The sequence below is a fragment of the Vagococcus sp. genome, from assembly GCF_052102835.1.
Lineage (GTDB): Bacteria > Bacillota > Bacilli > Lactobacillales > Vagococcaceae > Vagococcus.
In genome coordinates this window covers 1-57,671 of the sequence record NZ_JBQEIL010000012.1, presented here as the reverse complement: position 1 = coordinate 57,671, position 57,671 = coordinate 1, and the positions used below count along the sequence as shown (strand labels likewise).

55 protein-coding genes, 1 tRNA gene and 2 other annotated features (1 of these 58 running past the window's edge) are annotated in these 57,671 nt (G+C 34.8%); of the genes, 7 read left to right on the top strand and 49 right to left on the bottom strand.

Going from position 1 to position 57,671, the window contains the following annotated elements:
* The 20 genes from ACTJFD_RS10535 to ACTJFD_RS10440 all read right to left on the bottom strand — a co-directional run.
* Positions 1–822, bottom strand: partial view of a glycosyltransferase family A protein gene (locus tag ACTJFD_RS10535; protein ID WP_442261489.1) — the 5' portion only. It extends 48 nt beyond the left edge of the window; 822 of the gene's 870 nt are visible here — the first part of the coding sequence; it begins with the start codon at positions 820–822; the stop codon falls past the left edge of the window.
* A 51-nt stretch (positions 823–873) separates the two neighbouring features.
* The gene (locus tag ACTJFD_RS10530; RefSeq protein ID WP_442261488.1) at positions 874–1,830 is read right to left on the bottom strand and encodes a glycosyltransferase family 2 protein; all 957 of its coding nucleotides are present in this window, start codon (positions 1,828–1,830) and stop codon (positions 874–876) included.
* Complete coding sequence (locus ACTJFD_RS10525) at positions 1,820–2,953, bottom strand: hypothetical protein (RefSeq protein ID WP_442261487.1); 1,134 nt, start codon at positions 2,951–2,953, stop codon at positions 1,820–1,822. The genes ACTJFD_RS10530 and ACTJFD_RS10525 overlap by 11 nt, the downstream gene beginning before the upstream one ends.
* Positions 2,940–3,953, bottom strand: a complete 1,014-nt coding sequence (locus ACTJFD_RS10520) for a Stealth CR1 domain-containing protein (RefSeq protein WP_442261486.1) — start codon at positions 3,951–3,953, stop codon at positions 2,940–2,942. Before ACTJFD_RS10520 ends, ACTJFD_RS10525 begins: the two co-directional genes overlap by 14 nt.
* Positions 3,954–3,971: 18 nt before the next feature.
* A complete protein-coding gene (locus ACTJFD_RS10515) occupies positions 3,972–4,712 on the bottom strand; it encodes a glycosyltransferase family 32 protein (RefSeq protein ID WP_442261485.1) in 741 nt (246 codons plus the stop codon).
* A gap of 3 nt (positions 4,713–4,715) precedes the next feature.
* Positions 4,716–5,204 (bottom strand): glycosyltransferase, encoded by a 489-nt coding sequence (locus ACTJFD_RS10510; protein ID WP_442261484.1) that lies wholly within the window; start codon positions 5,202–5,204, stop codon positions 4,716–4,718.
* Positions 5,204–5,653 carry a PssD/Cps14F family polysaccharide biosynthesis glycosyltransferase gene (gene pssD, locus ACTJFD_RS10505; RefSeq protein ID WP_442261496.1) on the bottom strand — a complete coding sequence of 150 codons (450 nt, stop codon included), beginning with the start codon at positions 5,651–5,653 and terminating at the stop codon, positions 5,204–5,206. The genes ACTJFD_RS10510 and pssD overlap by 1 nt, the downstream gene beginning before the upstream one ends.
* Positions 5,654–5,707: 54 nt before the next feature.
* Positions 5,708–6,352 (bottom strand): sugar transferase, encoded by a 645-nt coding sequence (locus tag ACTJFD_RS10500; protein WP_442261483.1) that lies wholly within the window; start codon positions 6,350–6,352, stop codon positions 5,708–5,710.
* A gap of 119 nt (positions 6,353–6,471) precedes the next feature.
* Positions 6,472–7,254: a tyrosine-protein phosphatase gene (locus tag ACTJFD_RS10495; RefSeq protein WP_442261482.1), complete on the bottom strand. Its 783-nt coding sequence runs from the start codon at positions 7,252–7,254 to the stop codon at positions 6,472–6,474.
* A 20-nt stretch (positions 7,255–7,274) separates the two neighbouring features.
* Positions 7,275–7,970 (bottom strand): CpsD/CapB family tyrosine-protein kinase, encoded by a 696-nt coding sequence (locus tag ACTJFD_RS10490; RefSeq protein WP_442261481.1) that lies wholly within the window; start codon positions 7,968–7,970, stop codon positions 7,275–7,277.
* 20 nt (positions 7,971–7,990) lie between these two features.
* Complete coding sequence (locus ACTJFD_RS10485; RefSeq protein WP_442261480.1) at positions 7,991–8,908, bottom strand: YveK family protein; 918 nt, start codon at positions 8,906–8,908, stop codon at positions 7,991–7,993.
* Between the two features lie 79 nt (positions 8,909–8,987).
* Positions 8,988–10,097, bottom strand: a complete 1,110-nt coding sequence (gene wecB / locus ACTJFD_RS10480; RefSeq protein WP_442261479.1) for a non-hydrolyzing UDP-N-acetylglucosamine 2-epimerase — start codon at positions 10,095–10,097, stop codon at positions 8,988–8,990.
* A 71-nt stretch (positions 10,098–10,168) separates the two neighbouring features.
* Positions 10,169–11,116, bottom strand: coding sequence for an NAD-dependent epimerase/dehydratase family protein (locus ACTJFD_RS10475; RefSeq protein WP_442261478.1), 948 nt, complete (start codon positions 11,114–11,116; stop codon positions 10,169–10,171).
* A 2-nt stretch (positions 11,117–11,118) separates the two neighbouring features.
* Entirely contained in the window at positions 11,119–14,700 is a 3,582-nt protein-coding gene (locus tag ACTJFD_RS10470) for a CDP-glycerol glycerophosphotransferase family protein (RefSeq protein WP_442261477.1), read from the bottom strand.
* A gap of 14 nt (positions 14,701–14,714) precedes the next feature.
* Positions 14,715–15,881, bottom strand: coding sequence for a CDP-glycerol glycerophosphotransferase family protein (locus tag ACTJFD_RS10465; protein WP_442261476.1), 1,167 nt, complete (start codon positions 15,879–15,881; stop codon positions 14,715–14,717).
* An 18-nt stretch (positions 15,882–15,899) separates the two neighbouring features.
* A complete protein-coding gene (locus tag ACTJFD_RS10460) occupies positions 15,900–16,721 on the bottom strand; it encodes an ABC transporter permease (RefSeq protein ID WP_442261475.1) in 822 nt (273 codons plus the stop codon).
* Positions 16,722–16,724: 3 nt separating this feature from the next.
* On the bottom strand, positions 16,725–17,477 hold the full coding sequence (locus tag ACTJFD_RS10455; RefSeq protein WP_442261474.1) for a WecB/TagA/CpsF family glycosyltransferase: 753 nt from the start codon (positions 17,475–17,477) through the stop codon (positions 16,725–16,727).
* A complete protein-coding gene (locus ACTJFD_RS10450; protein WP_442261473.1) occupies positions 17,461–18,603 on the bottom strand; it encodes a CDP-glycerol glycerophosphotransferase family protein in 1,143 nt (380 codons plus the stop codon). Before ACTJFD_RS10450 ends, ACTJFD_RS10455 begins: the two co-directional genes overlap by 17 nt.
* Positions 18,584–19,663, bottom strand: coding sequence for an ABC transporter ATP-binding protein (locus tag ACTJFD_RS10445; RefSeq protein ID WP_442261472.1), 1,080 nt, complete (start codon positions 19,661–19,663; stop codon positions 18,584–18,586). The genes ACTJFD_RS10450 and ACTJFD_RS10445 overlap by 20 nt, the downstream gene beginning before the upstream one ends.
* A 184-nt stretch (positions 19,664–19,847) precedes the next feature.
* The gene (locus ACTJFD_RS10440; protein ID WP_442261471.1) at positions 19,848–20,984 is read right to left on the bottom strand and encodes an LCP family protein; all 1,137 of its coding nucleotides are present in this window, start codon (positions 20,982–20,984) and stop codon (positions 19,848–19,850) included.
* Between the two features lie 183 nt (positions 20,985–21,167).
* On the opposite strand from ACTJFD_RS10440, the gene ACTJFD_RS10435 reads away from it, so the two are divergent.
* Complete coding sequence (locus ACTJFD_RS10435; RefSeq protein WP_442261470.1) at positions 21,168–22,307, top strand: glycosyltransferase family 4 protein; 1,140 nt, start codon at positions 21,168–21,170, stop codon at positions 22,305–22,307.
* Here ACTJFD_RS10435 and ACTJFD_RS10430 read toward each other — a convergent pair.
* Complete coding sequence (locus ACTJFD_RS10430; RefSeq protein ID WP_442261469.1) at positions 22,304–23,242, bottom strand: YihY/virulence factor BrkB family protein; 939 nt, start codon at positions 23,240–23,242, stop codon at positions 22,304–22,306. The genes ACTJFD_RS10435 and ACTJFD_RS10430 overlap by 4 nt on opposite strands.
* An 11-nt stretch (positions 23,243–23,253) precedes the next feature.
* The gene (gene map / locus ACTJFD_RS10425) at positions 23,254–24,015 is read right to left on the bottom strand and encodes a type I methionyl aminopeptidase (protein ID WP_442261468.1); all 762 of its coding nucleotides are present in this window, start codon (positions 24,013–24,015) and stop codon (positions 23,254–23,256) included.
* A gap of 151 nt (positions 24,016–24,166) precedes the next feature.
* Here map and ACTJFD_RS10420 point away from each other — a divergent pair, with 151 nt between their 5' ends.
* The gene (locus tag ACTJFD_RS10420) at positions 24,167–24,610 is read left to right on the top strand and encodes a flavodoxin (RefSeq protein WP_442261467.1); all 444 of its coding nucleotides are present in this window, start codon (positions 24,167–24,169) and stop codon (positions 24,608–24,610) included.
* A gap of 102 nt (positions 24,611–24,712) precedes the next feature.
* Here ACTJFD_RS10420 and ACTJFD_RS10415 read toward each other — a convergent pair whose 3' ends face one another.
* On the bottom strand, positions 24,713–25,288 hold the full coding sequence (locus tag ACTJFD_RS10415; RefSeq protein WP_442261466.1) for a TetR/AcrR family transcriptional regulator: 576 nt from the start codon (positions 25,286–25,288) through the stop codon (positions 24,713–24,715).
* 230 nt (positions 25,289–25,518) lie between these two features.
* Here ACTJFD_RS10415 and ACTJFD_RS10410 point away from each other — a divergent pair, with 230 nt between their 5' ends.
* Positions 25,519–26,757 (top strand): aminopeptidase, encoded by a 1,239-nt coding sequence (locus ACTJFD_RS10410; RefSeq protein WP_442261465.1) that lies wholly within the window; start codon positions 25,519–25,521, stop codon positions 26,755–26,757.
* A gap of 68 nt (positions 26,758–26,825) precedes the next feature.
* On the opposite strand, the gene ACTJFD_RS10405 is transcribed toward ACTJFD_RS10410, so the two are convergent.
* The 3 genes from ACTJFD_RS10405 to ACTJFD_RS10395 form a co-directional block, all read right to left on the bottom strand.
* A tRNA-Arg gene (locus ACTJFD_RS10405) sits at positions 26,826–26,899 on the bottom strand.
* 91 nt (positions 26,900–26,990) lie between these two features.
* Positions 26,991–28,277, bottom strand: a complete 1,287-nt coding sequence (locus ACTJFD_RS10400; protein WP_442261464.1) for a DEAD/DEAH box helicase — start codon at positions 28,275–28,277, stop codon at positions 26,991–26,993.
* Between the two features lie 18 nt (positions 28,278–28,295).
* Positions 28,296–29,309, bottom strand: coding sequence for a Gfo/Idh/MocA family protein (locus tag ACTJFD_RS10395; protein WP_442261463.1), 1,014 nt, complete (start codon positions 29,307–29,309; stop codon positions 28,296–28,298).
* 451 nt (positions 29,310–29,760) lie between these two features.
* On the opposite strand from ACTJFD_RS10395, the gene ACTJFD_RS10390 reads away from it, so the two are divergent.
* Positions 29,761–29,976 carry a DNA-directed RNA polymerase subunit epsilon gene (locus tag ACTJFD_RS10390; protein WP_442261462.1) on the top strand — a complete coding sequence of 72 codons (216 nt, stop codon included), beginning with the start codon at positions 29,761–29,763 and terminating at the stop codon, positions 29,974–29,976.
* 2 nt (positions 29,977–29,978) lie between these two features.
* Entirely contained in the window at positions 29,979–31,652 is a 1,674-nt protein-coding gene (gene rnjA, locus ACTJFD_RS10385; protein WP_442261461.1) for a ribonuclease J1, read from the top strand.
* 119 nt (positions 31,653–31,771) lie between these two features.
* Here rnjA and ACTJFD_RS10380 read toward each other — a convergent pair whose 3' ends face one another.
* The 14 genes from ACTJFD_RS10380 to ACTJFD_RS10315 form a co-directional block, all read right to left on the bottom strand.
* Positions 31,772–31,972 carry a cold-shock protein gene (locus tag ACTJFD_RS10380; RefSeq protein WP_442261460.1) on the bottom strand — a complete coding sequence of 67 codons (201 nt, stop codon included), beginning with the start codon at positions 31,970–31,972 and terminating at the stop codon, positions 31,772–31,774.
* A 167-nt stretch (positions 31,973–32,139) separates the two neighbouring features.
* A complete protein-coding gene (radC, locus tag ACTJFD_RS10375; protein ID WP_442261459.1) occupies positions 32,140–32,829 on the bottom strand; it encodes a RadC family protein in 690 nt (229 codons plus the stop codon).
* A gap of 49 nt (positions 32,830–32,878) precedes the next feature.
* Complete coding sequence (locus tag ACTJFD_RS10370) at positions 32,879–33,544, bottom strand: HAD family hydrolase (RefSeq protein ID WP_442261458.1); 666 nt, start codon at positions 33,542–33,544, stop codon at positions 32,879–32,881.
* A complete protein-coding gene (locus ACTJFD_RS10365; protein WP_442261457.1) occupies positions 33,531–34,835 on the bottom strand; it encodes a bifunctional folylpolyglutamate synthase/dihydrofolate synthase in 1,305 nt (434 codons plus the stop codon). Before ACTJFD_RS10365 ends, ACTJFD_RS10370 begins: the two co-directional genes overlap by 14 nt.
* 24 nt (positions 34,836–34,859) lie before the next feature.
* Entirely contained in the window at positions 34,860–37,496 is a 2,637-nt protein-coding gene (locus tag ACTJFD_RS10360) for a valine--tRNA ligase (RefSeq protein WP_442261456.1), read from the bottom strand.
* Positions 37,497–37,547: 51 nt separating this feature from the next.
* Positions 37,548–37,770: a binding site (T-box leader), on the bottom strand.
* Positions 37,771–37,812: 42 nt separating this feature from the next.
* Positions 37,813–38,304 carry a thiol peroxidase gene (gene tpx / locus ACTJFD_RS10355; RefSeq protein ID WP_442261455.1) on the bottom strand — a complete coding sequence of 164 codons (492 nt, stop codon included), beginning with the start codon at positions 38,302–38,304 and terminating at the stop codon, positions 37,813–37,815.
* A gap of 140 nt (positions 38,305–38,444) precedes the next feature.
* Positions 38,445–39,107: a redox-sensing transcriptional repressor Rex gene (locus ACTJFD_RS10350; protein WP_442261454.1), complete on the bottom strand. Its 663-nt coding sequence runs from the start codon at positions 39,105–39,107 to the stop codon at positions 38,445–38,447.
* Positions 39,108–39,428: 321 nt separating this feature from the next.
* Positions 39,429–40,646 carry a tRNA uracil 4-sulfurtransferase ThiI gene (gene thiI, locus ACTJFD_RS10345; RefSeq protein ID WP_442261453.1) on the bottom strand — a complete coding sequence of 406 codons (1,218 nt, stop codon included), beginning with the start codon at positions 40,644–40,646 and terminating at the stop codon, positions 39,429–39,431.
* A 17-nt stretch (positions 40,647–40,663) separates the two neighbouring features.
* Positions 40,664–41,815, bottom strand: a complete 1,152-nt coding sequence (locus tag ACTJFD_RS10340) for a cysteine desulfurase family protein (protein WP_442261452.1) — start codon at positions 41,813–41,815, stop codon at positions 40,664–40,666.
* Positions 41,816–41,930: 115 nt separating this feature from the next.
* The gene (locus ACTJFD_RS10335) at positions 41,931–43,655 is read right to left on the bottom strand and encodes a septation ring formation regulator EzrA (protein WP_442261451.1); all 1,725 of its coding nucleotides are present in this window, start codon (positions 43,653–43,655) and stop codon (positions 41,931–41,933) included.
* A gap of 253 nt (positions 43,656–43,908) precedes the next feature.
* Positions 43,909–44,427 carry an HAD family hydrolase gene (locus ACTJFD_RS10330; protein ID WP_442261450.1) on the bottom strand — a complete coding sequence of 173 codons (519 nt, stop codon included), beginning with the start codon at positions 44,425–44,427 and terminating at the stop codon, positions 43,909–43,911.
* A 10-nt stretch (positions 44,428–44,437) separates the two neighbouring features.
* Positions 44,438–45,280: a Cof-type HAD-IIB family hydrolase gene (locus ACTJFD_RS10325; protein ID WP_442261449.1), complete on the bottom strand. Its 843-nt coding sequence runs from the start codon at positions 45,278–45,280 to the stop codon at positions 44,438–44,440.
* A gap of 18 nt (positions 45,281–45,298) precedes the next feature.
* A complete protein-coding gene (locus ACTJFD_RS10320) occupies positions 45,299–46,123 on the bottom strand; it encodes a DUF72 domain-containing protein (protein WP_442261448.1) in 825 nt (274 codons plus the stop codon).
* A gap of 236 nt (positions 46,124–46,359) precedes the next feature.
* The gene (locus tag ACTJFD_RS10315; protein WP_442261447.1) at positions 46,360–47,043 is read right to left on the bottom strand and encodes an O-methyltransferase; all 684 of its coding nucleotides are present in this window, start codon (positions 47,041–47,043) and stop codon (positions 46,360–46,362) included.
* Between the two features lie 187 nt (positions 47,044–47,230).
* On the opposite strand from ACTJFD_RS10315, the gene ACTJFD_RS10310 reads away from it, so the two are divergent.
* Positions 47,231–49,150: a fructose-1,6-bisphosphatase gene (locus ACTJFD_RS10310; protein ID WP_442261446.1), complete on the top strand. Its 1,920-nt coding sequence runs from the start codon at positions 47,231–47,233 to the stop codon at positions 49,148–49,150.
* Between the two features lie 75 nt (positions 49,151–49,225).
* On the opposite strand, the gene ACTJFD_RS10305 is transcribed toward ACTJFD_RS10310, so the two are convergent.
* The 5 genes from ACTJFD_RS10305 to ACTJFD_RS10285 form a co-directional block, all read right to left on the bottom strand.
* The gene (locus ACTJFD_RS10305) at positions 49,226–50,704 is read right to left on the bottom strand and encodes a nicotinate phosphoribosyltransferase (protein WP_442261445.1); all 1,479 of its coding nucleotides are present in this window, start codon (positions 50,702–50,704) and stop codon (positions 49,226–49,228) included.
* 201 nt (positions 50,705–50,905) lie between these two features.
* A complete protein-coding gene (gene dhaL / locus ACTJFD_RS10300) occupies positions 50,906–51,508 on the bottom strand; it encodes a dihydroxyacetone kinase subunit DhaL (RefSeq protein ID WP_442261444.1) in 603 nt (200 codons plus the stop codon).
* Between the two features lie 14 nt (positions 51,509–51,522).
* Complete coding sequence (dhaK, locus tag ACTJFD_RS10295) at positions 51,523–52,506, bottom strand: dihydroxyacetone kinase subunit DhaK (RefSeq protein ID WP_442261443.1); 984 nt, start codon at positions 52,504–52,506, stop codon at positions 51,523–51,525.
* Positions 52,507–52,905, bottom strand: coding sequence for a dihydroxyacetone kinase phosphoryl donor subunit DhaM (gene dhaM / locus ACTJFD_RS10290; RefSeq protein ID WP_442261442.1), 399 nt, complete (start codon positions 52,903–52,905; stop codon positions 52,507–52,509).
* A gap of 22 nt (positions 52,906–52,927) precedes the next feature.
* Positions 52,928–54,061, bottom strand: a complete 1,134-nt coding sequence (locus ACTJFD_RS10285; RefSeq protein ID WP_442261440.1) for a glycerol dehydrogenase — start codon at positions 54,059–54,061, stop codon at positions 52,928–52,930.
* Positions 54,062–54,234: 173 nt separating this feature from the next.
* On the opposite strand from ACTJFD_RS10285, the gene ACTJFD_RS10280 reads away from it, so the two are divergent.
* Positions 54,235–55,245, top strand: coding sequence for a PocR ligand-binding domain-containing protein (locus ACTJFD_RS10280; RefSeq protein ID WP_442261495.1), 1,011 nt, complete (start codon positions 54,235–54,237; stop codon positions 55,243–55,245).
* A gap of 42 nt (positions 55,246–55,287) precedes the next feature.
* Here the strand turns inward: ACTJFD_RS10280 and rplL are convergent, their stop codons facing one another.
* The 4 genes from rplL to rplK all read right to left on the bottom strand — a co-directional run bounded on the left by rplL (position 55,288) and on the right by rplK (position 57,639).
* Positions 55,288–55,653 (bottom strand): 50S ribosomal protein L7/L12, encoded by a 366-nt coding sequence (gene rplL / locus ACTJFD_RS10275; protein WP_442261438.1) that lies wholly within the window; start codon positions 55,651–55,653, stop codon positions 55,288–55,290.
* A 62-nt stretch (positions 55,654–55,715) separates the two neighbouring features.
* Positions 55,716–56,219 carry a 50S ribosomal protein L10 gene (rplJ, locus tag ACTJFD_RS10270; protein ID WP_442261436.1) on the bottom strand — a complete coding sequence of 168 codons (504 nt, stop codon included), beginning with the start codon at positions 56,217–56,219 and terminating at the stop codon, positions 55,716–55,718.
* Positions 56,220–56,252: 33 nt separating this feature from the next.
* Positions 56,253–56,380 (bottom strand) — a sequence feature (ribosomal protein L10 leader region).
* Positions 56,381–56,428: 48 nt separating this feature from the next.
* On the bottom strand, positions 56,429–57,118 hold the full coding sequence (rplA, locus tag ACTJFD_RS10265; RefSeq protein WP_442261434.1) for a 50S ribosomal protein L1: 690 nt from the start codon (positions 57,116–57,118) through the stop codon (positions 56,429–56,431).
* A 98-nt stretch (positions 57,119–57,216) separates the two neighbouring features.
* Positions 57,217–57,639, bottom strand: a complete 423-nt coding sequence (rplK, locus tag ACTJFD_RS10260) for a 50S ribosomal protein L11 (RefSeq protein ID WP_442261432.1) — start codon at positions 57,637–57,639, stop codon at positions 57,217–57,219.
* Between the last annotated feature and the right edge of the window lie 32 nt (positions 57,640–57,671).

The window sequence follows — 57,671 nt, the reverse complement described above, 5'->3', positions numbered from 1 at the left end:
AAGTAATAAAAAATACTCAACAAAATTTAATTTTATATCCTTACTATAATATTTCATTACTATTTCTCTAATCCATAACTTAGTTAAACTCTTAATTCTTTTTATTCCTGTAAGATGCTCTTTTACATATTTTTTACCATAGAAGATAGAAAAAAGTGAACCCTTTGGGTTTTCTATCCAAATTTGAGTTATATTATTAGTCCAACCATTCTCTAAATATTCAAATTCATAAATAGGTTGGTGCGATACTAAAAAACAACCTACTTCTGACAACCTATAATAAAAATACGTTTCATCTAAAAATTTTTCACCTTTAAAAACAGGAGTATTATTTTTCTTCAATAATTCAGTTTTTATAACTGAAATTGTCTCAATATTTCTATTAAAAATATATTTTAAATCTAAAATATCGGAGCAACTAAACTCCGCTTTTATTTTTTTAAAATCAATAACATTATTAGAGTTTTTTAAATTCCTTTTTGGAAATACTACCCCATTATGCTCAATAGAGATTTTATTTAAATGGTCATATATAATTTCCACTGCATTTTTTATTAACCAATCATCACTATCTAAAATTAATAACCATTTTGTTTTTACAAGGTTCACAGCTAAATTAATCGCACTCTGCTTTCCCATATTATCTTGATAAATATAATCTATTTTTATCAAATCCTCTGATTTGAAAGACAATATCAATTTTTTAGTATTATCTTTCGAACCATCATCTATAACCAACCATATAAAATCTTTATTAGTTTGCTTCAATAGAGATTTATATAGTTTATTCAATTCATTTTCTCTATTAAAAGTTGGTGTCACTACAGTTAATATTTCTCTCACCTCTAAATTATACATACAGTATGATTTTAACTATTTAGTAAATTTTAAAACAAAACAAACAATGTTTGGTAAAAAAAAATTTAAAAAAATCTTTGTATTTTCTTTAAATGAATAATCTTTAAATTCATAAAATTTTTTACTATATTTTTTCAATGACCTTTTATATCCTAATTTTCTATTAACGGATAATCTATAATAGTAGGAGGTATCTTTTACTATCCTTCTTTTTAAATATACTCTATTTGGGTATCCAATATTTTCCAAAATATTTAATATATCAATCCAAGCTTCTATCATACTTAATCTTTTTTTTAATGTGGTTTTATCAATTTCTTTTCTCATTGCACTTGATTCATTATAGAAATAAATATATTCAGAAAAAAGACCAATTTTTCCGGATTTAATATTGCTTATATAATTAATATTAAATAGTAAATCTTCAGCAAAATGAATATCTTCATTAAAAGATATCTTGTTATGTATTATAACATCCTTTTTATACATTTTATTCCAGCAAAACCCATATATATTTATATCTTCTATACACAATTGTAATAGCTTATTTCTACTATATACTTCATTATATCCATTCATAAGTCTTACTTTTTCAATATTATTACCTATATTCTCTATGTATCCGGATGATACAAACTCAATTTCACCTTCAAATAAATCTAACATATTCTTTAAAAAATTTTTCAACAAGTAATCATCTGAATCAACAAAGCATATAAATTCACCTGTAGCTTGATCTATCCCTCTATTTCTAGCTGCTGAAACTCCTCTATTTTCTTGGTAAATATATGTAAATCGTTCATCAAACTTACAGGTATTCAGATATAATAATTTAGATGAATCTGTGGAACCGTCATCAACTACTATCACTTCAAAATTTGAATAAGTTTGATTTCTTATTGAATTGAGACACCTTACCAACCATTTTTCTGAATTATACATTGGCAAAATCACTGTAATCTTAGGTATCATATTTTATTAACTCCTTTTTAAACGTAAAATAAAATGATCCCATTAAACAAAGAACTACAAATTCAGGTCTAAACAAAATATTTTCTGTAAAAGAATAAATTGATAAAGCTACAATCATAAATACATATTCTGATTGTTCATTTCTAACAAATTTTTTTCCTAATGATAGTAAAATATACATAAAAACAAATAGTAATATTACTCCATATCTAATTGATAAAGACAAATATGAATTATCTAAGTATCTGACATTAAACATTCTATTGATTGCATAAGTAGAATCTAATTCTAATATTTTTTCTCCATAAATTGTAAAACCATAATTTTCAAATAAATATCTAAAATACCATAGTCTACCCGTAAAAAGTTTATCATAATTTAAAATTATCAATTTTAATGTATTTCCCATTACAGCCAAATAAACTGATATTATTGTAAATATAATAGGTGTAAAAACTAAAAACTTATTAATTTTTTCAATTTTTATAAACTTATCAAATATAATGTAGATAAGTGATATTACTAACACCACTATCGTTGACAGTGAGTTTGGGTAAATATAAAGAAAAAGAATAGTAGATATGATGACTAATATATCTAAAACATTAATTTTTTTCCATCTTAAAATTACATAATCAATAAAAATAGAAAAAATAAACAGTCCTAAAGTGTTTGGATGATAAAAGCCCAATGATTGCCTCACCACACCATCTCTATACAATATTACATTATCTATAACATTTATATGATTCAATAAAAAAACGATTATTAAACACACTAACCTCGTATAAAAATCAACTTTAATAAATTTCTTAAAATTAACATCAAATGAAGCGAAAAAAAACATAAAAAAAAGAATTATATCTTTATTACCAGTTATATATGAAGATATTAAGGATAGTGTAAAACTTACCATGAATAGTACCCAAACCTTTAATGGTTTTGGTGTTATTATAATTACGAATAACAAATAAACATAGACTGTTAACATACTTAATTTTCCAGTTATATTAAAAAGATTATTACTATCTAAACTAGTTGCTTTTATTATAAAATAAGTCAAAATAAATAAACAATAAATATAAGATACACCAGATCCTAATTGTTGTTCAATTCTCTTCATTTTTGCACCTCTTCATATTTTCAAACGAAGATTTTTCTGGAAATTTTTTTTCCAATAAAAAAACATTTTCTTTTATTATATCTGTTAATTTTACTTCTTCTATGTCTACATCATTTAAACAAATAACCTTTTTCCTCTTTTTATTAAAAGTTTTACTTATTTTATCTGTTTTATCTATTGAGTAAGCAACTCCAAAACTGCTTTTTCTTGGAATAAAATTACCCGTTTCAATATTCCAATATTTAAGTAACCATTGATTTACATCTGTCATTTCTCTAAATTTATGTTTAGATGTTTTATCTAATAATTCATATTCTAAATCCCATAATTTAATGTAAGTTGATTTTAACATCGATGAAGTAATGTGTTGTTCGTAATATCCAGTATATGATTTTGTTATTAATGTATATATTGTTCGAAAGTTATTAATACCATAAAGAAAATTAAAAATATTAAAAAAATTTTTCTTAATATTTTTATATTTATTAAAATATTTATTTATTATTCTTACGTTATTTAACATGATCATAGAGAACTCATCAACGGGACTTACTAACGAGTATACGGCTAACTCTCTAGGTAAATCTTCTTTAAAAAAATCTTCTGGTTCAACTGAAGAATTCAAAAAAACATCGTCATTAAATAAAACAAATTTTTCTGTTAAATTTTCAATTCTATGTAAATTTAACTCGATTACATTTGAATTAAATGTTGGTAAGTATTCTTTTGGTATAAATTCATCATGTCTAACTAAAACTAGTTTTTCATGTTCTATATCCAACCATTTTGGATAGTGCCCCACTGTAATTAAATAAATTTTATTTACCCAAGGTGCATACTTTTCAATTGATCTGAACCAATATTTAAAAGTATCTAAATTACGGTATCTACTGTCTCCATTTAAATTATTATTTGAAGTACTGTTTTGATATTTCTTTTTGTTATTCAACCATTCCAAATCTTCACTGTCTACCCAAGTAACTACAAAATCTATTTCCACAGAATACCTCCTTTCACTTTAATATTTTATGTTTTTTTTTATTTTGTCATACATTCCTTGCCCGAATAAATTATCTATAATATTTCTCAATAAAATTTTAAGTGGTATTAACTTTTTTTTAATTTTTTTATTACCAGAAACCCATGTTGCGTTATAATGATGAATTGAAACCGTATTATTTGTAATTTTTAATTTGTTAGTTTTCATACTTAACGGACAGAAATAATCGGTCGGATAAATTATTATATCTTCTAAAACAAATTTTTTGTTTGTTGAATTAAAATCAGTGACTGCTAAACATTCTAATGTATATTCAACACAAGTTTTCTCAATTATCTTTCCTTTAACAATAAAGGAAAGATCTTCATATTTTTTCATATTATTTTTAATAAAGTTACTTTTTTTTATCGCACCAAAACCTAATCCTGTATTTACTCTTCCCGGTAATTCTAATCCCATAAAACATTGACAATCTAAAAAAGCATCTAAATTTTTTATTAATTCAACATCAGTATCTAGATATATGCCACCATGATTATAAACTATATCTAAACGAGCATAATCAGATACAAAAGCGTATTTTTTTTTTGAATATGCTTCTTTTATATATTTAATTTTATTAACATCATAATTAGATTCATTCCATTGTATTATCTCATAGTCAGGGCATTTTTGTTTCCAACTATTAATACAATATTCAACTGTTTCTGGTAATTTATTATTACCAAACCAACAATAATGTATTTTTTTAGGTATCATTTTCTATACTCCTAACAAATTCAAAGCTATTTCTTCTAATTGATTATTAAAAAAGTCGTTTGATGATTCAAATTTTTTTGTATTTACTTTTGCATCTTGTATAACATTAAATAATGTAGATACATCTAATACTAATCGTAAATTAAAATTTTCAGCCACTAATTTCTTAACAAAATCAACTTGATGATTATTTACATGTTCATTATATTTTTTAAATCTTGGTACTACTATCGGTGTTTTTTCATAACTTAAAACTTGCATAAAACTTGATGGACCACCATGCGTTATTATAACTTCCGAATTTTTTATATAATTTCTCATATCTTCATAAGATAAAAAATTTTCATAATCACAATATTTGGGTAAATAATCAGAGTATCCTGTCTGTATAAAAACATTATCTTCTATCATTTTATTTTTTTTCAACCTATCTATTTCTTGCAGCAGTCTATTAAATTGTTGTTCATGAGTTCCCACTGTTACAAAAATCATTAAAAGATACCTCCAAAATTTATTGCTTTTGGATAAACTTTTTTCATATCTTCCCATTGAACAACAAACTTATCTGCTACTGGATAAACAATTTTACCAGTAAGCGTTGGCGTATCTATTCTATCAAAAACTTCTATATAAATAGTTTTACATTTAAATAATTTTGATAAATAAAAAAAAGGAATTGCTACCGCTGCACCGGAAGATATGATTAAATCTGGTTTTTCCTTTCTTAACACTTTCCAAGCAAGGATAGTGTTAAGAAAAAGATTTTTAAAATTTCTATTCGTTGGAAAATGGCAATGATATACCTTTTCTTGTTTTAAAATACTTCTAGAATCCTGTTTATCAAAAGTTACCCAAATCCTTTCTTTATCTTTCCAAAATTTTTTTAAAAGATATAAATGTGCTAAGTGTCCACCACTTGATCCCACTAAACAAACTTTCATTTCTTTTTTCATTACAATACTCCTATCATTAATGGCATAATTTTAAAAGAAATTTTAATATGCACTATTTGGTTTTAAGATAACATATATAGTATTTATTAAAATCAAAATATCATTTTTTATGCTTTGATTTTCTATATAACCTAAATCCAACTCAACCATTTCTTTAAAACCTACATCATTTCTTCCACTTATTTGCCAAGGTCCCGTACAACCAGGAATAACCAACAACCTTTGCATATCATAATTAGAGTAATCTAGTACTTCTCTTGGTAACGGCGGTCGAGGCCCTACTAAAGACATTTCCCCTTTTAAAACATTCAACAGCTGAGGAAACTCGTCAATACTTGTTTTTCTTATGAACTTGCCAACCTTTGTTACTCTTGGATCTTCTTTCATTTTAAACATGGCACCTTCTATTTCATTAAACTCAAGTAAATCAGCCAATTGCTTATCTGCACCTAAACACATCGATCTTATTTTATACATTTTAAACTCTATACCATCTTTTCCTACTCTTTTTTGGCAATATATAAAAGGAGCTCCTTTTTCTTCTAGTTGCATCAATATAAAAATAATCAAGAATAATGGCGATAATAAAACAAGCCCAACAATTGAGCCGAATAAATCTATTCCTCTTTTCAAAATTAAAAATGATACGTTATTTTTAATTTTGATTCTTTCCTCTTGATTCATCATACCAACAACTCCCCCAATAATTTTGCTTAAAATATAAATAAATCTTTTTAATTTTAACTTTTAGTATGTTAATTAGAAGAATAATAATTTCCCCAAAAAATTATTATTCTCCTAATATTCTACTTAAACAACCCTAACCTTTGATACCATTTCATCTCATGCATGACTGGTTTTGGTACCTCAATCTTTTCACCACTCACCACACTACGCGCATTTTTTTCAAACATCTCACGTTTACTACGACCAAACTCTTTTTCTAGCAATTCCAGTGCTTCTAAACTGTGAAAACCACGTCTTCCCTCATGATAATGAGCATCTGATGCCAACAAATGAACCATATTATGCTTAATTAAAAGATGGGAAGTCTTCTCGATGTCCCGACCAAACAATCCTAAAAAACTCGCATTCGTGACTTGTGATAAGCAGCCCATTTCCAAAAATGGCACTAAGTCATTGGGTTCTTTGATAATTTGTGCGTTTCTTTCTGGATGGACAATAATCGGTCGATAACCATTCGCACACAACTCAAACAAAACTTGTTCAGCATACGCAGGAATATGACTAGACGGGAATTCAATCAACAAATAGGTATCTGTTAAATCAGCAAAGAGAATATCTTGAGCTTCAATCCGATGGGTCAAATCAGCGGACAACCTAATTTCTTGGCCTTCAAAAAGAGTAATTGGAATCTTACGTCGGTCAAACTCCTCCTGTAAAGAAGCAATACGACGAATCGTTTCATTCTTCGGGTTCATATAAACCCCATTATTATGATGCGGTGTACACAAAATGTGGGTAATTCCCTCCGCTACGGCAACTTCTGCCATCGCTAATGAATTTTCCAATTCCTGTGCTCCGTCATCCACCCCTGGTAAAATGTGACAATGAATATCAATCGTCATCGATTTCTCCCCTCCTTATCTTAAGAATAATAATAATAACCATAACTCGCATCTGCTACTGCCCCGATATAAACAGCGCCTATCACATTTGCATCGACTTGGCGTAACAATGAGGTTGCTTTGTTTAGCATTGGTTTTTCCGTGACACCTTCTTTAACTGATAAAATCACACCATCGACCTGTGAACTGACAATTTGTGCATCCGTCACGTTAACTAAAGGTGGCATATCAAAAATAATAAAATCATATCTTTTTTTAAGTAATTCAATCACACGACGCATCCGATGAGACGATAATATTTCTGATGGATTGGGCGCTTTCGGTCCACTCGTCATGATGGAAAGATTCGGAACATCGGTCTCTTGGATTGCATCTTTCATTGTTAAACGTCGAACACTCAGTAAACTAGATAAGCCCACTTGGTTTTCCAGGTCAAAAGTCGTATGGACGACCGGACGCCGCATGTCAGCATCCACTAATATTGTACGAGCTCCGGATTGAGCAAAAGCAACAGCAAGATTTGACGATAAGGTTGATTTTCCTTCACTTGGTCCAGATGATGTAACAACGATACTTTGGATGGGTGTATCCGACTGTGCAAATTTTATATTCGTCCGTACCGTTTTAAACTGTTCTGTTACGGGTGACTTTGGTGACGCTATGGTAAAAAGCGTTGATGCTTCTGACTTTTCTAATTTTTTATTATTTCTAACCATTTTATAGTCCTCCTTTGTTTTTATAGTCGACCAAAAGGATCATGATCTTGTGAGTCTTGATTCAAATAATCTCTTGTGCCTGCATCTGAAAAATAGTCCGGCGTTTCAAACTTAGTTTGTGCGGGAGTTGTTCCCTCACCAAAAGGATCCTCTTCCAGGCCATCAACCAAATCTTTACTCATAGTATAAGCATCTTCTTCTAAATAAAAATCACCGGTTCTAAAAGCACGATCTTGTTCTTTTCTAAAATTAAGAATTTCTTTTCGTTCTAGTTTTGGTATCACACCTAAAATAGGCAAGCCTAATTCATCAACGAGGTACGATTCTGATTTTACTGTACGGTTTAGAAGCTCACTTAAAAAAGCAAGTCCAATTCCGACAATAACACCTAAAACAAGTCCAATGACTAAGTTTAGTAACTTATTGGGTGAAACTGGTTTTTGTGGACGGTCTGCTTTTGAAATCACTGACACTTTATCGACATTTGTATACTTTTTAGCTTTGTCTTGAAAAATACTCGCAATAATATTAGCTAACTGAGTCGCTTCGGTTGGATTTTCAGATAATACCTTGATTGAAAACATTTGTGAGTTTTGAGTTTGTTCAACGGATACCATCCCTTTTATTTCATCCGATGTTCGTTTAAAACTCGTCGTTTTCCCTAGTTTTTCTTGGGCAGCTTCGGTGACGACATTGCCCCCAATAAAGTCCTTATACGTGTTAATCATCATTAGGTTTGTTTGAATATTGTCTGTATTGACATTCTCACTTTGTGGAAACGTCGCAATTAATTGAGTGCTTGCACTATATTTAGGTGTAATAACAAAAAATGTCACAACTGCTGAAACCCCTAAACCAATCAACATTGCGGTTAAGATAAAAATCATTTTTTGTTTTAATAATTTAAAAATATCTTGTAAACTAATCGTCTCTTCCATTTTTTCCTCCAATTTAAAAATATATAAAAACAACACAATCATTTTAACAAAAATAGTTATTGTATACAATGGTTACCCGTTAAAGAACACGTTTCAAAACCTTGATAATCTGCTGACTTGCCTCGCCATCACCATAGGGATTACTTCCAAAACCCTTGTTGTTATTGGTTTTAAGTTGATTCAATAACTCATCCATTTCATTATACACTTTTTCTGAATCTGTTCCAACCAGTTTTAAGACACCTGTTTTTATTCCCTCTGGACGTTCTGTTTTATCACGTAGAACTAAAACTTTTTTCCCTAATGATGGCGCTTCCTCTTGAACACCGCCAGAGTCACTCATAATGAAATCGACTTGGTTCATACAGTTATGGAAATCAACAACATCAAGTGGTTCTATCAAATGAATTGCTGGATGATTGCCTAATATTTCTTCTGCCAAATCAGACACTTTAGGGTTAGGGTGTACAGGGTAGATTACTTCCACTTTTTCATGTGTTTCGACAAATTTTCGAACCGCTGTAAAGACATCTCGCATCGGTTGACCTAGATTCTCACGACGATGCATCGTCAACAAAATCTTTTTAGAATCTGGTTGCCATTTACTCATAATAGGATGAGAAAAGCCTAAAAGGGTCGTTGCTTTTAAAGCATCAATAACTGTATTTCCCGTAACAAAAATCTTTTCTGGAGCGATATTACTTTTTAATAAATTTTCTCGACTTAGTTCCGTTGGAGCAAAGTAATAATCAGCCAAACAATCCGTCATTTGACGATTCATTTCTTCTGGAAATGGAGCGTATTTATCCCATGTTCGTAGTCCTGCTTCGACATGACCAATTTTAATTTGGTGATAAAAGGCAGCCAAACTTGCCACAAAAGAAGTGGTCGGATCACCATGAACTAAAACCACATCCGGTTTCTCTTGTTCTAAAATCTTATCAAGCTTCATTAACACACGACTGGTCATCTCGGCTAAGCTTTGATTTTGTTTCATGATATTTAAGTCATAATCGGGTGTAATCTTAAAAAAAGAGAGCACTTGGTCTAACATCTCACGGTGTTGGGCTGTCACAACGACAACCGACTCAAAACTCTCTGGATATTTTTCTAATTCTTTAACCACTGGTGCCATCTTAACGGCTTCTGGTCGAGTACCAAAAATACTCATCACTTTCTTTTTCCCCATCACTATCATCCTTTCTTGAAAAAAAAGCCGGGAGTTTTTACCCGGCTCCTGACTCACTCTAAATTATTTAATTAAAAAGCGAGCGATTCTAAATATTTTTTTAAACCCGCTTGTAAAGTAAATGCTGGTTCATAGCCGATACTTTTCAATTTTGTGATATTAGCATACGAATCTTGAATATCTCCCGAACGCTTGTCTTGATAGTCCACTGGTAGATTTAAAGCAGTTAACTCATTCAAAGTCTCAATTAAATTGATTAAGCTCGTTTGGTCACTCCGTCCCACGTTGAAAACTTCTCCACGTGCTTCTTCCTTCGTCGCCACTAAGAGTAAGGCTTGCAAGACATCTTCCACAAAAACAAAATCTCTTGATTGTTGCCCATCTCCAAAAAGGGTGAAAGAAACAGCTTCTTGATTTTTTAAAGCTGTATACCGGTCTAACATAATCGAGATTACTCCTGAATAAGGTGACGCAGGATTTTGATTCGGTCCGTAAACGTTAAAAAAACGAACGGCTGCTGTTGGAACGTTGTATAAATTATTATACGCTAGTACATATTTTTCAGCAGCAAATTTATCAATCGCATACGGCGTTAAAGGTCGAATAATCGATTCTTCCTCTTTGGGTAGCGTTGGTTCATCGCCATAGACAGCTGCCGAAGATGAAAAGACTAAACGTTTTAAGTTCGGTTGGTACTCACGAACGAGCTCTAAGAGATTTAAAACACTCACAAAGTTGACCTGATGGGTTTCCATCGGGCGTTCCACTGAGTCAGCGACACTTGCAATCGCTGCTAGATGAAAAATATAATCGAACGTTGTTTGACTAAGTAAAGCCGTCATCATTTCTTGATCCGTAACATCTCCTTCGATAAAAGTAAGGTTGTCATTCATTTCAAGATTCGTTTTTTGGCCCATTGATAAATCATCAATCACCGTGACTTGATGTTTTTGACTTAATTGATTCACCAGGTTGGAACCGATAAAACCGGCTCCCCCTGTTACTAGATAATTTAACATGTTTAAACCTCCTTAGGTTTTGGTGCTAACAGTTGATAAAACTCTTCAACTGCCTGTCTATTATAGGCATAGGGATCAAATACTTTAAACGTTAGCTCATCCTCAGTCACAGCCAACATGCTATCTTTAATTCCAATCACATCATTACTTTTAGATAGATAGCCATAGGCGCCATCTTCTAAAACATAGCGACAGGCTGGAATATCTGTTGAAATAATTTTTTTACCCAATGTCATTGCTTCTAATAATACCATTGGTTGTCCTTCATAAAAAGAGGTCAACATAAAAATATCACATTTCGCAATGAAACCAAAAGGATTTGACATTTGTCCTGTAAAAATAACTTGTTCTTCGAGTTGCTCCTCTGCAACCTTTTCCCGTAGTTTTTCTTCTTCTGGTCCTGATCCTATCAAGTAGAGACGTCCTTGCCCTTTTTCTTTATAATACTCAGCAAATGCTTCCACTAACATGATTTGATTTTTCTCAGGTGACAAACGCCCCATGGTAACAAAGTTGGTTTCCAAATGATCAGGGTAAGGAATATAGTTGCCTTGATTATTTAACATCCCAGTCGCATCACTTTTTTCTGTTTCTGCTTCTGAAACCCAGACTTGTTTATCTGCCCACTGTAATAAAAGATACGTTTCATCGTTAGTCGTGATTAACTCTTCGAGAACTTTGGCTGTCGGAATCGCTTGAACCAACGTCCCATTATTTGAAAGGATTGCTTCTTCATTTCCATATACAGTCACTTGTTCAGACACTAAGTTAACCATATAATAGGCGGTCTGACGAACGTATATTTCGGTTGCCGTCAATTCAACTAACTCGACGCTTTCTTTTGGTATAAAATATCTACCTTGTATTGGTAATTTTAAAACATACCAACCGCCTTGATAATTTGTCACAAGTGATTCGATATAAACCTTATCTAACTGTCCTAAATTTTCAGCTTTCATCTCTTTGTTCGGTTTCCGATATCCAAGAATATCTTGTTGGTTAAGCTGTGTTAAGTAGCGTCCAAACGGTTGAGATTTAGTCGGTTGAAAAGCAATTTCACGTATTTTTTTACGATTTTTAAAATGATTATAGGGTGTCAATAGTCCTCGTCCAAGTTTCATTTTTAAAGGCAGATGCTTACGGTTTCCAGTGCCATTAAAGCGATTCGACAAACGAATATTTGATAAAGGAATCCAACCTAACTGTTTCCCTTTTAAGATAATAGGAACAGATTGTGTCGTGTAGGTTGTCACCACTTCTGGAATTTGAACATAGAGATTTCTTAAATAACGCGCATTACTTAACTTATTTGAAGTTTCTAAGCCAACAGGCTCACTAAAAATATCATTAAAATAACGAGTCGCTATACTACCGTAGTAAGAAACGGCTTCACGGGCTATCACTTTATCTTCAAAAACGGTCAAATGTTCGCCATTAATCCAACCAAGATAACGATTATCTTGACTGATTTTATAGTAGATTGTTTCACCAAGTTCAACGTAACCTAACGTCATTACATCCGGTTGATAGAACTGATAAGAAAAAGCCTCACTATAACTAAAATCAGGACGGGCATCGTGTAAAGTAACGGGCTCACTTAATGAATGATCCAAAGTAGCCTCGCGAACCTTAATTTTTGTTTTTAATGGTTCAAGAGAGGAAGATTCGACCGGCTCCGTTTCTTTTCCTAATATTCGATCTGGGTTAATCGTATTGACTGAATAACTAAATTGTTCTGGCAATGCATACTTGGCTAGTTTTTCTCGGTTTGTGTCACGGGTAATCTCTGACACTGATACCAACTGATCAAACCGATGATAGACACTAAACAAGCCATTTAAATTCACTTTATGGATTTTACGCCCATTGACCACGCGTTCTTTATCCGAGGCCATATCACTATGCATGTAACAAAAATGTTTTTGCGCTGGACTTGCTAAGATTAATTTCGACCAAAAGAAACTATAACCACTAAAATCGATTGCTGCGATAAACGTTTGTTTACCAAGTAAGCGTGACGCTTCTCGTTCGTAAATGACTTCTGGGTACTTCTCTTGATTATATTTAGTCATTCCACGTGAGGTAAAGTATAAGTCAAGATACGCTTCCTTTCGACTATACAATGTGTGTCCAAAACGAAAGAGCAAGTGGGTTTCTCGCGGCAAGGCACTTATATTATTTATTTGATCTTTTGTTCGTGGTTGATCCAAAATACACGTCACGTCATAGCGAGTAAAATCAATGTTTTGAATGAGATTAAGGAAACTACTCGTAATCCCATTACTTCGCATCCCACCTCCGTAAAAGAGGAGTTTTTCTTTTTCTTGGTTGCGGTCAATAATGGTCAGTTTTTCCGACTCTTCACCATAAAGGATATAATCAAGGTAACGTTTTGTTGCTAAACCATCATCAACCTTTGTAAAACGAGTTTTAAAACGTTCATAATTAGGTCTTGATTGCTCCGTGACCTCAGCGAGATTCTTAAGATTATCTATCAAGTGACTGATAGTAAAACTAACGGGTCCTGGTAGTTCATCATAAGCAAAGTACTGTCCTCGCCCTGTTGTGTAAAGGTCATCATCCCAACAATAAAATAAAATCGGACGATCCGTTACTAAATAATCAAAAAAGATACTCGAATAATCAGTTACCAAAACATCTACAATTCCCAAGACTTTATTCGTATCTAAACAATCAGGAATAAGATACGGCTTCAAGGGTAGGTATTCTTTGGCTTTCTTATATAAAAAGGGATGAATTTTAACTAAAACATTATAGTCATCACCTAATTCAGTACGAATCAGCGTCATTTCTTGATGAATCTGCTCAATATCGTTGCGTGCATTATTGACATTTGACCCTTTCCAAGTTGGCGTATAAAGTAAAATCTTTTTACTTAAATCAATTTGAACTTTAAATTCAAATAAACGTTTCAATAAATCATCAAAATTTTTCGAAAAAGTTTGATCAATTCTTGGGTAACCAGACTCTAGGATTTTTCCTTCGTACCCGTCACGCAAACGAAAACTATCTAAAAACATTTCTGTCGTGTGTGGATTGGGACTTAATAAGTAGTCCGCCATATAAAAATTACGGACAACATTTTTTGAGCCCGAAGGATTCCCCGGAATATCAAAACCCATGGTCTTGAGTGGCGTCCCGTGCCAAGTATTAATGTACGTTTGCTCTTTTTTTATCGAAACAAATTCTTGAAAAGTCGCATTATTAATCAAATACTCTGCGCGATTTAACCAACGTAAGTAGTCCTCTGAATTTCGCTCGACAAAAGTAACATTTGATACCTTTGCATAGTTTTCCATCATTCGAGACATCTCATCAGAAGGAACGTAACACCAAATATGTTGGTATTCCTTTTCAAAATCTTTTTCAAGCAAATATTCAAATATTGCTAAAGGCGAATCCGTCATCGATTGACCATCCCGACTTTCATAAAAGAAAGTCTTCTTCTCAATCGTTTCTGTTTTATAAAATTGTGTATAACGATCCACAATTTTACCTGTTTTTGATAGTACCGGTCGTAATGCCGGTGTCACGAGTCTTTTTATGTTGTTCGTAAGCCCCAACGTTCATTCTCCTTTCAGTCATTCAGCATATCTGCGCTAATTTTCTTAGCGGCTTCACCCGTTTCACACGAGGTAAATTTTTGTTTAAATGTCTGATATTGACTGCTCTTTAATCTATTTGGCTCCACTTGCCATTGTTTTAATTGTTCGATCAATTCGACGGGGGTTACCACTATCGGTCCCGGTAATTCTTGTTCGAGGTCAAAATAAAAACCTCTTAATTCATTTTGATAGTCTTCTTGATCGGGAAGGTAATAAATAATCGGACGATCGGTTAACACGTAGTCAAACATGCAGGATGAATAATCCGTAATCAAAAGATCACTCACTAATAGTAAATCACTCATATCCAAATAATCAGAAACATCAATCATTTGGTCAGCATTACTCGAAAAGTCAAATTGTTGTGCCACTAAATAATGCATGCGCACTAAAAAAACAACTTCTTCACCAAAGACTTCGATTAATTTTTCAAACGGAAAAGGTTGTGTAAACTCATAATGTCCGTTTACCCATTGTTCCGTTTCACGCCAAGTAGGGGCATATAATACAATTTTTTTATCTAACGAAACACCGATTTTTTCTTTCAAAAGGTTACATTTCTTTTGATTTTCTAAAGCATTTACTAGCTGATCATTTCTAGGATAACCATATTCTTTAATTATACCATTGTAACGAAAGGCTTGTCTAAATATTTCGGAAGAATAAGCGTTAGGTGATAGCAATAAATCCCAACGTTTTGCTTCTTTGGTAAACTCCTCAAGATAGCTTTCTTTTGTGTAACCGGGAATTTTTACATCTGGAATATCACACCCTATTTTTTTCAAAGGGGTTCCATGCCAAGTTTGTAAATAAACCGTCTTTTTATTTTTAGCTAGCCAAAGGGGCGTTCGTGTATTGATAACCCAAAAAGCGGCTCGTGGCATAATAAAAAACCACTTTATTGAAAAGCGAGTGACAAAAGGGATATGAAGCGCTTCGAACGTCGCTTCATATCCTTTGCTCACCCCCCAAATCAACGTATAATCTGGGTAATGCTTTTTCATAAACTGGTAGATGGCTCGTGGATTATCACTGTATTGCTTCCCGTGGAAACTTTCAAAATAAACAAGCTTTTTTTTTTGAAAATGTCCCACTATTTTAAAAGTAAAACAAATCAATTGTTCAACTAATTTTCGCATCGTGATAAACTCCTTCAATTAAATAAAGTCAACAAATCGTGCTCTAAATTTCATATGGATATGTGAGCCAACAAACAATAAAATTCCAACAATTAGCCAGAAGAACGCCGTTTGTGACCCCTTTTCCCAAAACCAAGCTTTGGACATAAACGAATCTCTAAACCCATTAATAATATAATACAGCGGGTTTAATTCTAAAATATGAATAAACCAAGCATGACGTCCTTTGAACATTGGCATAGTTGAAAAATCCCAAATTGGACCGGATAAATAAAACAGTAATCTTAAAATCGATTGCAACATAATGTGATAATCTCTTACTAAAACAGTAATGGTTGAATTTAAAATACCAAAGGCAAAGAGAAAAGCAACCATACAAAAGAAATAATAAAAATATTGTAACCAATAAATTGTTGGGGTTATTTTGAAGGCAAACATGGCCGCCAAAAGTAATAACATCATCGCACGGTAAGAAACAAAATTACTTGCCATGTTAACGGACGGTAAGATACTGACCGGAAATTTCATTTTTGAAACCATTCCGACTTGTTTATAGATACTGTTTGACCCACCTAAAATCGAACTATTAATAAAGAACCAGGCAATAATCCCAACTAACATCCAGATTATATAAGGAACGCCATCAATCATTCGACCTTGATGAACCCCTAAACCAAAGACAAGATAGTAAATTCCAATTTGAATCGCTGGATTTAAAAACTGCCAAACTAAACCTAAGTAATGACTTTGATATGTTGCTTTTTCTTCATACTTAGATATTCGTCGAATAATCCCAAAATTTTTAAATTGCTCTAAAATTATTGCTTTTGCATCATTCACTTGTTAACTCTCCTTCGTTTGGGTCTTGTTTTTAATGTGCCATAATAATGACTTTCCCACAAAGATGGGAATTTGTACCATTCGATAGAAACGTGTCGGGTGACTAAACGACCGATAAACCCATTCTAAATTGGTTTTGATAAAAAAATCTGGTGCTCGCCGAACGCTGCCACTCAGCACATCCAAACTACCACCCACGGTTTGAAAAACCGTCCCTTTTAATTCCGAAACATGTTTAGCCAACCATTCCTCTTGTCGTGGTGAACCTAAAGCGACAAAGAGCATGTCTGTCTGACTTTCATTGATTTGATGGACTACTTCAGCCTCGGTTAATTGAGTATACCCATCAATATAACCCGCTACTGTCAAATGTGGATACGTTTCGCTTATCTTGACGGCTGCTTGTTTGACAACTTCAGGCTGTGCCCCATATAAAAAAATCCGTTTGCTTTGTTGATTCGCGTACTTTAAAGCTTCGACCATCACATCAATCCCGGCCACACGTTCCTTTATCTTTCCATTAGTCCATTGAGAAAGTTTGACCACACCAATTCCATCTGCAAAGCGGTGAGTCGATTGTTCAATAAACGCTTTAACCATTGGGTTTTCTTCTGACATTAAAATAATTTGTGGATTCACACTGGTTAGCGTCATTTTCTTACCCGTGTTAAAATAACTAGAGAAATCCGCTGTAATATCAGCTAATGTAAGGCAATCAACCGTCGTATTATATATTTTTTCAACTGATTTTGTCATTGTCATCATACCTATCCATTTCTTTTAACAAACGCTTCGTTGCCTGACCATCATTGTAAGTATTCCAACACTTGTTGAATTCTGAAAGGTCTGCAACTGCTTCAAATTTTATTTTATTAATCAATGTTTGCGTATCAAAACAAAAGCTGTTTGGCAGTAATATTTCAATCTTATCCTGTAATCCTGGTTGGCTACGATAGCGTTTTTCATCAAACCAATAAAAAAGCAACCGTCCTTGCGGTTTGACCAAACTATAATCAAAAGCAACTGATGAATAATCGGTAATCAAAACATCAGCCTCTAGAAGCAACTCGTCTGCTCCCTTTTCACTTGAAACATACGTTAAAAATGCAGACGTTGACGTCTTTGGTCGAGGCCATTGACTATGTGGATGCTCTTTAATCCATAACTCATATTCTTCACCCAGCTCTTCTTGCAGTAACGCAATATCCAGGGGGTAAGCTGCTAATTCATACTCACGATACGTTGGTAAATAAAGCAATCGTTTTTTCTTTTTTGGTTTCAGCTGAAGGTCTCTTTGTCTAACTAAGTCATCCGTTCGCGAAAAACCTAACGGCCAAATTTGCTCTTGGGTCATATTATAACTACGCTTAAAGACGGCAGCCATCGCCTCAGAGGCAACAACCACATAATCAAATGACGCATAAACTCGTTTAAAACGTTTTTGATCGGATTGAGTTCGGTTTTTTACTGCCTGATCCTCTAGACCAAATGTTTTGATTGCTCCCGTAGCATGCCATAGCTGGACAATCTTTAGAGCTTTCGGCTTTCTTAGTGACCCTAAAAAAGCAAAATAATTATCGCACAAACACCACTCACTTGCTTGAATACTTCGAACCACTGAAAACAGGCCACTTATACCTGTTAGGGATTTAATTTTTATTCCTTGTTGCTCGAGAGATAGCGCTTCTTGTTTGACTTTTTCTGTATAAAAAACAGTCACCTGATATTTCAGTGCAAGTTTTTCAATTAAACCTTTGTTATTATTTGGAAAACTTAAAAGGTAAGTTAGTTGCTTTGGGACCGTTTTTATTGGTAAAAAAGAAAACAGACGAACCAAGCCGTCATATAACGATTTAACTAAGCTAACCGCAATTCTCTTCATTCGTGACTCCAAACGTTTCTAATCTAACACCCTCTAAATGATTTTGTGTTGACCTTTGCGTTGACCTTTCTGCTGTCGCAACAACGGATTTAAATGATTTACCTGTAATGTGCAAACTCGCAAAAAAGAAAGCTAAAGCAATCATCACTAAAATCATGACTTTGGTTAACCAAGACATTTTTCCCATCGCTGGTCCTTTGAGGACTTTTTCAGAATGGCCTTTGGTTAAAGCATAGTCACGTAATTTATTTTCATCAAATTCACGTTGCGCTTTTTTATAATCATCTTGATAAATTTGTTTATCTGCAGCACTTTGAGCACGGAACCACTTAATGAAATCTTTATAATGGCCAACGACTTCTTTCATCTCACCATACTCGCGTAACTCCCCATAATGAATCCAAGCGACTTTATCACATATTTTTTCAATTTGTGGTAATGAATGAGATACGAAGAAAATCGTTTTTCCTGCTTCTTTAAATGATAAAATCCGTTCCACACATCTTTGGTAAAACGTATCATCTCCCACAGAGAGGGCCTCATCAATAATCAAAACATCTGGATCTTGATGAACAGCAATTGAAAAACCTAATCTTGAGCGCATCCCACTAGAATAACTTTTAACAGGTTGATCGATAAAATCACCCAAGTCTGCAAACTGCTTGATATCATCGATCATGTCATCGATTTGCTCATTGGTAAACCCGCTCATCAAACATTTCAAACGAATATTTTCTAATCCTGTTAATTGAGGTTTTAAACCAGCACCGATAGCAATGATTGAGGTTTCTCCATCAATCACCATTTCGCCTGATGTTTGTGGAATAATGCCTGCTAAAATATTAGATAGTGTTGATTTTCCGGAACCATTGATCCCTATCAATCCAATCGTTTCACCTGCATAGACTGTTAAATCAATTCCTTTTAAACTCCAAAAATGGGGAATTCCTTTTTGTGAAAATCTAAATAATGATTTTATTTTATCTGATTTTTTTTTGTATAAATCATATTCTTTGGTAATCATTGACATTTCAACTTTAACCTGTTTTTCTTGTTCCATTCTTCGAACCATCCTATTCTTGTCTTAGACTTTTTCTTGACTGAAACCTCATAGAGATTTTACACTAATTTGGCGCAATTATCAAAAATACCTTAAAATTTTATTAAGTTAACACTTTGTTTTTTTATATTTTGTATTTTTAATATAAAAAAACTGGGAGAAAAGCTCTCCCAGAATCTTTTTATTAAGGTTGGTCAACCGCTAAACCATCTTGTGGATACGTTTTAGGGGCGACAATGCCATTTGATTGAAATTTAAAATCAGGGGCATCTCGTTCATCTTTTTGTTCTAACCCTAAAGATAACCGTAACTTGTGAGATATATAATCTAAACTGTCTTGATGTAAGCCTACCATACTGACGACTTCACCATAAGGGGCGTAATCAAAGCCCATCCATGAAAAGGCAAAAGATTCAAATTGATAATCTTTTGTCAAACCAGACTGCGCAATCGATAAAATCTTATCGGAAGGCATATCTGTTTGAATATGACCATCTAATGCTTCCAAAATACTTTTATATTTAGCTATCGAACCAACCGCCATTGCTTTTTTAGCAACCGCTTCTAGTACTTGCTGTTGCCGTTTTCCACGCTCGATATCATTATCCACGTATCGTGTTCTTGAGAAAGCTAGGGCTTCTTCACCGGATAAGTTATGTCGGCCTTTTTTAAGATCGACTACTTTTTTACCTTTGGCATTTTGTTCAGTCAACGTAAAGGGAACATCGACTTCAACCCCACCAATCGCATCTACAATTTTTTCAAAGGCCGCAAAATCAACGGTGACGTAATAATTGATTGGAATATCAAGTAAACTTTCAACTGTATCAATCGTTGTATCCACTCCACCATAGGTAAACGCTGCATTAATTTTATCATTACCGACAAACTCTTTTGACTCAATCGCTGTATAAGTATCTCGAGGAATACTTGCGATATCCACTTTTTCAGTTGTGGGATTAACTGTTAGTAACAACATTGAGTCTGTACGAGCACTTCCCAAGTTACGTTTGTCATTATCATCCAGTCCTAAAATAAGAAGCGATATCGGATCTTTTTGTACGTCGATATTATCATTAACTTTACTGTTTTTACGAGGTTGGTAAGAATCATTTAAAAATTCATTAGCATCCGTTAACATTTTAACGCCATAACCAATAAAAGCGAGGATGGCTAACAATAGAACCAATGTTAAGATCTTTGTAAATTTTATAAGCATCCCTTTAGATTTTTTGTCTTTTTTCTTACGATTTTTTCTTCTTGTGTGCAGTTCTACGGATGTTCCAGAACTGTCATTATTATTTTTTCTTTTTGCACTCAATATGAAAACTCCCATTAATTTCATTTAATATCTGGTAGTTAGTATAACACATGCCAACTTTTAAACATAGCTTATATTTATGATCGTTAAATTTGTTCAGAAATTTTTAAATATTTTTTACTAATTGTTTCAAATGAGTAAATCAGGTATAATTATCAGTGAATTGTGAAAGTAGGTACCTTTATGAATTTTATGTTAATGGTCGGCTTACGCCTAATAGTCACTTTACTTTTTTCTTTTGCGATTACACCATTGATTAAAAAGTTAGCCTTTAAGGTCGGAGCCGTAGATAAACCTAATGAGAGACGAGTCAATAAGAAAGTGATGCCCACTGCTGGTGGTTTAGCTATTTATTTTTCTTTCTCATTTTCCCTTTTATTCCTATTTAATGACTTGATCCCAATCCAATATGGCTTACATATTGTTGCTTCAGCGGGAATCATTGTTATTACTGGGCTATTGGATGATATTTATGAATTAAAACCTCGTCAAAAAATGTTAGGCATGATGATCGCCGCACTGTATGTTTGTTTTGTTTTTGATATGACTATTCAATCGGTATCGCTTCCTTATATTGGCGAAATTACTTTTGGTTGGTTTAAATATCCAATCACTGTTCTCTGGATTGTCGCCTTAACGAATGCGATTAACTTAGTCGATGGATTGGATGGATTAGCTTCAGGTATTTCAATGATTGCTCTTTTTTCAATGGGCATCGTTGGTTATGTTAGTAGTTTTTCTGGTGCTGTTTTATTACAAGTTCCGATTACTATCTTTATTCTACTAGCAAGTATTCTCGGCTTTTTTCCGTTTAACTTTTATCCAGCCAAACTTTTTTTAGGCGACACTGGTGCTTTGTTTCTCGGCTTTATGATTTCTGTTTTATCTATGCAAGGTCTTAAAAATGCCACGTTTATTTCTTTGATTACACCGCTCGTTATTTTAGGTGTACCGATTACAGATACTTTGTTTGCTATCATTCGTCGAAAACTTAACAACCGGCCAATCTCTTCAGCCGATAAAATGCATCTTCATCATCGCTTAATTTCATTAGGTTTCACTCATCGTGGCGCTGTTTTAATGATCTATTGTCTCGCTTTTATTTTTTCAACAATCGCTTTGCTCTACCTCTTTACTAATACTTGGGCAACGATTTTACTTATCATCGCCACACTGCTAGGTCTACAAATTTTAAGTGAACTGCTAGGTCTTTTAGGAAACGATAAACAGCCTTTATTGACTTTCTTTAAATTTATCGGAAATAAGGCTTATCGAACAACGGTATTAGAAAAAAGAAAAGAAAAGAAGAATTCTCGCTCTTAACGAGAATTCTTCTTTTTTTTATTTCTTCTTTCCATTCGAGAACTCTCCATTCGGTCCTCAATGTAATTCGTCAGGGTTCGATCTCGGGTCTGTATTTCTCCAAAGAAAATTTTCTCAATCGTTACATTGACAACTCCACCTAAAATGATTAAAGTCGATGCCACATTCAACCATAATATAAAAAGAATAAAACTTCCAATAACACCATAACTAGTAATTCTTTTAGAAAAATAGCGAATATAAATACTAAAAAATTGTGTCACGATTAACCAAGACACCGTCGTAAAAATCGCGCCTGGAACAATCGCTCGAAAATGATTTTTTACATTTGGCACCAAATAATAAATGATGGATAAGACTACAAATAGGATAGATGTTGTCACGGGCCACCGTAAAGCGAGAAATGTTTTTAAAATATGATTGGACAAGCCAAAACGTGGTAAAACAAATTCTAGTAAGGTTTGACCAAATCCCATCACAATTAATAAAACACCAATAACAAATACGAGTAAGAAAGCCATCACAAAGGAAAATAGGCGCCGAATAAACTGCATTTTTTGCTTAGGTAAACCATATGCTTTATCCAAACTCATTTGAATGCCATTAATCCCTTTACTAACAGCCCAAAAAGTCCCGATGGCAGAAATTGATAGCAAGCCTCCATTGGTTTGGCCTAATAGGCGTGAAATGGTTTCTTTCAACAAACCATAAATATCAGCTGGTAGGAGATCACGAATATAAGGTAAGACCGCTTGCTCATTGATATTTAAAAATGGCAAGAGATTTCCCACTGCGATTAAAAGAGGGAAAAACGCCAGCAATAAGTAATACGTTATGACAATCGAATAAATATTTATTTCAGCTTCTTGGAAAGTTTTAATAAATGTTTGAATGACTGTTTTTAATGTCCTTTTTTGTTTTTCCTCTTCACGCATCTTCTTAACCCCTAAGCTTCCGTTCTATTTTGAGAAGTCAAAATTAATGGGCCATCTTTCGTAATCGCAAGCGTGTGTTCAAACTGACAACAGATGCCGCCATCTCTTGTTCGAGCAGTCCACCCGTTATCATCCATTTTCATTTTCCAAGTTCCAGTGGTTACCATGGGCTCGATTGTAATGACCATTCCTTCTTTTAAGCGTAATCCTTTACCCGCTTCACCATAATGAGGGATAGCAGGTGCTTCATGGATGGTTGGTCCGATACCGTGACCAATAAAATCACGAACAACTCCAAATTTTTCACCTTCTACATAGGTCTGAATGGCATGACCAATATCACCTACACGGTTACCAACAACAGCTTGTTCTATTCCTAAGTATAATGCCTTTTCAGTTACTTCCATTAAATGCTCCAACTCTGGCGTTGTTTTTCCTACAAGGTATGACCAACATGAATCAGACATCGCGCCGTTTAACTCAACACACATATCAACACTGATTAAATCCCCATCTTTTAATTTTTCATGACGAGGAAAACCATGGCAAATTTCATCATTAATACTACAACACGTCGCATATTTGTAACCTTCAAAGCCAATTTGTGCCGCGATTCCGCCACCATCTTCAATTATTTTATGGACAAATTTTTCAATGTCCCAACTTGTGATACCCGGCTTAATAAAGTCTCTTAGAGCAATATGGACACTCGCTAAAAGTTCCCCACTTTTTTTCATCATTTCTATTTCTCTTGGTGATTTGATTGTTATCATTTTTTTCTCTCCTTCTATTCACAGATAGCAACCTTATTTTAGCACAATCCAAACATCTGTCAAAATCGAATATTCCTCACCCCCTGTCTTTGAAAAGTGAACAATATCTGCTATAATTTTATTTAGTAATTCTTTTGGAAGGGATGTAATTATGGCACTTGCTAAAATTGTTTATGCTAGTTTGACAGGAAATACAGAAGAAATTGCAGATGTTGTTGCGGAAAGTCTAGAAAACGCAGGGATAGATGTTGAAATAAACGAATGCACACAGGTCGATGCTGCCGATTTTGAAGAGGCTGACCTTTGTATTATCGCTACTTATACTTATGATGATGGTAGTTTACCAGATGAAATTATCGATTTTTACGAGGAACTTCTTGAACTTGACTTAAGTCAAAAAATATACGGTGTGGTTGGTTCAGGTGACAAATTTTATGATGATTATTGTAAAGCGGTTGATGTCTTCGATGAGGCTTTTCTGAAAATAGGAGCGAAAAAAGGGACAACTAGCGTTAAAGTAGAACTTGCTTGTGAAGAAGAAGATATTGTCAATCTTGAAAACTTTGCAACTGAATTAGTCAAATTAATAAAATAGGTAAAAGCACCGCCAAACATCAACTGATGCTTGAGCGGTGCTTTTTAAATAAACGCTTGCTTTTTATGAACCTTTTACGAACGAATCTAACAGAACAAAGCTCTATGCAAGTGTTAAGGAGAAATTAACATCCGATTCCTTTGAGAAAGCAACACAGTTATTAACCATGTCAGAAATTTCTTTTTGCGTTGGTTGAATTCTTTCGGCTGAAACTAATGAGGCTAATCCTGTTGCAACAATCCAAAATCCAACTAACAATGATTCTCTTTTTTCTGAACTTAAGTTTTTATAACGGCTATCACTCGACATTCTTTCTAAAATTAATTGATGAATAAAACGAGTAATACTTTCCCCACCCTCATAATTCTCTACAAATAATGCACGATATAGCATTTTTTGTTCTTTAGCAAACTCGACATAATTAAGGCATAAATCAACAAGTGCATCCCCTGTAATCTCCTTAGAAAAAACATCTTTTTCTAAATCTGATTCCACTTCTTTGAAAAATGCATTTCTTAAATCTTCCATATTTTTGAACTCTAAATAAATCGGCTGTGTTGAACTACGCATTTTGCTAGCGATATTACGTGCGGTAAAACCTGAGAACCCTTCTGTTGCAACCACCTGATATGTTGCGTCTAAAATGTGCTCACGAGTAATCGTTTTTTTTCTAGCCATTTTGTTTTCCCCCTTTAAAATAGTATAGTAACAATTTGTGAAATCCCTATTACTATTATAGTCATTGTATCATCATTTTATTTTTAAAAAAAGTCTTAGGTACCTATTCTTGTTTTTTTAAAAAAATTTTAATGTTATTGTACTTTTGTACCTATCTTGTTAAATTTGATACCCGTTTGTTAGTATGATATTATAATGCCATTAAAAAGAAAAGAGAGGTCTGTTTTTTTATGACATTAAAAAATTTTAATTCTTTATTAGAAGCTTACGCAAAAGTAATTACAAAAGTTGGGATTAACGTTCAGAAATCCCATACGGTTGTACTTCAAGCTCAAGTTGAACAAGCTCCTTTAGCTCGTTTAATCGTAGAAGAAGCCTATAAACTTGGAGCTAAACAAGTGATTATGCAATGGAGTGATGATTTTGTCAACCGTCAAAACTTTATTCATGCCGATGAAAATATTTTAACCACTGTTCCTCAATATAAAATTGATGAAGTTGTGGATTGGGTCGATCAAGGAGCCAGTCGAATTGCTCTTGTTTCAAGTAACCCTGATGCCTTCGCAGGTGTCGATAACCATCGCATCTCTGAACATCAAAAAGCTTTTGGTAAAGCGATGATGCCTTTACGCCAAGCAAGTCAGGCAAATAAAATCAGTTGGTTAGTGGTGGCTGCCGCTGGAGAAGCTTGGGCTAAGAAAGTCTTTCCTACCCTTGCAACAAGTGAAGAACAGGTCGATGCGCTATGGGAAGCTATCTTCAAAGCGACCCGCATGTTTGAAAATGATCCGGTCAGTGCATGGTACGCTCATGAAAAACTACTCCAAACAAAAGCAAATGAATTAAATGCTGAACAATATGATTCTTTACATTATACGGCTCCTGGTACAGATTTAATCATTGGCTTACCTGAAGGTCATCTATGGGAAGGCGCAGGTAGTAAAAATGCACGTGGCGAAACTTTTATTGCCAATATGCCAACCGAAGAGGTCTTTACTGCTCCTGACTCACGTCGAGTTGATGGTTACGTTTCAAGTACAAAACCTTTAAGCTATGCTGGAAATACGATTGAAGGAATGAAATTTACTTTTAAAGATGGCGCTGTCGTTGATGTGACTGCTGAAAAAGGGCAAGAAGTTCTTAAAAAATTAATTGAGACCGATGAAGGTTCAAAACGCTTAGGTGAAGTTGCGCTTGTGCCTGACAGCTCTCCAATCTCTCAATCTGGTATTACGTTCTACAATACTTTATTTGATGAAAACGCGTCAAATCATTTGGCTTTAGGCTCTGCTTATGCTTTTAACTTAAAAGGTGGAACTGAAATGTCTGAAGATGAATTAGAAAAAGCGGGTTTAAATCGTAGTCAAACGCATGTTGACTTTATGATTGGGTCTAACGAAATGTCAATTGACGGTATAAAAAAAGACGGGTCACGTCATCCAATTTTCCGCAAGGGTGAATGGGCTTAACACTAAATATAAAAAAAGCATCGCTCCAAACTTTCAAAAGTTTGAAGCGATGCTTTTTTTGAATAAGACGTCCCCGACACGAATCGAACGTGCGACCTGTCGCTTAGGAGGCGACTGCTCTATCCTACTGAGCTACGAGGACACAGACTAGTAAGTTGTTATTTCAACATCACTAGTAATCTGCTTTATTTTCTCACTAAATTTTAAATTTGTCTAGTTCATTTTTAGAAAAACTATTGTTTCCACTTCGCGCCTTTGTTTTTTTGTTTCTTTTGGCGATTTTTTTTCTTCTTCTTAACTTTCTCGTCCGGCGTTCTCGAAACCGCTTGCTTTGCATTATTTGATCCGTTTTCACTTGTTTTTTTCTTAATTTTTTTTGTTGGTCCTTCTTGTTCTTCTAGCGCTATTTTTTCACTAACAATTTCACCAAAAGCCGCATGTTTTTCAATCAGTTCACGATTGAGCTCTCTTATCATTTGACGTAAGTTACGTAATTCACGCTCGTTAACCAAACTCAAGACCATTCCTTCATTCCCCATACGTCCAACCCGTCCTGAACGATGGACATAATCATCGGTCATTAAAGGAACATCGTATTGAACAACATAATACAAATTAGAAAAATCAAGACCGCGAGCACCAATATCCGTTGTTAAGAGTAAAGATACCTTGCCTTCTGAAAAATCTTGAATACTTGCTTTCCGCTCCGTTTGTGTCTGATCACTAGCTAACGTCAAATGTTTGACACCTAAAAAATTCAAGCGCTCCGATACTGCTCCAAGTTCACTCACAGAATTAAAGAAGACTAAAGCTTTAAAATCTGGAGTATGAGCTAACCGACGTAACACTTCTGTTCGTTTACGAGAAGGGGTCAAAATAAAGGCATGTTCTATTTTACCTTTAGTATCATCTTCTTTGGTCACATCAACAATCGTAACTTCCGTTTTAAAAATTTCATCTAATTCATTCTCGACACTCAATCCCGTTGCAGAGATCCCAATGATCGGTGTTTCTCTTTGAATGGTTTTAATAATGCCTTTTGCCGCTGTAAACTCATTTTGTGAAACCATGTCATCAATTTCATCAAGAACAAGTGCTTTTAATTGGTGCGCTTTAATTTTGCGAGCTTTGATTAGTTCTAAAATACGACCAGATGTGCCAATAACAATCTCAGGCCGCTTTTTTAGGCCCTCTAATTGACGACGAACATTAGCCCCACCAATAATCGTTTGAACTTTTAACTCCAGCCCTTGTGCCCAAGGACGAGCAACTGTAGCAACTTGAGACGCTAATTCTTGAGAAGGAAGTACAATTAGTAACTGATTCCCTTCACCTTTTTCAAGTTTTAATAATAAAGGTAACAAATAAGCTAACGTTTTTCCAGATCCTGTTGGAGAAACACCTAATACCGATTGTTCTGTTGCTAATAACTTAAATAATTTTTCTTGAATTAAAGTAGGCTCACTAAATTCATTTTTTTCCCACTCTTTTTGCCAAACTTCAGGTAATTGTTCAATCATTTTTTATCTTCCTAACTTTTATTGGTCTGCCTCGAAAAGAATATCACTTGTTTTACGCATGTGCGTCATCACCTCATGAACATCTTTCGCTAGCTGAATCCATTCTTGATAATTTTTTTGTTCTTCGACACCTAACGGATGATTAATTACTTGACTAAAAGCTAGAGCTTCCGCCACCATCGGATTTTCTAAAACGTCCGTAGCATGCTCGATTACTACTTTTTTATCTTTTTCACGCTCAATCATCGTTATTTTTTCGATTGAATTAATCGCATCAAGAATTAAAGTACCATCACTCAAATAAATTTCTGACGGTAACTGACTATCCGCATGCTTGCCTGTTTGCATGGTCACATCAAAGGTTGGATATCTAAAGATCATCATACCGATTCCATCGACACCAGTCGTTAACTTTTGATTAAAATAAAGCGCATCTTCTGGATAACCAAACCAACTAATCGCAGCATAGACGAGATAAACACCTAAATCCATCAAAGCTCCACCCGAATACTTCGGTGAAAAAATATTGGGTTCCTCGCCTCTCAAAACGGCATCATAACGTGAAGAATATTTCATAAAAGTCAGGTTAGCTCCTACAACATCGTCACGCGTTTTCAAAAGTGAGGTCACTTTTTTAAAATTCTCTTCATGAATATGACGAGCCGCTTCAAAAATAAAGACTTCTTTTTCCTCTGCTAACTCGACTAATTCATTCAATTCAGTGCTGTTAGAAGCCATTGGTTTTTCAACAATCACGTGCTTGCCAGCGCGGATGGCTTGTTCGGCTTGTTGATAATGCAAACTATTGGGTGAAGCGATATAAAGAACGTCTATTTGATCAGAATGAAATAAAGTCTCTAATTGATCCGTGATAAGACTTTCTTCTTGGTTTTCATAATGATCCGAAAATTTTTGTGCCTTTTTAACAGAACGTGAATAAACACCTTTCAATTGATAGGCACCACTTGCTAATGCGGCTTCGACAAACTGATGGGTAATCCAATTGGTTCCAACGATTCCTAAATTTAACACTTTTTAGCACAACCTTTCCCTGACTCAGTAAACATTACTTTTTATTTTCTTTCTATCATTTAGTATATCAAAAAATACTTTAGATTACCTCCTATCTACTGAATAATAAACAAGAGGTTTACGTAATATATCATCTTTCCATACTACTTGTAAATTTAAAATAACTCTTTATTTTCGTTTTAGGGAAATCTATTCTAGCAAGGAATGTTTCTATACAAGGTCTTTTAATTATGATAGAATGTATTAAATGTTAGAGTCTTGAGTCACTCTAATCCAGACGGTGAATAAATTTAAATTCATAAAGATTAAGTTTTCCATCTCATTGGACAAGCTCCATGTTGCGGAAAACTGCGGTGTCTAAGTGATTACACACCTATTTTTTGCTATGCGTTTTAATCAATTATTTATTCTATCCAACAAAAAAACATTTCAATTTAAAGGAGATTTTTATATGATTTTTAAAGTATATTATCAAGAAGAAAAAAAATTTAGTCCACAAAGAGAAAAAACAAAATCGCTTTATGTCGAAGGCGAAGATAGTGTGTCTGTTAGACGTTTACTAGCTGAAAAGACAGACTATAATGTTGAACTTATCCAACCCCTAGAAGGCAACCATTTAGACTATGAAAAAGAAAATGCTGACTTCACTCTTGTGGAGTTTAATTAATTATGAAAGTTCAAATAAAAAATAATGAGACAGGCGTCTTTGGTATTGGTGGACTTGGCGAAATTGGTAAAAACATGTACGGGGTGCAATTCCAAGACGAAATTATTATTATTGATGCAGGAATTAAATTTCCTGAAGATGATTTATTAGGAATCGACTATGTTATTCCTGATTATCAATATATCGAAAAAAATCTAAGTAAAGTTAAAGCTCTTGTTATTACTCATGGGCATGAAGATCATATCGGTGGGATTCCATTTCTCTTAAAAAGAATGAACATTCCGATTTATGCTGGTCCTCTTGCTTTGGCTTTGATTAGAAACAAACTAGATGAACATGGGTTACTACGCGATGCTGAACTCCATGAAGTTAATGAAGATTCTGTCATTAAATTTAGAAAAACAACCATTAGCTTCTATCGAACGACTCATAGTATCCCGGAAGCTAACGGCGTCGTTGTAAAAACACCCTCTGGTAATATTGTATATTCAGGTGACTTCAAATTTGACTTCACTCCTGTTGGTGAACCCGCTAACCTACACAAAATGGCACGACTTGGTGAAGAAGGCGTTCTTTGCCTTCTATCAGATAGTACCAATGCTGAAATTCCAGATTTTACCAAATCAGAAAAAATGATTGGTGAATCTATTTTACGAATTATTGAAAAAGTTGAAGGTCGTGTCATTTTCGCGACATTTGCTTCGAATATTTTCCGATTACAGCAAACAATTCAAGCTGCTTTAAAAACAAATCGTAAGGTAGCTGTCTTTGGACGTAGCATGGAAAATGCCATGGTCAATGGACGGAATCTTGGTTACATCACAGCACCGGATGATACTTTTATTGACGGACGCGATATTAATAAATATCAAGCAAATGAAATCATGATTTTATGTACAGGGTCTCAAGGTGAGCCGATGGCCGCTTTAAGTCGGATTGCCAACGGGACTCACCGTCAGATTTCAATTCAACCAGATGATACAGTTATTTTCTCTAGTTCACCTATTCCAGGTAATACGACAAGTGTCAATCGCTTGATCAACCTTTTATCCGAAGCTGGAGCCAATGTTATCCACGGAAAAGTTAATAACATTCATACTTCCGGACATGGTGGACAACAAGAACAAAAACTCCTACTGCGTCTTTTAAAACCTAACTATTTTATTCCTGTTCACGGTGAGTACCGGATGTTAAATGTGCATTCGCAATCTGCTCAAGCAACCGGTATTCCTAAAGACCATTGCTTTATTTTAAATAATGGAGATGTTTTGGCACTGACAAAAGATTCTGCGCGCCGCGCGGGTCACTTTAGTGCGGATGATGTCTATGTTGACGGAAACGGGATTGGCGACATTGGTAACATCGTCCTTAAAGACCGCCGTATTCTTTCCGAAGATGGTATTGTTTTAGCCGTTGCGACTGTTAATTATGAAACAGAAACGATTGTTGCCGGACCTGATATTCTATCTCGTGGCTTTATCTACATGCGAGAATCTGGTGAGTTAATTCAAGAAACACAAAAACTTTTATTTGATGCTATTCGCAAAGGTTTGAAACGACCAAATTGTGATGAAGCAATGTTAAGTGAGATTATTGTTAACACGGTACAGCCGTTCTTGATTGAAAAAACAGAACGTCATCCCATGATTTTACCAATGATTTTAGAAGCTAAGTAAAGCTCAAAAGCTATAATCTAACGAGTGAATGTTAGATTATAGCTTTTTTATTTTGATAATTTTGATACAAAAAAAGTACCTGTTGACGAATCAACAGGTACTTTTGATTAATTTACTAATTAAGCTTTAGTTACGTTAGCTGCTTGAGGTCCACGGTCAGTTTCTTCGATTTCGAAAGATACTGCTTGACCTTCTTCTAAAGTTTTGAATCCGTCACCTTCGATTGCTGAGAAGTGTACGAATACGTCGTTACCTTCTTCTTGTTGAATAAATCCAAATCCTTTTTCTGCGTTAAACCATTTTACTGTTCCTTGAGCCATGATATTTTCCTCCTCGTGCCATAAAGCACATATAATATTTGTAATTCTTGCTTTCGGTCGATAGAGGTGTCTATCTTTTTTGAAACGACTTCTATGTGATCCAAAATCAAATTACAAATTAATCATACCCCATGTGTTACTTAATTGCAAGTGATTACCTTGTCTTTTTAAATTTGATTTGTTTCTTGAAAACTTACATATTTTTCAGAACCAATCACTAAATGATCTAAAACATCAATTCCAAGTAAGCGCCCACACTCTACTAAACGTCGAGTAAATAAGCAATCGTGTTCTGATGGCTCTGGATTTCCTGAGGGGTGATTATGAGCTACAATAATTCTGGCAGCCGCTACTTTTACAGCTATTCTAAAAATTTCTCGTGGATGAGCGACCGATTGATTTAGACTACCAATGAAGATGGTTTGTTTTTTTATAATTTCATTTTTAGTATTCAGGTATAGAACAACCAAATGCTCCTGAAGATAATCTTGCATCTCAAGGACCAACTGTTCACCTAATCCCTGACTAGAAACGGCTTGACCCAACTTGTTTTGTGAAACACCATTCAAACGCTTGCCTAATTCAAAAACGGCTTGGATTTCAATGGCTTTCACTCGACCGACACCTGTTATTTCTTTTAATTCTTCCAAACTTGCCAGTTTTAATTCAAACAAATTATCAAAATGGCTCAAAATGTTTTGGGACAATTCCATGACATTGTATTTCTTTCCACCTGTTCGTAAAACAATCGCTAATAGTTCTTGAGTTGTTAAAAAATTAACACCCAATTGTTCTAGACGTTCTCGAGGTTTAAGCTCATTTGGAAATTTTTTAAATGACTTTATTTGCTCTTCCATAAAAAGACCTCCTTTTCATCAATAACATATGAAAAGGAGGTCTCTATTTTTATTTTTCTTGTAAACTCGCTAAATATTCATGCAGAGAAGGGTAAATCGCCATAGTTTTTTCTCTTGCTTCATCATTCGGTGGTAATAGGTCTGGAATCATTACCACAGGAACTTTAGCCGTATGACTGGCACGGATACCATTTAAAGAATCCTCTAACATCACCAATTCATCTGGTTCAGCACCTAATAAAGCAATCGCTTTTTCTACAATTTCTGGATGTGGTTTTGCATGAGTGACATCGTCCCCTGAAACAATACCAGTAAAGTAATCTGCCATTTTCGCATTTTCTAATAGCACTTCAATTGCGCCACGATTGTTACTTGAAGCAACAACACAAGGTATTTCTTCAGCTTTTAAATAATCGAGTAATTCAAAGACACCGGGTTTAATAGGTGCACCGATTTCAGTAAATTCTGTATGAATAGATTCACGTGTCTCTTTGATGAAGTTTTCAATATTTTCATCTGATGTTTCTGGAAAATCAACATAATAACGTCGATACGTTTCGGCTTCACCTTGACCTAATTCCGTTAAATAATGGGCTTTATCGTAGCCTTTAAGCCCCCACTTTTTAGCATATTCAATATTAGTACGACAGTAAACAGCCTCTGTATCTAGCAACAATCCATCCATATCAAAAATAATACCTTTAATTTTCTTCAATCAATGTTCCTCCTAATAAGACTTCGCGCACTTGCGAGATAAAGTAAAGTGATCCTGTAATCAAGATGACATCGTCCCCTGACCAATCATTTAGCGTGTCGGCTAAAGCCGCTTGCCAATGTGTATAAGGTTCTAAATCAAGAGCCTCATATTGTTCTTTAGTGAAAGCTTTTGGATAATCAAAGGTTGTCACTCGCAAGTTTAAATTGGGTACTTTTTTCAAATCATCCAACATTCCTTTGATATCTTTCGTGCTCAAGGCTGCAAAAATAGTATGAATTGTTTTTCCTGTAAATTCTTTGGTTAAATTTTCTTTTAAAACACTCATCGCATGCTCATTATGGGCACCATCTAAAATAATCAAAGGCTCATCCGAAATTTTTTCCATTCTACCTGGCCAATGTGCTTTTTTCAAACCATTTTTGATATGTTTCGGTAGCACACGTAATCCTAATTTTTCGCAAGCAATCAAATAAACTTGGATGGCGACACTTGCATTGTCAACTTGATGACGTCCTAATAAGCTCGTTGTTACATGGTCTAGTTTTAATTCTTGTGATTTAAAATTAAAACTTTCTCCCCATGTATCAACAGGCTGTAAGTACTCACTCACAAAAGCCTCACCATAACGATAAACAGGACTGCCTAATTCCTCTGCTTCTGCGCGAATAACTTCAAAAGCTGAATCTTCGACTTTCCCAACAACAATTGGTGTTCGTGCTTTGATTATCCCTGCTTTTTGATGCGCAATTTCTTCAATCGTGTCACCTAAAATATCAATATGGTCTAACCCTAGTGTTGTAATGGCTGAAACGAGTGGATGGATAACGTTTGTACTATCAAATCGTCCCCCTAAACCAACCTCGACAATCACCACATCGACTTTTTTTTCATAAAAATATTGAAACATCATCGCTGTTAGTATTTCAAACTCAACAGTATTTTTTAGTTCTTCATCTTGATCCATCTCATCAATAATTGGTTTCACTTTATTAAAAACTGCAACTAAATCATCGTCAGGAATTGGTTGACCATTAATCGCAATCCGCTCTGAGAATTGTTCAATATAAGGTGACGTAAAAGTACCGACAGTTAAACCAGCCTCTTCCAATAAACAACGGAGAAAGGTCGTTGTTGAGCCTTTACCATTGGTACCTCCTATGTGGATTGTCCTTACCTTATGTTGTGGGTTATCTAAACGTTCAAGTACTTCATTAATTCGAATCAATCCTGGGCGAATACCAAATTTTAAACGACCATGAATCCATTCCACTGTTTCTTCATAATTCATCCATTTTCACCTTTGTTTCCCTCGTTATTTTTTTAGACTATTAATTCGTTCTGTCACTGCTTGTTTACGTTCTAAATATTCTTTTTCTTTTTTACGTTCGCCTTCAACAACAGCCTCAGGAGCACTATTTACAAAGCGTTCATTAGCTAATTTTTTCTGAACTCGAACGACTTCACTCTCCCATTTTTTAAGTTCTTTTTCAAGACGAAGAATTTCTTCTTCGATATTGATTAGCCCTTCCAATGGTAAATAAATTTCAGCACCTGTAATGATTGTCGTCATCGCTGTATCGGGTGCTACTATTTCTTTAGCGATCACCAATTCTTCTGGATTACAAAAACGTTCAATATAATTCGTATTTTCTTTTAAGAAGGCTTCAACAGTGTCGTCATTTGTTTTAATTAATAATGAAATCGGTTTAGAAAGCGGTGTATTCACTTCTGCACGACTATTACGAACAGAACGAATCAACTCTTTTAAGACTTCCATGCCTTTAGCTGAAGCTTCATTTGTAAATTCTGGACGAACCTTTGGATAATTAGCGATAACTAAAGAGTCGCCTTCATGTGGTAATTTTTCCCAGATTTCTTCCGTTACAAAAGGCATGATTGGGTGAAGCAAACGTAAAATTTGATCTAGCGTATGTGTTAAAATGCTACGAGTCATATTTTTTTGTGTTTCGTCTTCACCGTAAAGAACTTCTTTACTCATCTCAATATACCAATCACAAAAATCATCCCAAATGAAATTATATAAATGACGCCCTGCTTCTCCAAACTCAAAACGATCAAAGAAATTCGTTACTTTTTCAATGGTTTCATTCAATCGTGTTAAAATCCATTCATCGGCTACTGTTTTCTTACCTTCTAATTGAATATCATCATAATTAAAATCTTCAATGTTCATTAAAACAAAGCGAGAAGCATTCCAAATTTTATTAATAAAATTCCAAGAAGAATCCATTTTTTCATAACTGAAACGCATATCTTGCCCTGGAGTTGAACCATTGGATAAGAACCAACGTAAGGCATCTGCCCCATATTGATTAATCACATCCATTGGATCAATCCCATTTCCGAGTGATTTACTCATTTTACGACCGTCTTCTGCACGGATTAGTCCATGAATTAAAACATTCTCAAAAGGACGTTTTTCAGTAAACTCTAAACTTTGGAAAATCATACGACTCACCCAGAAGAAGATAATGTCATATCCAGTGACTAATGTACTGGTTGGAAAATAACGTTTAAAGTCATGTGATTCTTCATCAGGCCAACCCATTGTTGAAAATGGCCATAGCGCTGAACTAAACCAAGTATCTAAAACATCTTCATCTTGAGTCCAATTTTCAAGATCTTTTGGTGCTTCTTCCCCCACATACATTTCACCTGTGGTTTTATGATACCAAGCGGGAATACGATGTCCCCACCAAAGTTGACGTGAAATTACCCAGTCATGGACATTTTCCATCCACGTCATAAAGGTCTGATTGAAACGTGGTGGATAAAAATCAACTTTATCATCTGTCGCTTGATTATTAATCGCTTCTTCTGCTAAGGGTTTCATTTTAACAAACCATTGTGTCGACAAACGTGGCTCTACAACTACGCCTGTTCTTTCAGAATGTCCCACACTATGGGTCATTTTTTCAATCCCTTTGAGTAAACCTAATGCCTCTAAATCTTCTATAATAGCCTTACGTGCCACGAAACGATCCATTCCAGCATATTTACCTGCTAAGTCATTCATCGTTGCGTCATCGTTCATTACGTTCACACGAGGCAATTCATGACGATTTCCCACCTCAAAATCATTCGGATCATGTGCAGGTGTAATTTTTACGACCCCTGTTCCAAAATCCATTTCAACGTAGCGATCAGCAATAATTGGAATTTCTTTATCCACTAAGGGTAAAATAACCGTCTTGCCAATAAAATCTTGATAACGTTCATCATCCGGGTGAACAGCAATTGCTGTATCGCCTAACATTGTTTCTGGACGTGTTGTTGCAATTTCTAGACGACCGCTACCATCTGCTAAAGGATAATACATATGATAGAAAGCACCTTCGACATCTTTATGGATGACTTCAATATCAGAAAGGGCTGTTTTAGCTTGAGGATCCCAGTTAATAATATACTCTCCACGATAAATTAGCTCTTTTTCATAAAGTTTAACAAATACTTTTTTTACCGCATCTGATAGACCATCATCTAAAGTAAAGCGCTCACGTGAATAGTCAAGTGATAGCCCAAGTTTCGACCATTGTTCGCGAATATGGCCTGCATATTCTTCTTTCCATTCTTTTGTTACCTCGATAAATTTTTCGCGCCCCAAATCATAACGAGTGATTCCTTCCGCACGAAGTTTTTCTTCCACTTTAGCTTGTGTAGCAATTCCCGCATGGTCCATTCCTGGTAACCAAAGGGTATCAAAGCCCTGCATTCTCTTTTGGCGAATAATCATATCTTGTAAGGTTGTATCCCAAGCATGGCCTAAATGTAATTTTCCTGTCACATTAGGTGGTGGGATAACAATCGAATAAGCCGGTGCTGTTTCATCACCGCTTGGTTTAAATAACTCTCGGTCTAGCCATTTTTGATAGCGACCTGCTTCAACTTCTTTTGGGTCAAATTTTGAAGCTAAATTTTTTTCTGTCATGACTTTCTTCCTTTCTCTCAAAAAAATAAAAAAAGCCCTAAAATATTTCTATTTTAGGACGAATTATTAATAGTTCGCGGTACCACCTAGATTACAACAACAGCCTTTTTCAAGGTGTAGTCATCACTCTTATTACAGTAAGGTATCGGTTACCAGTCGGACGAATCTTGCTCCTAAGCAACCTTCACATCTCACCCAAGGAAAGTCTTGCAGCCAATGAACTTTCTCTCTAAACCTTTTCCAAGATGTTACTCCTCTTAATCAAAGCAATAAGATATTTTCTTCATTCTACAATGAAAAATTGGAAAGGTCAAACCTAAATTAAATTTTTAGCTGCTACTAACGCTTTTGAATAATCTGGTTCCGTTGCAATTTCTGCTACGATTTCTTGATAGGCAATTTCACCTGTCGGTGTGACAACATAAATCGCACGTGCTAAGTGATTGATTTTTGGAATCACTAAACCGTAAGCTTCGCCAAATGATAAGTCTGTATCATGTAACATTGTCATCTCGACACCTTCAGCACCACACCATGCTGCTTGCTCTTCTTTAGTGTTATTTGAAATCGTGACAAAATTAATTTCTGCAATTTTGGCCGCTTCCTCATTAAAACGTTTGGTCTGAATCGCGCAAACACTGGTATTAATGTCTGGTACGACACTAATAATTAATGGTTTTGCGAGTAATTCTTTTAAAGAATGAGTTTCTTCGTTTAAATCTTGTAACGAAAATTCTGGTGCTTTGTCCCCAACTTTCGTTTGTTGACCTGCTAATTCTACTGCTTCACCTTTTAATGTTACGTTCATTTAAAAAACTCCCTCCATATATTCATTTCATACCCTTATCATCCCATATTCTGTTTTTATTACCTAATAACTTGCTCAACACTCAAGAAAAAGCCTAACAAAATCATTTCATTTTGTCAGGCTTTTTAACTATTTTTCTCTTAAAGTACAGATAAATCTGTACCATTATAATTTTCATCATAATAAATCAAAGTTTGCAATTCTGTCGTCAAATCAATATATTGAACTTGAATATGATGGGGCACTTTTAAACGTTTAGGTGCAAAATTCAATACCGCTGTCACCCCGGAATCAATCACTTGGTCCATTACACGTTGAGCTTTGTCGCTCGGTACCGTCATGATAACGGTCGTAATCCCTTCTTTTCTAACAATTTCTTTCAATTTTTCAATATCATAAACTTCAATATCATTGACTTTTTCTCCAATAATCATTGAATTTGCATCAAAGGATGCTACAATATTTAAATTTGAATTACGTCTGAAATTATTTTTCATTAACGCACGGCCTAAGTTTCCTACACCAATCAAGCCGATTCTTTTTTCAATATCTGTATTAAGGATTTCAGAAAAAACCTCGATAAGATAAGGAACATCATAGCCATAGCCACTCCGACCCAATTCTCCAAAATGTGAAAAATCACGACGAATTGTCGCTGAAGGGATTTGAATCATTTGACTAAATTCATTTGATTTTATGCGTTTAATTCCACTTTGATCTAACGTTTTTAAATAGCGAAAATATAAGGGTATTCTTTTAGCTGTTGCCTTTGGAATTGCTTTATTTTTCTTAATAGGTTCCACGTACTCATCCTCCTTTTTTGTGAGTAATTTCACATTAATAGTACCACGCTTTTTTTTAAAATTCAATTGTTTGTGAAAAGTTTTTTATTTTTTTATGTTAAACAACAATATATTACCATTTTGCTATTTAATCTCCTTCCATTTCTACATCAACTTTTATTTTCAACTATTTTTAAACTTAATCTCCCTTTTATTTATTCCGCTTATCTTTTAACCTTTATTTATTTCACACAATCAAATAAGACTAAATATGATGGTCTAGACAATAAAAACAATAACTCATCGACTTTTTACTGTCGTGAGTTATTGTTTTGCTTCCCTTTATAAAAGATCGTCCACTTCTTCAGTCATTTGATTTAAAAATTGATCAGTGGATTTAATTTCTGTCATTAAAATTCCTTCTAATGCTCTTTTAATCAAACCATCGACATCCAAACGTTTTTCATAATCTATAACTTTTTCTAATTTTGGTTTTGTTTTTGGTTCCGGTGGGGCGAAAATTGTACAGCAATCTTCAAATGGTTGGATTGCTAATTCAAAGGTATCAATCTTTTCAGCAATTTTAATAATCTCACTCTTATCCATCGCAATAACCGGACGAATAATCGGAGTCGTGGTCACTTCATTAATGGCTAGCATGCTGTGCATCGTTTGTGAGGCGACTTGACCCAATGACTCCCCATTGATAATCGCTAAACCTTTTCGTTGCTGACGTATCAACTCCGTCAAACGTAACATAAAACGACGAGTAACGGTCATCCAGTAACCTGAAGGGATTTGGCGTTTGATTTCTTCTTGAATTTCTGCAAAAGGAACTGTTATAAATTGAATATTACCAACATAAGGCGTTAGTTTAACCGTTAAATCTTTTGCTTTTTGTAGAGATTGTTCGCTAGTATACGGTGGGCTAAAGAAATGAACAGCCTCAACTTCTACTCCACGTTTCATTGCTAAGTACCCTGCAACAGGTGAGTCAATTCCACCAGATAGCATTAGCATTCCTTTACCACTTGAACCAACGGGCAAGCCACCTGCCCCAAAAATAGTTTCACATGATAGATAAGCCGCTTCTTGACGAACTTCAACTTCCATACGAATATCCGGCTTCACCATTTTGACTTCAATTCCTGGCATGCCGTTAAAAATAGCTGCACCAACCTCACGATTAAGATCGTTTGTATCCCAGACAAATTCTTTATCGCTGCGACGACTTTTCACTTTAAACGTTTGGCCTTCTTTCCAAACTTCCTTCATCATCTCTAGTGCCGTATTTTTAATCATTTCTGTTTCTTTTTCGATTTTGATAACAGGTGAAAAACTTTGAATTCCAAAAATTGGTTTCAAACGGTCCATCACTTCATGGCTATCTTCATCGTTCAACATGAGATGCATCCGATCACGTTCCCCACGAATCTTCACCTCGGGAAACTCATGTAAAGCCTGTTTTACATTGCGTGCAAGTTGACTAATGAATAAGCGTCGGTTCTTTCCTTTAGTTGATAATTCGCCATAGCGAACCATTATCTCAGTATATTTCATAATTACTCCTTTAGTTGTTATCTATTTAGTTTTGAAAACTTTTTATATAATTGATTAAAAATCGTCAAAAATTGTTCGACTTCCGTCATCGTATTATTTTCATCTAAACTAATCCGAACAGCCGTTTCAGCTTCTTTTTTAGGGATGTCCATTGCTTCTAACGTACTACTATTTAACTTTTTCTTACTTGAACAAGCACTTGTTGTTGAAATATAAATATCTTTTTCTTCTAACGCATGAACTAAAACTTCACCTCGAATGCCACGTATTCCAAAACAAAGAATATGGGGCGCTGAAGTAGCAGCTTCTGTTGACGAGTAGATAGAAACCCATTCATATTCAGATAATGCTGAAAGCAAGCTATCTTTTAAATGACGAACTTTCTCTATTTTCCACTCTGAATCAGTTAACGTTAAACGTAAGGCTTTAGCTGTACTAATATTTCCTGGAACATTTTCAGTTCCACTGCGCTGATTATTTTCTTGACCACCACCAGCAAATAGAGGTGAAAGACGAGTTCCCTCCTTACGATATAAAATACCGACACCACGAGGACCATGAAACTTGTGAGCAGAAAGGGTCACAAAATCAACTCTTTCAGTTAACCAAGTCGTGATTGGAACTTTTCCAATCGCTTGCACCGCATCTACATGATAGTGAATTGTCGGATAATCCTCTAAAATCTCACTTATTGCTATAATGGGTTGAACACTTCCCACTTCATTATTAACAGCCATCGTTGATACTAAAATCGTTTCTGGTCGAAGTAGTTGTTTTAAAGCGATAGCATCAATTATCCCTTGCGCATTAACCGGTAAAATTGAAACTTCAAAGCCTTGTGCGATTAATTGTTCGGCTGCTTTAGTCACAGATGGATGCTCAATCGCTGAAATGATAATATGATTACCAAAAGGACGTTTTTCAAAAGCCGTTCCTTTTAAAACCCAATTATTCCCCTCTGTTCCACAGCTTGTAAAATAAATTTCACTTGTTTTAACCCCAAGTAATCCAGCAACTTGTTCCCGTGCTTTCGTCAATAGGTTTTGCGCATTTTCACCTAATCGATGTAAACTCGATGGATTTCCAATAAAACGTTGACTTGTTTTAACATACGTATCTAAAACGTCACGCTGAATGGCGGTTGTTGCACTATTATCAAAATATATCATTTTTTCACTCTTTTCTAGAAAATTCACTCTTCATTATACCTTCTTCAATTCATTCCTTCAATGAAAGATAACTCTTATTTTTAGCAATGAAAAAAACAGTAGACTAAGCTACTGTTTAAATCATGATATCTTTATTATTTAAATAATATTTTCTAATACGTTCTGTTACTCCCGGTTCAATTCTCTCGACTGCTTCAGAAATCACATTTAATGATTCTTCATAGTCATGATCATTTGCAAATAGGAGCATACTCTTATCGATTGCATTTTTGATTTCTGGGTGAGAAAAGCGGAAACGGTTAGCATACTGAATCATTTGTTCGGTCAATGCCGCACTGTCAATTAGATTATCCGTTTTGTCTTTCAACGACGTCAAATCATCTTGACAAGATTGTACGAGATAATCGATATGATCCATATCTATTCTAATCTTGTTAAGTTCTCGACTTAACTCCTCAATTCTTTCAGTTGTTACAAAGAAAAACTCAAGATAATTATTAGGAATACCTGGTAATCTTTGTTTTTCGATATAACGTTTTAACATACGCAATTCAAGTTCATAGTCATCGATACTTTCTAAGGCTTTACGCTCTCTTGGAACGACACCCTTAATCGATTGATCTATTTTTATCTGTTCTGCTTCAATATCTTTCAACTGAGCTAAACTTTCTTTGTAGAAAGAAGCAACCTGAGTAAAGATAGCTTTTTTCTCTTCTAAATTTGTTTCTATGACTTCTACTTCTTTACGAATTTCTTCCATTTGTGCTTGGAATCCTCTTGCTTTTCCAATCTCATTACCATTCAAAACGTAACTTTGGGAAACATGGTCCAGTTCAACCATCAGTACTTCATTATTATCCTCAGCATGACTCAAGAAGTTCGTTAATTGAGCTTTGTGGTCGTTAACATACTGACGTGCTTTAATTTCTTTTTCCATCACGTCGTATAAAACATCAATATCTTTAGCCATTTCATCATTTAATTTGCCTACATTTTCTACTTCTAATTTTTCTAAGTTCATTAAAGTAGAATGGATGCGACTTTCTAATTTTTCAACATTCGCTAAAATTGTATCATTCTCAAACACATAGTGATCTTTTTTAAGCGTTGCATAACCGCTCTTGATCTCTTTTAATTGTTTAGGGAAAATTTTATCTAATGTTTCAAACAATGGTGGCACTTGCTCAATCACATTTTTAATTTCATAAGTTTTCTCTTCTGCATTTTCTAAAACCGTGCGTGCTTCCATAGGGTCACCCGCTGTGTTTAATGCTTTAAACTGAGTAAACTCACGTTCAATACCCTGGATTTGCTTACCTAATTCTTTATAAGCGACACCATAAATATCGGGATCTTCCGTCAGAACTTCACTAATTTCCTTATAAGAATCTAGTGCTGCTTGAACTACCTCAGAGTTTCTTTCTTCACTTTCAGCAAGTTCTTTTAAGCCATGACGTATTTCATCCACTTCTTTTTCCATACCTGATAAAGTAAGACTTGCTTCATCGCAAGCATCTTTCACTTTGAAGAAGCGAAAGGTTTCATTTAAGTTTTCAATTTCAAAGATGAGACTTTCTAACTCTGCAAAAGAGATAGTTGAGATGTCGACCCATTTCTGGTTCCACTCTCTAAAGGTGTTTTGACTTTGGCCTACTAAGTGCATTTTTTTAACGCCATCAATTTCTTCTAATATCGGCAAATCGAATAGAGCAATTTTACGATTTTCGAGTTCCTCCAACCGCTCTTGGTTCTTTCGCTTGATTAAAAAGGTGGCTAGATAGCAAAGAACTGCTACGATAACTACAATCAGTAGTATCCATAACCAAAGTGTATTTTTCATGAAATTTCCTCCATATATTCTTTAATCACCACTACCCTCTCCACACACCAGAAAAAAACAGTTTTCAATACTATAAAAGATTAGACTGAAAAGCTGTACTTCATGCAAGTCGATAATATATTAGAAAATTTACATCTAATTAAGATTATATCACAATCAACTGATTGTATCACTAATAAATTATCTAAAAAAAATAATTTATTAACAGTTTTTTTATTTTTAACTATTAGCATTTCAAAAGACTGCTATTTTATCACTCTTTCCCTTTTGAATCTTGTATTTGTCGCAAGAGTTCAGCCTTAATTTTAGGTTCTGGGGCATATTTTTTATCCCAATGTTCTGGCTTCAATACCTTGCCAGTTATTTCATGATAATGTGGTTTCCCATCTAGAAATATTTTCCCCATATTGGCTTCATGAACATAATTAAATAACGGGTCGGGATTGATTCCCATCAAAACAAAGCTACCATAAGTAAAATAAAGTAAATCAATCAAACCATCGACTTCATCAACCAATCGGTCTACTTTCCCCTGCTTTTTTTGATTGGTTTTCTCTAAGGCTTGATACATGCTTTCAGTGAGTAACTCAATGTCTTTTTCAACTTGCTTGCTATCGCCTTCTCTGGCGGCATATAAAAACTCAATTAATTCTTCTGCCTTGAAAGTCGTTCGATAAAAGGCTTCTTGACCTGTTAACGGACCTGGCCCCTTACGTTCTACTGGATCAAATACTTTATGAAATTCTTTTGCTTTTTGATAATAATCAGTCATCTTTTTCTCCTTAACGAATTACACCTAGTTCTTTTAGTGCTAAATAAATACCATTGTCCTCGTTGCTACTTGTTGTAGCGTAGGCGACTTCTTTCACTGCTTGAGGCGCATTTCCCATCGCAATCCCAAAGCCCACTTCACTCAGCATTTGAGTGTCATTCCAACTATCACCAAAGGCAGCAACATTTTTCAAATCAAAAGATAAAGTTTGACAGATTCGCTTAATTCCATCAATTTTAGACGTTCCTTTAGGAATAATATCCACTGAAATTGGATTAGAACGAGTAAACGTACAATCTGGAAAACGTGCCTCTAATTCTGCTTGTTCACTTTCTGGACTTAATAACACACACTGATAAATGGGCCTTGAAAAAATCGGAAGTTTTTGATAATAAGATTTACTTGTCGGTAATTTAGCTCGCTGATCTAATTGACGACTTAAATCGCCATTTTTTATCGCTTGAGGTAAATAGTGATAGAGTTGTTTCATTATCTTTTTTTGACCTAAACGGATAGAACGACTGCCATAAAAACGATGACGCCCACCGAAAACAAGGTCTCGATTTCCTTCATCTGCAAATTTAGCAATTTCACGTAACGTTTCCACTTTAAAATATTTTTCATAAATCCCTTCTGTCTGCGTAAAGGCGAGTTGGCCATTATAAAGAACGTAGCCATCGACTACCACTCCATCGATCAATTCAGCTGTACTTGCTGGCCCTCTCCCACTGGCAATACCAACAAAAATATCTTGCTGATGTAATTTTTCTATAGCTAAAAGAGTACTTTTCAGCGGCTTTCCCTGTCCCGTTAACAGTGTACCGTCAATATCAAAAAAAACTGCTTCAATCATCTTACATAAGCTCCTCTCTTAAAATAACGCGATTTGACTAGGATTTAATCCTTGATCTTTTATTCCTAGTAACTGTTTTAATTCTAAACCATTTATCGCAGCATCTCCACCTGAATTATTATTAAAAATAACAATACTCTTTTGTTGATGCTGTTTGATGGTTGCTGCGAACTCCTTTAATTCGCTATCGGAATAATGATAAAGCGTTCGTTTCTTACGCCAATCAGGTCCCCGTTCTTGCCAAAAAGCAAGATTTCGTCCATGTAGACGATAGTATAAAAGTTCCGGGTTGGTGACTTCTACTACAAATGGGACCGAATGGTTACGAACTTGAGGTTCGTCCACACTGACTAATGTAAAATGATAATCTCTCATAAAAGAAAACATATCCGTTCGATATTTTTCTTCATACCAACTTTCTGAACGAAACTCTAACGCTAATGTTTCATTCGGAAACCACTGCCGTATTTTTTTTAAATACCTCACATTTTTAGGTTCACAGCGAAAAAAATGAGGAAATTGAAATAAAACAGCCTCTAGTTTATTTGCACTTTTTAATGGTTTTAGCATTTCGTGATAGTGGACATACATCTCTCTTTCATTAACAAACGTTTCCGACCAATCGGCATGCCCTGTCATCGCCTTATGAGCTTTTAAAATAAAACGAAAAGAAGTAGGTGTTTCAGCAACCCACTTTTGACTGACTTCCGGTGACTTAATTCCATAGAAGGTCGTATTTAATTCGACAACTGGAAAGTAAGAAGCATATTCCGCTAATGTCAATTTTTTTTTATTCAATAGATGACCGTGCTCATAAAAACTAGTCATCCCTACCATCATCATTTCTCTCACCTCTTTGGTTCTAATTGTAACAAATTTTGTTCATTCCACACATTATTTGCCATCAAAATAAAAAAAGGAATGTCGCATCATCTCATGCTCATTCCTTTTCTCTGATTTTTACCGAACTTAACTTAAACGAAAGATATAAAGGAGTTTTTCTTGAGAGGAAATTAACTCAATCGTTTTTTAAGTCCTTACTGATACTATTCGTAAAAAAGCTGATTATTTTTTAAATATTATAAATTTATTATTTCTTTATCTTTAGCTATCATCAACACACCATCACCTAGCGGTAAAATAGTAACCGTCAAATCCGGATGACCTAAAACAGTATCATAAAGTAAATTGAGTTTACGATGAATTGTTCGTTGGCTTTTAGGAACCTCCGCTCGATTATGCATAATTGTTCCTGCTTGAAAAACATCATCAATCATTAAGACTCCCTCTGTTTTCAAAAGGCGTAAACATTCTGGTAAAAATTCAATGTATTTTGATTTTGCACTATCCATAAAAATAAAATCATACGGTCCTTCTAGAGTGGGTAAGACATCTTTCGCGTCTCCTTCAAGTAAAGTGACTTGTTTTTCAACCTTTAAATCTTTAAACGTTTTTTTCGCTTTACGTAACATAACATCAAAACGATCAATGGTTGTAACGTGTGACGATGGGCCCATTGCTTCTAACATTAAACTGGCTGAAAAACCCATTGCGGTTCCTATTTCTAAAACATTATTTGCTTTTATTTGTTTTAAGAAAAAACGTAAAAAAGTTGCTGTTTCATTAGGAATGACGGGTATTCCATCGACAGCTGCTTGCTTTTGAAGTTCTCCTAATTGACCTGTCATTGAAGGCTGACGTTCACGGATAAGTTCTAACACTTCCTCTTTTAACACAGGTCGATGCATCATTTCATTTCTCATGTTTCTTCTTCCTTTCTTTTTCTCAATTGATTATACAAGACCGCTCATAAAAAGTCGATTGTGGAAAAAGTCGATGAGCCTTTTATCTTTTCTAGTTTTCTAAAAAAGCAGACATTGGTACAGTTGACATCGTTATTGTTTTAACCTATTCTATAACTATCAAAAGGAAAAGAGGTCTAGTTTTTTAATGGAGAAAGAAAAGTATTATGCGTTATTAGGTAGATCCTTCAATTCGACTGACCAAGTAGTTAGTGAAATTATCAATCTGAAAGCGATCTTAAATTTACCTAAAGGAACGGAACATTTTGTCAGTGACTTACATGGTGAATACGATGCCTTTCAACATCTTTTAAGAAATGCATCTGGTAACATTAAAGGTAAAATCAAAGATTTGTTTTATCTAGAGTTAAGTACACAGGAACAAAAAGAATTAGCAACACTCGTCTACTACCCAGAGCTCCGTTTAGAACGCTTAAAACATCACCTTTCAGCAGAATGGTATAAAAAGACGATTGATCAACTTATCCAACTCACGCGCTTATCTGCTTCAAAATACACGCGTTCAAAAGTTCGCAAATCATTACCAGAACGATTTCGTTATATTTTAGAAGAGTTACTTTATCAAAATTACTCAACTAAGGACAAAGAAGATTACTATAACCAAATCATCACAGATGTCATTCAACTCAAACAAGCGAAAGCTTTAATTATTGATCTTAGTTACACGATTCAACGCCTAGCGATCGATCACTTGCATATTGTAGGTGATATTTATGACCGAGGTCCTGCCCCAGATAAGATTATGGAGGCTTTAATTGATCATCATTCTGTTGATATTCAATGGGGAAACCATGATATCATCTGGATGGGGGCTGCCTCTGGTTCAAAAATTTGTATGATGAATGTGATTCGGATTTGTGCACGTTACTTTAACCTTTCGATCATTGAAGATGCGTATGGGATTAACCTTAGACCATTACTCACCTATGCTGAAAAATACTATACTGACAATCCCGCCTTCCGACCAAAACTGATGGATAATGTAAAAGTTGCTCAAGAAGTCTTAGATGAAACTACCAAAATCCATCAAGCAGCGGCTATTTTACAGTTCAAACTTGAAGAACAACTCGTCGCTAGACGTCCAGAATTTAATATGTCCCATCGCAAATTGCTATCTAAAACTAATTATGAAACTCATGAAATAACCATCAACGAGGAAATACACCCTTTAACGAATACTTGCTTTACAACAGTCAACCCTGAAAATCCTGCTGAAATAACAGCAGAAGAAAATCAAATTCTAGATCATTTATTACATGGTTTTATTCATTCTGAAAAATTAAGAAGACACCTTAATTTCCTATTTAAAAAAGGAAGTATGTATCTGGTTTATAACGAAAACCTACTCATTCATGGTTGTGTTCCTCTATTAGCAGATGGCTCTTTTAAGGCACTTAATTTAGATGGGCAAGCTTATTCTGGAAAAAAATTAATGGACTTTTTTGAAAATGCGTTAAGACAAGCTTACAAAGAACCTTGTTTAACAGAAGACTTTAATACTGATTTGATTTGGTATCTATGGTCTGGTGAGTGTTCTTCACTTTTTGGAAAAAAAGAGATGACCACCTTTGAACGCTACTTTATTGAAGATAAAACCACTCATAAGGAAATCAAAAATCCTTATTATGCTTTACGTGAAGATGAACAAGTCATAAAGAAAATTTTAGCTGAATTTGATTTATGTGGTGAAGATAGTCATATTATTAATGGTCATACCCCAATTAAAGAAATTAAAGGTGAAATTCCAATCAAAGCCGGTGGTAAAATGATTGTAATTGATGGTGGCTTTTCAAAACCTTATCAAAAAACAACTGGCTTAGCTGGATATACGTTACTGTATAACTCCTACGGTATGCAACTCGTGGCTCATAAAGCCTTTTCCTCGATTGAAAACATTCTTAATCTGCATGAAGATGTCTTGTCTATTCGCCGGGTTGTTGATCGACCGCTCGAACGTAAAAAAGTATCCGATACGACGATTGGGCAACAATTAAAAATCGAAATCGCGGATCTAACTGAATTACTCAATTATTATACCTATCATTAAAAGAACATCAAATTTCTGTTTTAAGTTAACAGAAATTTGATGTTTTTTTGCTTACTATTTTACTGATTTTTCAATTTACAGATTCAATTTCGCTCGATTTTTTTGAACGGATTGACGTACTTTTTCAATTGTACGCATTTTGTGATTCCAACATTCTTTCGATAAATCCACTGGATACTTTTGCGGATTGAGATTTCGTTTGTATTCTTCCCAAAGCGAATCTAAATTATTGGTCGCATACGCCTTTATTTCATTTAGTGTTGGTAAATCATAAACACGCTCTCCTTGATTGTAAATCTCTTTTAAAAGCGGACGAGCATCAAAATTTACCACCGTTTTATTAATAAATGTGTGTAGTGGATGGAACATGAACAATTCCTTTTCGGTTCTAGGATCTTCGTGCCATAACGTGACATAATCTCCTTCAGACTTACCATCATTTTTACCAGTAATCCGCCAAACTTGTTTCTTTCCAGGTGTGGATACTTTTTCAGCATTGCTCGATAATTTGATTGAATCCATCATTTGACCTTTATCATTTTCAATCGAAACTAACTTATAAACGGCTCCCAACGCTGGCTGGTCATACGCTGTTATTAGTTTAGTCCCAACACCCCAAACATCGATTTTTGCTCGTTGCATTTTTAAATTTAAGATAGTCGATTCATCCAAGTCATTAGACGCGTAAATTTTAGCTTCAGTAAAACCAGCCTCATCTAATTGTTCTCTGACTTTTTTAGAAATATAAGCCATATCACCACTATCTATACGAACACCTAAAAAATTAATCTTGTCGCCAAACTCTTTTGCCACACGTATAGCATTAGGAACACCACTTAGTAAAGTATCATAGGTGTCTACCAAAAAGACGCAATCTTTATGTGTCATAGCATAGGCCTTAAAGCCTTCATAATCATCTAAATAAGATTGAATCAAACTATGGGCATGTGTTCCTGCAATTGGTATTCCAAATAGCTTACCTGCTCGGACATTACTTGTGGCATCAAAACCACCAATATAAGCCGCTCGAGTCCCCCAAATCGCTGCATCCATTTCTTGTGCGCGACGTGTTCCAAACTCCATAATAACATCATCTTCACAGACTGTTTTTATTCTAGCTGCTTTGGTTGCAATTAAAGTTTGATAGTTAATGATATTTAAAATTGCGGTTTCGACTAATTGACATTGAGCAAGCGGGCCTTCAACTTGAAAAAGAGGTTCATCATAAAAAACCATCTCTCCTTCTACAACTGAGCGAACCGTACATTCAAATTTAAAGTTTTTCAAATAGGTTAAAAATTCTTCTGGATAATCGGTCACTTCACGTAAATAAGCAATGTCTTCTTCTGTAAATTTTAAATGATCTAAATAATCAACAATCCGTTCTAAACCTGCGAAAATAGCATAACCATTTTTAAATGGCATTCTTCTGAAATAACATTCAAAAACGGCATTAATTTGATCTCGACCCAACTCCCAGTAGGTTTTCATCATATTTAACTGATAAAAATCTGTATGTAGAGCTAAGTTGTCAGCTTCTTGTTGCTTCATCATTTTATTCTCCAACCTTCATTTGTGAATTTATACCCTCTATTTTACGTGTCTTATGAAATATTCTCAACCTTTTTCCCTTTTCCTTTCATTTGTTATTCATTATTCCTCTTTTTTGTTGATAAACCTTACTTTTTTATACAAAAAAAAGAGTAACTTAACATTTTTTGATAAAAATGCCGCTGTTACTCTTCATAAATTTTTTTAAGCTTGAATGACTGTTAATAAACTTTCAAATAATAATGCACTCGATGCTGCACCTGGATCGATATGACCGATTGCACGTTCACCTAGATAAGAAGCACGACCTTTTTTGGCCACTAATTCTTTTGTTGCTTCTTTGGCTGTAGTAATTCCTTCTTTTGTGAGTTCATCTGCTGCTAACAAGTCAACAACAGCAGACCAAACATCCACCATCGTTTTATCGCCAACTTCTGCTTTTCCACGCTGTTTAATTCCTGTAAGTCCAGCGGAAATAACTTGAGTCAACTCTTCTGTCGAAGTTACCTCATCCATATCTTTCATGGCTTTCATCATCCCCATGAAGGCAGATCCATATAAAGGTCCTGACGCTCCTCCAACTTTAGAAATCATTGCCATCGAGATCACTTTAAAAGTATCTGTTAACGTTTGAGGCTGTTGCTTTTCGAAAGCCTCTTGATAGGCTTGGACACCTCGAGCCATGTTATTACCGTGATCTCCATCACCAATCGGAGTATCTAAATCACTTAAAAGAGCTTTATTAGCTTCAATTTGTTTTGTAAATTCATTAAGCCAAGCTTGGGCCTCTACTACAGTCAATTTCATTATCTTCTCTCCTTTTACCAAGAAATCGTTTGAACGTCACTTGTTAATGCGGTTAACCAATCGGTAGTTTCTAAATTAATTAACGTTAAGGATAATCCCTGCATATCAATAGAGGTCATATAATTGCCCACCTTATGATAAACAACTTCAATTTCTTGTCTTTCCAATTCCGCTAAGCAATCATTCATAAAAATAAATTGCTCCATTAGTGGGGTTCCACCCATCCCATTAACAAGTATCCCCACTTTTTTAGGTTTAGCTGCGCTATCTTCTAAAATTTTATCAACCATTTTTTTTGCTAGAACAGCTGAGGGTTGTATTTCTTCACGATGATAACCTGGCTCACCATGAATACCAACTCCATATTCAATTTCATTTTCCGCTAAGTCAAAACCAGGTTTACCAACTTCTGGTACTGTAGCTGCTTTCAAGGCAATACCAATTGTCTTGATTTGTTGGACTAGTTCATCGCCTAATGCTTTTAATTCAGCCAGTGAGCGACCTTCTCTAGCAAAGTGACCTAGCACCTTATGAACAAGAACCGTTCCAGCCACGCCACGTTTACCTGCCGTATAGGTACTGTTCTCTACAGCAATATCATCATCAACAACAACCATTTCAACTGCGATATCTTCCATCTCAGCTAATTCTTTTGCCATATCAAAATTTAAAATATCTCCTGTATAATTTTTAACAATCATTAGTACCCCTTGACCAGTATTAACAGCTTGAATTCCAGTTAAAATTTGATCTGGCGTAGGCGAAGTAAAAACGTCACCTAAAACAGCTGCGCCGAGCATTCCCGTACCAACGAAACCAGCATGTGCAGGTTCATGACCACTACCTCCACCTGAAACTAAACCCACTTGGTTCGATGGAGCAACTTGAGCGACAACACGAGACTCTTCAACACGTTTGATAAGAGATGGATAGCTTTTAACCATACCACTTAGCATTTCTTCGACAATTTTACCTGGATCATTGATTATTTTCTTCATTTAATCCCATCCTTTTTTTCCCGAATTTTTTGCTTCGGTTATCATTTGATTGACGTCATCAGTAATGCTCGCTGTAATCGCTGCAGCAAATGCTCCTTCTACTAATGGTGCGTCAACTAAATGGTACCTTTTTTGTTGCTCTTCTTCAAGCATATCTTTCGCTAAGTCAGAACTCATCACTGCACTACCTAAATCTGCAAAGACTAAAAAAATGGCATCTTCTGGTGCATCATTCACTACTTCGATGATTGGCATTGGATCAGATCCTAATTCTCCATCAGAAGTACCACCTAACGAATGCACACTAACCTCTGCTGATTGATTCATTTGGTCAATCATTTCTTTTAAACCATTTGTTATTTGTTTACTGTGAGACATCAATAAAATATTTTTTTGCATTTTGTCACTCCTTGTTTGTTTATCAAATGTTTTTATTTTTATAAGCAGCACCTATTTTATCAGCCACAATAATGGCATTTGCTACTTCTTCTTCAACAATCGGGAATGGCATTGAATGGATAGATTCTTCTGGAATACAAGCGATTTTGGCCACAGCTAAAGCTTCATCATAAGTGATGGTTTCAACACCTAAATCTTTTAACGTCATTGGTAAACCAACAGATAAACAGAAAGCTAAAACAGCTTCTAACTCTGCTTTGTCCGCATCTTCTAAAATAAGTTGTGCAATCGTTGCAAACGCAACTTTTTCACCATGTAAAGCCCCATGAGCACCTGGTAGAGCGGTCATTCCATTATGAATAGCATGTGCAGCAGCCAAACCACCACTTTCAAAACCTAAACCGGATAACAAAATATTAGTTTCAATAATTTTATTAAAGGCTTCAGTCACAAGATTAGCATCACAAGCAATTTTTGCTTGTAAACCATCTGCTTGTAAATATTTCCAACATAAATGTGCCATTTCCAATGCCGCATAAGTTCCGCTTGCATCTGGTGTTAAACCTTCTCGAGAACCCATAGGTAAACTTGCATTCACACGGGAATAAGATCGATGAGTGGCACGTGCTTCAAAATAAGTTGATAACGCATCTCCCATACCTGCTACTAGGAAACGAGTGGGTGCTTTAGCAATTACTTTAGTATCTACTAAAACAACACTTGGACTTTGTTTAAAATAAGCATAATCATCAAATGAACCATCTGCATGATATAAAACAGCTGAATGAGACGTTGGCGCATCTTGCGCTGCAATAGTTGGCACAATAATTAAATGTTCACCTTCAGCTACTACTTTAGAAGCGTCGATAGCTTTTCCACCACCTAAACCAATCACACAATCCGTTTGTTCTTTACGAGCAACTTCTTGTAATCTTTTCGTTTCCTCACGAGTCACCTCGCCACTGAAACCGCCTTCAACAAAGTGAATATTAAATTTCTTTGCCGTCGCTTCTAGCTGTGGACGAATACGTTCCACATCTGTTGGGTGTGCAATTAGTAAAGCTGATTTTCCAAACGTTGAAACAAAATAACCTAAATTTAATAATTCATCCTCTCCTTGTACATATTTAGTTGGTAAGATTAGTGCTTTTCTCATCTTTCATCATCCTTCCTTGTTTATACCATAATAATAAAACGTTTTCAAAGAATTATCATTGGCTTTTAACACTCTTTTCTTATACAATGAAATTGACTTTACTTGCTAAATAGACTTTTTATGCTATTTGTGAAAAAATAAATGATTTTATCTAAAGGAATGATTTTATGGGGATGACTTTTGAACTAGAAAAAGTCTTAGATTTAAAAAAATGGGAAAAAGTTCAAGAATCCATTGCAATTGCCACACAAGTTGCGATTATTTTAATCGATTATAAAGGAAAACCAGTAACGCGGCACAGTCGTATCCAACCGTTCTGCCAGTTAGCTCGAGTCCATCCTGAGTTGGGAAAATTTTGTGAAAAATGTGATGCTCGTGCAGGTTTGGAAGCCGTTAGAACCGGTGAACCTTTTATATATCGTTGTCATTTTGATATTGTTGACATGGCCATTCCCATTTTAGTCGATGGAAATTACACAGGTGCAATTATGGCTGGCCAAATTAAATTAGCCGATCAACAACATTCATTAGAACAAGTCTTGACTCTCCCAAATCAAGAATTACTCAATCAATTTAAACAAAAATATCAGCATTATTATGATACCTATCCTGAATTACCTTTAAATGATTTAAAAAAAGTTGCAAATATGCTTGAAACTTTGAGTGAATACATTGTTTCTGAAGCCATCAAAAAAGACTACTTAGTTCAAGCCTACCAACACACTTTAAATATTGTAGATAGCACGTCAAACACTCAATCCTCAATAACGACTGAAACGCTTGAGTATGTAAAAAAAGAAGTTAGTTCGACCCTACTCGATAATCGATTATTAAAGTTCAGTCAGGGGGATAAAACGCAAAACAAGCAACTACAACCAGCAATTGATTATCTTTATCAAAATAAAAATGAGCTAGTCACCTTAAAAAAATTAGCGCACCTAACCAACCTAAGTCAGAGCCATCTCAGTCGTCCTTTAAGAGAAGAACTTGGCGAATCTTTTAGAAGTGCTTACGTTAAATTAAAAATCAGTTGGGCAAAAGAATTACTTGAGACGACCTCCCTTTCTATTAATGAAATTAGTGATGAGTTAGGTTATATTGAGCCTAGCTATTTTGTGAGACTATTTAAGCAAAAAGTAGGTTATACTCCTCTTAACTACCGCAAAGCCCAAAAAAAAGACTAACTGCATAAATGCAATTAGTCTTTTTAACTCTTTGAAAAGAGATTATTTTACTGTTACAGAAGCGCCAACTTCTTCTAAAGCTGCTTTTAATGCTTCAGCATCGTCTTTAGAAATACCTTCTTTGACTGCTGCAGGTGCGCTGTCAACTAGGCCTTTAGCTTCTTTAAGTCCTAAACCAGTTGCTTCACGAACTGCTTTAATCACTTTAACTTTAGAATCTCCAGCTGCAGTTAATTCTACAGTGAATTCTGTTTGTTCTTCAGCTGCTTCAGCAGCTCCACCAGCTGCAGCTACAGGAGCTGCTGCAGATACACCAAATTCTTCTTCAATAGCTTTAACTAAGTCATTTAGTTCTAAAATAGTTGATTCTTTTAAATCAGCAATAATTTGTTCAACGTTTAATGCCATGATATATTTCCTCCATATTAATCTTCTCGATTAGTTTTTTATTTTTTTAGTTTAAGCCGCAATTAAGCAACTTCTTCTTCTTTTGTTTCTGCCACAGCGTTGATAGCGTAAGCCACATTTCTGACTGGTGCTTGTAACACAGATAGTAACATAGAAAGTAAACCTTCGCGGTTTGGTAGTTTTGCCAAAGCAACGATTTCTTCAACTGAAGAAACTTCTCCTTCGATCACGCCACCTTTGATTTCTAATGCTTCTGCATCTTTAGCAAAGTCATTCATGATTTTAGCTGGTGCAACAACGTCTTCATTACTAAATGCTACGGCTGTAGGTCCAACAAATACATCTCCTAAACCTTCTAAACCAGCGTTTTTAGCTGCACGACGTAAGATACCATTTTTGATAACTTTCATTTCAACGTTTGCGTCACGTAATTGTTTACGTAAGCTCGTTACTTCATCTACTGTTAAGCCTCGGTAGTCGACAACGACAACAGATGCTGCAGCTTTAAATTTTTCAGTAATTACGTCTACTTCTTGCGCTTTAATAGCGATTGATGCTTCACTCATTATTTTCACCTCCTGAATTAATAGATGGTGGAATTTTTTATAAAAAAAACTCCATGCCACCGTTGACATAGAGGGACCATTGATTGAAATCCAATACAGTCCTCGGTAGGTAATTTAAGACTTGCGTCACCTACGGTCTTCGGCTCAGTTAATTAATAACCTAGATAACTATAACACAAGATAATTATCTAGGTCAATAGGTTTTTTAATTAAAATGAGAATTTGTCAACTTTAACCCCAGGGCCAAATGTTGTTGTTACAGTTAAGCTATTGATATAGTTACCTTTTGTTGCAGCTGGTTTAGCTTTAACAATAATATCTTGAATAGTTTTAAAGTTTTCAATTAATTTAGCATCATCAAATGATACTTTTCCAATTGGAACATGGATATTACCTTGTTTGTCAACACGGTAAGTTACTTTACCAGCTTTAACTTCTTCGACTGCCTTAGTAACATCCATTGTTACCGTACCAGTTTTAGGGTTAGGCATTAAACCTTTAGGTCCTAAGACACGACCTAATTGTCCAACTTGTGCCATCATGTCTGGAGTTGCTACGACAACGTCAAAGCCAAACCATCCACCTTTAATTTTGTCAACCATGTCAACATCACCAACAAAGTCTGCACCAGCAGCTTCAGCTTCTTTAGCTTTTTCGCCTTTAGCAAAAACTAAAACTGTTTGTGTTTTACCAGTACCGTTTGGTAAGACAACAGCACCACGGATTTGTTGATCTGCTTTTTTAGGGTCTACATTTAAGTTATAAGCAACTTCAACCGTTGCGTCAAATTTCGCAATATTTGTTTCTTTTGCTAAAGCTACCGCTTCATCAACAGAATATTCTTTTGTTACATCAATTTTTTTCAATGCTTCTTGCATTTTTTTGCTTTTCTTAGCCATTTTGTTTCCTCCTTGATTGTGGTTATAACGGATGAACCTCCCACTTATTTATATTTTTCAATATAAATTTGAGAAGCTACTTCTAGGGTGTTGTCTAATTATTCAACAACGATTCCCATACTACGAGCAGTACCTTCTACCATGCGCATTGCCGCTTCCACGTCAGCTGCGTTTAGGTCTTCCATTTTAGTTTCAGCAATTTCTTTTACTTGATCTTTAGTAACTGTTGCAACTTTTTTAGAATTTGGTTCACCTGAACCTTTGTCAATCTTAGCTGCTTTTTTCAATAATACTGCAGCAGGTGGTGTTTTTGTAACAAATGTAAATGAACGGTCTTCATATACAGAAATTACAACTGGAATAATTAAACCAGCTTGATCTGCTGTACGAGCGTTGAATTCTTTAGTGAATCCCATAATGTTAATACCCGCTTGACCTAATGCTGGACCTACTGGTGGAGCTGGTGTTGCTTTCCCTGCAGGAATTTGTAATTTAACTAATTTTTCTACTTTTTTTGCCACGAGACATACCTCCTTAAGTCCGTGATGTGGTT

Coding starts and splice junctions, on each gene's coding strand:
- ACTJFD_RS10530 (WP_442261488.1), bottom strand. CDS start 1,830: ATGATACCTAAGATTACAGTGATTTTGCCAATGTATAATTCAGAAAAA.
- ACTJFD_RS10525 (WP_442261487.1), bottom strand. CDS start 2,953: ATGAAGAGAATTGAACAACAATTAGGATCTGGTGTATCTTATATTTAT.
- ACTJFD_RS10515 (WP_442261485.1), bottom strand. CDS start 4,712: ATGATACCTAAAAAAATACATTATTGTTGGTTTGGTAATAATAAATTA.
- ACTJFD_RS10510 (WP_442261484.1), bottom strand. CDS start 5,204: ATGATTTTTGTAACAGTGGGAACTCATGAACAACAATTTAATAGACTG.
- pssD (WP_442261496.1), bottom strand. CDS start 5,653: ATGAAAGTTTGTTTAGTGGGATCAAGTGGTGGACACTTAGCACATTTA.
- ACTJFD_RS10500 (WP_442261483.1), bottom strand. CDS start 6,352: ATGATGAATCAAGAGGAAAGAATCAAAATTAAAAATAACGTATCATTT.
- ACTJFD_RS10495 (WP_442261482.1), bottom strand. CDS start 7,254: ATGACGATTGATATTCATTGTCACATTTTACCAGGGGTGGATGACGGA.
- ACTJFD_RS10490 (WP_442261481.1), bottom strand. CDS start 7,970: ATGGTTAGAAATAATAAAAAATTAGAAAAGTCAGAAGCATCAACGCTT.
- ACTJFD_RS10485 (WP_442261480.1), bottom strand. CDS start 8,908: ATGGAAGAGACGATTAGTTTACAAGATATTTTTAAATTATTAAAACAA.
- wecB (WP_442261479.1), bottom strand. CDS start 10,097: ATGGGGAAAAAGAAAGTGATGAGTATTTTTGGTACTCGACCAGAAGCC.
- ACTJFD_RS10475 (WP_442261478.1), bottom strand. CDS start 11,116: ATGTTAAATTATCTAGTAACAGGGGGAGCCGGTTTTATCGGTTCCAAC.
- ACTJFD_RS10465 (WP_442261476.1), bottom strand. CDS start 15,881: ATGCGAAAATTAGTTGAACAATTGATTTGTTTTACTTTTAAAATAGTG.
- ACTJFD_RS10455 (WP_442261474.1), bottom strand. CDS start 17,477: ATGACAAAATCAGTTGAAAAAATATATAATACGACGGTTGATTGCCTT.
- ACTJFD_RS10450 (WP_442261473.1), bottom strand. CDS start 18,603: ATGAAGAGAATTGCGGTTAGCTTAGTTAAATCGTTATATGACGGCTTG.
- ACTJFD_RS10445 (WP_442261472.1), bottom strand. CDS start 19,663: ATGGAACAAGAAAAACAGGTTAAAGTTGAAATGTCAATGATTACCAAA.
- ACTJFD_RS10435 (WP_442261470.1), top strand. CDS start 21,168: ATGAATTTTATGTTAATGGTCGGCTTACGCCTAATAGTCACTTTACTT.
- ACTJFD_RS10430 (WP_442261469.1), bottom strand. CDS start 23,242: ATGCGTGAAGAGGAAAAACAAAAAAGGACATTAAAAACAGTCATTCAA.
- map (WP_442261468.1), bottom strand. CDS start 24,015: ATGATAACAATCAAATCACCAAGAGAAATAGAAATGATGAAAAAAAGT.
- ACTJFD_RS10420 (WP_442261467.1), top strand. CDS start 24,167: ATGGCACTTGCTAAAATTGTTTATGCTAGTTTGACAGGAAATACAGAA.
- ACTJFD_RS10415 (WP_442261466.1), bottom strand. CDS start 25,288: ATGGCTAGAAAAAAAACGATTACTCGTGAGCACATTTTAGACGCAACA.
- ACTJFD_RS10410 (WP_442261465.1), top strand. CDS start 25,519: ATGACATTAAAAAATTTTAATTCTTTATTAGAAGCTTACGCAAAAGTA.
- ACTJFD_RS10400 (WP_442261464.1), bottom strand. CDS start 28,277: ATGATTGAACAATTACCTGAAGTTTGGCAAAAAGAGTGGGAAAAAAAT.
- ACTJFD_RS10390 (WP_442261462.1), top strand. CDS start 29,761: ATGATTTTTAAAGTATATTATCAAGAAGAAAAAAAATTTAGTCCACAA.
- rnjA (WP_442261461.1), top strand. CDS start 29,979: ATGAAAGTTCAAATAAAAAATAATGAGACAGGCGTCTTTGGTATTGGT.
- ACTJFD_RS10380 (WP_442261460.1), bottom strand. CDS start 31,972: ATGGCTCAAGGAACAGTAAAATGGTTTAACGCAGAAAAAGGATTTGGA.
- radC (WP_442261459.1), bottom strand. CDS start 32,829: ATGGAAGAGCAAATAAAGTCATTTAAAAAATTTCCAAATGAGCTTAAA.
- ACTJFD_RS10365 (WP_442261457.1), bottom strand. CDS start 34,835: ATGAATTATGAAGAAACAGTGGAATGGATTCATGGTCGTTTAAAATTT.
- ACTJFD_RS10360 (WP_442261456.1), bottom strand. CDS start 37,496: ATGACAGAAAAAAATTTAGCTTCAAAATTTGACCCAAAAGAAGTTGAA.
- tpx (WP_442261455.1), bottom strand. CDS start 38,304: ATGAACGTAACATTAAAAGGTGAAGCAGTAGAATTAGCAGGTCAACAA.
- thiI (WP_442261453.1), bottom strand. CDS start 40,646: ATGAAATATACTGAGATAATGGTTCGCTATGGCGAATTATCAACTAAA.
- ACTJFD_RS10340 (WP_442261452.1), bottom strand. CDS start 41,815: ATGATATATTTTGATAATAGTGCAACAACCGCCATTCAGCGTGACGTT.
- ACTJFD_RS10335 (WP_442261451.1), bottom strand. CDS start 43,655: ATGAAAAATACACTTTGGTTATGGATACTACTGATTGTAGTTATCGTA.
- ACTJFD_RS10330 (WP_442261450.1), bottom strand. CDS start 44,427: ATGACTGATTATTATCAAAAAGCAAAAGAATTTCATAAAGTATTTGAT.
- ACTJFD_RS10325 (WP_442261449.1), bottom strand. CDS start 45,280: ATGATTGAAGCAGTTTTTTTTGATATTGACGGTACACTGTTAACGGGA.
- ACTJFD_RS10320 (WP_442261448.1), bottom strand. CDS start 46,123: ATGATGATGGTAGGGATGACTAGTTTTTATGAGCACGGTCATCTATTG.
- ACTJFD_RS10315 (WP_442261447.1), bottom strand. CDS start 47,043: ATGAGAAATGAAATGATGCATCGACCTGTGTTAAAAGAGGAAGTGTTA.
- ACTJFD_RS10310 (WP_442261446.1), top strand. CDS start 47,231: ATGGAGAAAGAAAAGTATTATGCGTTATTAGGTAGATCCTTCAATTCG.
- ACTJFD_RS10305 (WP_442261445.1), bottom strand. CDS start 50,704: ATGATGAAGCAACAAGAAGCTGACAACTTAGCTCTACATACAGATTTT.
- dhaL (WP_442261444.1), bottom strand. CDS start 51,508: ATGAAATTGACTGTAGTAGAGGCCCAAGCTTGGCTTAATGAATTTACA.
- dhaK (WP_442261443.1), bottom strand. CDS start 52,506: ATGAAGAAAATAATCAATGATCCAGGTAAAATTGTCGAAGAAATGCTA.
- dhaM (WP_442261442.1), bottom strand. CDS start 52,905: ATGCAAAAAAATATTTTATTGATGTCTCACAGTAAACAAATAACAAAT.
- ACTJFD_RS10285 (WP_442261440.1), bottom strand. CDS start 54,061: ATGAGAAAAGCACTAATCTTACCAACTAAATATGTACAAGGAGAGGAT.
- ACTJFD_RS10280 (WP_442261495.1), top strand. CDS start 54,235: ATGACTTTTGAACTAGAAAAAGTCTTAGATTTAAAAAAATGGGAAAAA.
- rplL (WP_442261438.1), bottom strand. CDS start 55,653: ATGGCATTAAACGTTGAACAAATTATTGCTGATTTAAAAGAATCAACT.
- rplJ (WP_442261436.1), bottom strand. CDS start 56,219: ATGAGTGAAGCATCAATCGCTATTAAAGCGCAAGAAGTAGACGTAATT.
- rplA (WP_442261434.1), bottom strand. CDS start 57,118: ATGGCTAAGAAAAGCAAAAAAATGCAAGAAGCATTGAAAAAAATTGAT.